This is a genomic window from Pseudoalteromonas sp. S8-8 (assembly GCF_000497875.1).
Taxonomy (GTDB): Bacteria; Pseudomonadota; Gammaproteobacteria; order Enterobacterales; family Alteromonadaceae; genus Pseudoalteromonas; species Pseudoalteromonas arctica.
The window spans coordinates 1-41,055 of sequence record NZ_AUTR01000018.1 but is presented as its reverse complement, the minus strand read 5'-3'; the positions used below and the strand labels follow the sequence as shown (position 1 = coordinate 41,055).

General features: G+C 39.3%; 35 protein-coding genes. 13 read left to right on the top strand and 22 right to left on the bottom strand.

Going from position 1 to position 41,055, the window contains the following annotated elements; translation table 11 throughout:
- Nucleotides 1-164: 164 nt before the first annotated feature.
- Nucleotides 165-428 carry a DUF4212 domain-containing protein gene (locus tag L659_RS0104575; protein WP_007377498.1) on the bottom strand — a complete coding sequence of 88 codons (264 nt, stop codon included), beginning with the start codon at nucleotides 426-428 and terminating at the stop codon, nucleotides 165-167.
- A 414-nt stretch (nucleotides 429-842) separates the two neighbouring features.
- Between L659_RS0104575 and L659_RS0104570 the strand changes: the two genes are divergently transcribed.
- On the top strand, nucleotides 843-4,283 hold the full coding sequence (locus L659_RS0104570; RefSeq protein ID WP_024589745.1) for a PAS domain-containing hybrid sensor histidine kinase/response regulator: 3,441 nt from the start codon (nucleotides 843-845) through the stop codon (nucleotides 4,281-4,283).
- Between the two features lie 102 nt (nucleotides 4,284-4,385).
- Here the strand turns inward: L659_RS0104570 and L659_RS0104565 are convergent, their stop codons facing one another.
- The 4 genes from L659_RS0104565 to L659_RS0104550 form a co-directional block, all read right to left on the bottom strand.
- Nucleotides 4,386-7,031, bottom strand: a complete 2,646-nt coding sequence (locus tag L659_RS0104565; protein WP_024589744.1) for a DUF2339 domain-containing protein — start codon at nucleotides 7,029-7,031, stop codon at nucleotides 4,386-4,388.
- 126 nt (nucleotides 7,032-7,157) lie between these two features.
- Nucleotides 7,158-8,519, bottom strand: coding sequence for a hypothetical protein (locus L659_RS0104560; protein ID WP_010554602.1), 1,362 nt, complete (start codon nucleotides 8,517-8,519; stop codon nucleotides 7,158-7,160).
- Between the two features lie 164 nt (nucleotides 8,520-8,683).
- On the bottom strand, nucleotides 8,684-9,589 hold the full coding sequence (locus L659_RS0104555) for a GGDEF domain-containing protein (protein WP_010554603.1): 906 nt from the start codon (nucleotides 9,587-9,589) through the stop codon (nucleotides 8,684-8,686).
- Between the two features lie 97 nt (nucleotides 9,590-9,686).
- Nucleotides 9,687-10,271 carry a YqaA family protein gene (locus L659_RS0104550; protein WP_010554604.1) on the bottom strand — a complete coding sequence of 195 codons (585 nt, stop codon included), beginning with the start codon at nucleotides 10,269-10,271 and terminating at the stop codon, nucleotides 9,687-9,689.
- 195 nt (nucleotides 10,272-10,466) lie between these two features.
- Between L659_RS0104550 and L659_RS0104545 the strand changes: the two genes are divergently transcribed.
- Nucleotides 10,467-11,702, top strand: a complete 1,236-nt coding sequence (locus L659_RS0104545; RefSeq protein WP_024589743.1) for a TMEM143 family protein — start codon at nucleotides 10,467-10,469, stop codon at nucleotides 11,700-11,702.
- 86 nt (nucleotides 11,703-11,788) lie between these two features.
- On the opposite strand, the gene L659_RS0104540 is transcribed toward L659_RS0104545, so the two are convergent.
- The 5 genes from L659_RS0104540 to L659_RS0104520 form a co-directional block, all read right to left on the bottom strand.
- Nucleotides 11,789-14,935: an efflux RND transporter permease subunit gene (locus L659_RS0104540; RefSeq protein WP_024589742.1), complete on the bottom strand. Its 3,147-nt coding sequence runs from the start codon at nucleotides 14,933-14,935 to the stop codon at nucleotides 11,789-11,791.
- 8 nt (nucleotides 14,936-14,943) lie between these two features.
- The gene (locus L659_RS0104535) at nucleotides 14,944-16,191 is read right to left on the bottom strand and encodes an efflux RND transporter periplasmic adaptor subunit (protein ID WP_024589741.1); all 1,248 of its coding nucleotides are present in this window, start codon (nucleotides 16,189-16,191) and stop codon (nucleotides 14,944-14,946) included.
- Complete coding sequence (locus tag L659_RS0104530; RefSeq protein ID WP_024589740.1) at nucleotides 16,188-17,441, bottom strand: TolC family protein; 1,254 nt, start codon at nucleotides 17,439-17,441, stop codon at nucleotides 16,188-16,190. Before L659_RS0104530 ends, L659_RS0104535 begins: the two co-directional genes overlap by 4 nt.
- Nucleotides 17,442-17,591: 150 nt before the next feature.
- Nucleotides 17,592-17,912, bottom strand: coding sequence for a hypothetical protein (locus L659_RS0104525; protein ID WP_007378232.1), 321 nt, complete (start codon nucleotides 17,910-17,912; stop codon nucleotides 17,592-17,594).
- Between the two features lie 80 nt (nucleotides 17,913-17,992).
- Nucleotides 17,993-18,811 carry an AraC family transcriptional regulator gene (locus L659_RS0104520; protein ID WP_024589739.1) on the bottom strand — a complete coding sequence of 273 codons (819 nt, stop codon included), beginning with the start codon at nucleotides 18,809-18,811 and terminating at the stop codon, nucleotides 17,993-17,995.
- A gap of 112 nt (nucleotides 18,812-18,923) precedes the next feature.
- Here L659_RS0104520 and L659_RS0104515 point away from each other — a divergent pair, with 112 nt between their 5' ends.
- The gene (locus L659_RS0104515; RefSeq protein ID WP_024589738.1) at nucleotides 18,924-22,010 is read left to right on the top strand and encodes a beta-galactosidase; all 3,087 of its coding nucleotides are present in this window, start codon (nucleotides 18,924-18,926) and stop codon (nucleotides 22,008-22,010) included.
- Between the two features lie 61 nt (nucleotides 22,011-22,071).
- Here the strand turns inward: L659_RS0104515 and L659_RS0104510 are convergent, their stop codons facing one another.
- A complete protein-coding gene (locus L659_RS0104510) occupies nucleotides 22,072-22,518 on the bottom strand; it encodes a DoxX family protein (protein WP_024589737.1) in 447 nt (148 codons plus the stop codon).
- 216 nt (nucleotides 22,519-22,734) lie between these two features.
- Nucleotides 22,735-23,880 carry an iron-containing alcohol dehydrogenase gene (locus tag L659_RS0104505; protein ID WP_024589736.1) on the bottom strand — a complete coding sequence of 382 codons (1,146 nt, stop codon included), beginning with the start codon at nucleotides 23,878-23,880 and terminating at the stop codon, nucleotides 22,735-22,737.
- A 184-nt stretch (nucleotides 23,881-24,064) separates the two neighbouring features.
- Between L659_RS0104505 and L659_RS0104500 the strand changes: the two genes are divergently transcribed.
- Complete coding sequence (locus L659_RS0104500; RefSeq protein WP_024589735.1) at nucleotides 24,065-24,949, top strand: AraC family transcriptional regulator; 885 nt, start codon at nucleotides 24,065-24,067, stop codon at nucleotides 24,947-24,949.
- A gap of 41 nt (nucleotides 24,950-24,990) precedes the next feature.
- Here L659_RS0104500 and L659_RS01000000122925 read toward each other — a convergent pair whose 3' ends face one another.
- Complete coding sequence (locus L659_RS01000000122925; RefSeq protein ID WP_231388428.1) at nucleotides 24,991-25,791, bottom strand: hypothetical protein; 801 nt, start codon at nucleotides 25,789-25,791, stop codon at nucleotides 24,991-24,993.
- A gap of 193 nt (nucleotides 25,792-25,984) precedes the next feature.
- Nucleotides 25,985-26,404: a VOC family protein gene (locus L659_RS0104490; protein ID WP_010554617.1), complete on the bottom strand. Its 420-nt coding sequence runs from the start codon at nucleotides 26,402-26,404 to the stop codon at nucleotides 25,985-25,987.
- A 273-nt stretch (nucleotides 26,405-26,677) separates the two neighbouring features.
- Here L659_RS0104490 and L659_RS0104485 point away from each other — a divergent pair, with 273 nt between their 5' ends.
- The 4 genes from L659_RS0104485 to L659_RS0104470 all read left to right on the top strand — a co-directional run bounded on the left by L659_RS0104485 (nucleotide 26,678) and on the right by L659_RS0104470 (nucleotide 29,939).
- Nucleotides 26,678-26,983, top strand: coding sequence for a hypothetical protein (locus L659_RS0104485; protein ID WP_007587218.1), 306 nt, complete (start codon nucleotides 26,678-26,680; stop codon nucleotides 26,981-26,983).
- On the top strand, nucleotides 26,980-27,369 hold the full coding sequence (locus L659_RS0104480; RefSeq protein WP_007587227.1) for a hypothetical protein: 390 nt from the start codon (nucleotides 26,980-26,982) through the stop codon (nucleotides 27,367-27,369). The genes L659_RS0104485 and L659_RS0104480 overlap by 4 nt, the downstream gene beginning before the upstream one ends.
- Before the next feature lie 169 nt (nucleotides 27,370-27,538).
- Nucleotides 27,539-28,021: a DUF3015 domain-containing protein gene (locus tag L659_RS0104475; RefSeq protein ID WP_024589733.1), complete on the top strand. Its 483-nt coding sequence runs from the start codon at nucleotides 27,539-27,541 to the stop codon at nucleotides 28,019-28,021.
- Nucleotides 28,022-28,100: 79 nt separating this feature from the next.
- The gene (locus L659_RS0104470; RefSeq protein WP_024589732.1) at nucleotides 28,101-29,939 is read left to right on the top strand and encodes an Lnb N-terminal periplasmic domain-containing protein; all 1,839 of its coding nucleotides are present in this window, start codon (nucleotides 28,101-28,103) and stop codon (nucleotides 29,937-29,939) included.
- 11 nt (nucleotides 29,940-29,950) lie between these two features.
- On the opposite strand, the gene L659_RS0104465 is transcribed toward L659_RS0104470, so the two are convergent.
- Together L659_RS0104465 and L659_RS0104460 are read right to left on the bottom strand one after the other, a co-directional pair.
- The gene (locus L659_RS0104465; RefSeq protein ID WP_024589731.1) at nucleotides 29,951-30,772 is read right to left on the bottom strand and encodes a sterol desaturase family protein; all 822 of its coding nucleotides are present in this window, start codon (nucleotides 30,770-30,772) and stop codon (nucleotides 29,951-29,953) included.
- Nucleotides 30,769-31,215, bottom strand: a complete 447-nt coding sequence (locus tag L659_RS0104460) for an SRPBCC family protein (RefSeq protein ID WP_024589730.1) — start codon at nucleotides 31,213-31,215, stop codon at nucleotides 30,769-30,771. The genes L659_RS0104465 and L659_RS0104460 overlap by 4 nt, the downstream gene beginning before the upstream one ends.
- A 97-nt stretch (nucleotides 31,216-31,312) precedes the next feature.
- On the opposite strand from L659_RS0104460, the gene L659_RS0104455 reads away from it, so the two are divergent.
- From L659_RS0104455 to L659_RS0104445, 3 genes are all read left to right on the top strand, one after another.
- Nucleotides 31,313-32,326 (top strand): AraC family transcriptional regulator, encoded by a 1,014-nt coding sequence (locus L659_RS0104455; protein WP_024589729.1) that lies wholly within the window; start codon nucleotides 31,313-31,315, stop codon nucleotides 32,324-32,326.
- Nucleotides 32,327-32,418: 92 nt separating this feature from the next.
- Complete coding sequence (locus L659_RS0104450) at nucleotides 32,419-33,192, top strand: substrate-binding periplasmic protein (RefSeq protein WP_024589728.1); 774 nt, start codon at nucleotides 32,419-32,421, stop codon at nucleotides 33,190-33,192.
- 358 nt (nucleotides 33,193-33,550) lie between these two features.
- Nucleotides 33,551-34,648 (top strand): polysaccharide lyase family 7 protein, encoded by a 1,098-nt coding sequence (locus tag L659_RS0104445; protein WP_024589727.1) that lies wholly within the window; start codon nucleotides 33,551-33,553, stop codon nucleotides 34,646-34,648.
- On the opposite strand, the gene L659_RS0104440 is transcribed toward L659_RS0104445, so the two are convergent.
- Nucleotides 34,649-35,050, bottom strand: a complete 402-nt coding sequence (locus tag L659_RS0104440) for a nucleotide triphosphate diphosphatase NUDT15 (RefSeq protein WP_024589726.1) — start codon at nucleotides 35,048-35,050, stop codon at nucleotides 34,649-34,651.
- Nucleotides 35,051-35,236: 186 nt separating this feature from the next.
- Between L659_RS0104440 and L659_RS0104435 the strand changes: the two genes are divergently transcribed.
- Entirely contained in the window at nucleotides 35,237-37,120 is a 1,884-nt protein-coding gene (locus L659_RS0104435; protein WP_024589725.1) for a propionyl-CoA synthetase, read from the top strand.
- Nucleotides 37,121-37,314: 194 nt separating this feature from the next.
- The gene (locus tag L659_RS0104430; RefSeq protein ID WP_024589724.1) at nucleotides 37,315-38,172 is read left to right on the top strand and encodes an MBL fold metallo-hydrolase; all 858 of its coding nucleotides are present in this window, start codon (nucleotides 37,315-37,317) and stop codon (nucleotides 38,170-38,172) included.
- A gap of 270 nt (nucleotides 38,173-38,442) precedes the next feature.
- Here the strand turns inward: L659_RS0104430 and L659_RS0104420 are convergent, their stop codons facing one another.
- From L659_RS0104420 to L659_RS0104400, 5 genes are all read right to left on the bottom strand, one after another.
- The gene (locus L659_RS0104420) at nucleotides 38,443-38,787 is read right to left on the bottom strand and encodes a PDZ domain-containing protein (RefSeq protein ID WP_024589723.1); all 345 of its coding nucleotides are present in this window, start codon (nucleotides 38,785-38,787) and stop codon (nucleotides 38,443-38,445) included.
- Between the two features lie 135 nt (nucleotides 38,788-38,922).
- Nucleotides 38,923-39,345 carry a hypothetical protein gene (locus L659_RS0104415; protein ID WP_024589722.1) on the bottom strand — a complete coding sequence of 141 codons (423 nt, stop codon included), beginning with the start codon at nucleotides 39,343-39,345 and terminating at the stop codon, nucleotides 38,923-38,925.
- A 112-nt stretch (nucleotides 39,346-39,457) separates the two neighbouring features.
- Entirely contained in the window at nucleotides 39,458-39,832 is a 375-nt protein-coding gene (locus L659_RS0104410) for a hypothetical protein (protein ID WP_133120267.1), read from the bottom strand.
- A gap of 503 nt (nucleotides 39,833-40,335) precedes the next feature.
- Nucleotides 40,336-40,464 (bottom strand): hypothetical protein, encoded by a 129-nt coding sequence (locus L659_RS1000000124030; RefSeq protein ID WP_269208790.1) that lies wholly within the window; start codon nucleotides 40,462-40,464, stop codon nucleotides 40,336-40,338.
- Between the two features lie 133 nt (nucleotides 40,465-40,597).
- A partial coding sequence (locus L659_RS0104400) for a LysR substrate-binding domain-containing protein (RefSeq protein WP_024589720.1) occupies nucleotides 40,598-41,055 on the bottom strand: 458 nt, incomplete at its 5' end.

Genomic DNA, 41,055 nt, shown 5'->3' with positions numbered 1-41,055 from the left:
CGGCAGCCGTTGCCATACCATTAGCAAGAGGAGGTACGCCGCCGCCTGCTACATAAAACTCTTTAGTTGAACCCGCACGGGCCCAAATTGCTATGCCGATATAAAGCGCAAAGCTTAAACCAACAATTATAAACGTGAGTGTTTGAACATCCATTGCTTAGCTCCTATTCGTCTACGCCGTATTTTTTATCTAACGTATTCATTTTGAAAACGTACACAAAAATCAAAGCAACAAAGGTATAAATCGCGCCTTGCTGGGCGAACCAGAAGCCAAGTTTAAACCCAAAAAAACGCACTTCATTAAGTACATCAACCAGTAATATGCCAAAGCCGAAAGACACGATAAACCACACTGCTAATAGTTTAAATAACAGCGAAATGTTTTCTGCCCAATAAGCTTTTGCTTGTTCTTCATCTTTAAAAGCCATTTTTGTTTTCCCCTTTAAGCACCGCAATATCGCGATGAGTGGTTTTTTATCTTCGCTTACCAATTTAGCAACGCTGGTTACATATTGAATTGAGACCATAGTCGTAACAGCTTGTTAACGTTTACGTAAACTGTATTTATCATTCAAGCGTGTTTTATATATTTTTATATTATTTCAATTGCTTAGGCTGTTTTTGTAAGCTGGCTTTATGATTAAATTGGTAAGTTGGTTATTAATGCGACATTAGTCTAATGCTTGAGATGATTTTATTTTTGTTATTAATATTCAATAAGATAGAAATAAAATGAAAGTTTTATTTTAAATTCAAGCCTCACACTTAACCTCAGTTCTGGTATTGTGTTAATCCCTCATAGGGTTGAGGGACTATTTAAAATAATAAGGTTTAATAACAACATGACTGCCGTACTCATTATTGTTGCTTTAAGTTATATAGGTGTGCTGTTTTGGCTCGCCAATTGGGGCGATAAAACAACCCCTTTGGCAAAGCGTATTAGCCATCACCCTTTTGTGTATTCACTCTCACTTGGGATTTACTGTACCTCTTGGACTTACTACGGCTCAGTGGGTACAGCCGCCACCAGCAGTTGGAGTTATTTGCCAATATTATTGGGCCCTGCGCTGCTGTTTTTATTCGGCCAAGGGTTTTTACGTAAGCTGGTACTGGTAAGCAAAAAACAAAACATAACCACTATTGCTGACTTTATTTCAGCTCGTTACGGCAAACGCCAAACTACCGCTATTATGGTTACTGTAATCGCCTTACTAGCGACTATTCCCTATATTGCACTGCAATTAAAAGCGCTTAGTACCAGCTTTTTACTTTTGCAAAACAGTAATAAAATATCAGGCGATATGCTCGCGCTTTCTGCCACATTAATTATGGCCTTATTTGCAATATTTTTTGGTACCCGCAAAGTGGACGTAACAGAGTATCGCTCTGGGTTAATGCTTGCTGTCGCGTTTGAATCGATGATTAAACTTATTGCACTTATTGCTGTAGCAGGCCTTGCTGTTTACACCTTATTTAATATGCCAGAGCCTACTTCAAATAAAGTAACCGAGTCGATTTGGGCCCATTGGAGCGACTTTAACTTTTTTAGTTTTAACTTTATTGGCCAGTCTTTAATGGCTGCGGCGGCTATTATATGTTTACCACGCCAGTTTCATGTAACCGTGGTCGACAATCAAAACAAACGCCACTTACTTACCGCTCGCTGGGCTTTCCCGCTGTATTTACTATTAACTGCCGCAATGATTTTACCTATTGCGACTGCGGCTATTCATCCTGAAATTGGCAGCGGCTATTCACCCGACAGCTTTGTACTTGCCCTACCGTTAATTAACGACAACGCCTTTTTAACCACCTTTGTATTTATAGGTGGTTTATCGGCCGCCACCGCAATGATAGTGGTAGCAACGCTTACATTAAGCACGATGATTTCAAACGATGTGGTATTACCCCTAATGCTACGTCGTAAATTTAAACGCAACTTAATTACCACCAGTTATAAGTCTCGCATTTTACTTGTAAGGCGCTTTGCTATTGCAGGCATATTAATTTTGGCCTATTTCTATCAGCAATGGTTTGGCCATAGCAGCGCACTGGCAAGTATGGGCTTAGTTGCTTTTTCACTTGTTACTCAATTATTACCCGCTATTGTGGGCGGCTTATACTGGCGAAAAGGCCATGCTTATGGGGTTTATGCAGGTTTAGTTGCGGGCTTTATTTGCTGGGTACTATTTTTAATGCTGCCAATACTCGATGCCGGTGCAACGCTTGATAGCGAGCTACAACAAACGCTTATAACACGCGGAACCTTGATAGCTTTGTTTGCCAATATTGGGTGTTATATTAGTTTTTCACTTGGGGCTGAGGAGCGCTTAATTGATAAGATTCAGGCAGCTGCTTTTGTTAACCCTAAAGATCAGGCTATTTTATCAAGGCGCTTAAATAAAGACGTAAAAGCCACTGTTTACGACTTTAAAATACTACTACAAACCTTTTTAGGTATTCAGCGCAGCCAACAAGTATTGGCGCATTACGCACTCGCCCATCACTTAAGCGATAACAACGCACACCCAGAGCCTGAATTTATAGCCTACTGCGAACGCGCGTTAACAGGCGTGCTGGGCGCATCTTCCGCACAAGCATTAATACATACGGTATCGTCGGGTAAGCGTATGGCGTTTGAAGAAGTTGTAAACTTTTTTGACGAAACCACACAAGCGTTGCAATTTAATCAAAATCTGTTATTTACCTCACTCGAAAATTTAAGCCATGGTATTTCAGTTGTTGATAAAGATTTAAAGCTAGTAGCTTGGAATAGACGCTACAGCGAAATGTTTGGCTATCCTGAAGGATTTTTAGAAGTAGGCCAACCCATAGAAGATATTATTAGATACAACGCTAACCGTGGTGAATGTGGCCCTGGCGAAATAGAACGCCAAGTAGAAAAACGTGTGCAGCATTTAAAATACGGCAGCTCGCATCACTTTATTCGCCACCGTCGTAATGGCCAAGTATACGAAATGATTGGTAATCCGCTGCCCGATGGTGGATTTGTTACCAGCTTTTCGGATATTACCAATCACATAAGTACGCAAAATGCGCTTGAAGAAGTAAACATGGATCTTGAAAACCGCATAGAAGCGCGAACTCAAGAAGTGCAAACCATTAATAGAGACTTACAAGCTCAAATAGATAGCCGTGTACAAACCGAGCAAGCACTTACTTTAGCCAAACGAGAAGCAGAGCAAGCCAACGACAGTAAAACGCGCTTTTTAGCACTGGCGAGCCACGACATTTTACAGCCGTTAAACGCAGCACGTTTATACCTTGCTGCCATTGACGAAAAGCAACTCGACAGCACTAACCAAAACAGCTTTGAAAAATTAGGCGACAGTCTCGATTCAACCGTGCACTTAATGTCGGCACTACTTGAAATAGCCAAGCTAGAACAAGGCGCTATGACCCCAACCCCTCGCCATTTTTATATTGAAGATATTTTAGCGCCATTGCAAAGTGAATACGCTATTTTATCAAGTGATAAAGGCCTTAAGCTTAGTGTGCGTTCACACCAGCAAATTGTGCACAGCGATATAACCTATTTACGCCGAATTATTCAAAACTTGGTCTCTAATGCAGTTAAATACACCGATAATGGCCGTGTATTAATTGCCTGTAGGAACCGAAAGCATAATTTACGAATAGAAGTATGGGATACAGGCCCTGGTATTAGCGAAGTAGAGCAAGCTAAAATATTTAATGACTTTTACCGTGTTGAGTCGGGCGATAACAAAGGCGTAGGCTTAGGCTTAGGTGTTGTAAAACGTATGGCTGACTTATTAAGTTTGCCGCTTGATGTGCATTCTGAGCCAAATAAAGGTAGCCGTTTTAGCATTGAGGTACCTTATGGTGACGAGCAGTTTGTACAACAAAAAAGTACGACAAACAGCCTAATAGAAAACCGTGCAGCAATTAATATTGTTGCCGTAGACGACGATCCTGAAAATCTAGCTGCAATGGCAAGCTTACTTAAAAAGTGGCAAGCTAATTACACGCTATTTGATAATGTAAATAATGTACTGGCGCACGCTAAGCAAAACGGTGCACCCGATGTTATTTTAATGGACTACCAATTAGGCAATGACTGCGATGGCATAACGCTAATTAAAACCCTGCGCGAAATTTGGCAAAGCCAAGTGCCCGCTATTTTAATTACCGCAGTGCGCGACACCGAGCTTAAACAAGAAACCAAAGCCGCTAATATTCATTATTTAAGTAAACCAATTAAACCGGGCAAACTAAAGGCACTGCTTAATCACAGTACATAATAAGCGAGCTAAAAGTGATCAAGTTAAAAGCTATCAAGTAATAGCGTAAAACAAAAAGCCCAGTATCTTCACTGGGCTTTGCTTTATTAAGTGTTTATAAAGTTAAACTGGATTTACTCGGCTTCTAAGCTTTTGGAATAACCAACTTAACCCCACCAACGAAAGTCCTAATCCAATAAACGAAAGCGCTTTAAGTAAGCCCTCCAAGTTAGCCATATCAATTAAAAACACTTTAACAATAACTGCAGCTAGTAAGCCTAAGCCTATTTTTTGTATTAATAACTGGTTTTTTAAATGACCAAAAATAACAGTACCCGCCCCCATTACTAACCAAATAACAGAGTAGCTATAAAGCTCTGCATTACTTGCGCCTTTTGATAAGTAAATATAAGGCCCTTGCCAGTATTGGCGAATAAAGCTGTTTATTGCCAATAATATAAACCCACCCGCAACGGCCAATATAAATGGCGTAGCTTTAGCGTTTATTGGTTTTACAAGCTTGGCCAGCCAAAGCGTTAATCCTGCAGGTACTAACCACAATAGTAATAACCAGTTAAATATTGGCAGCTCACCTATGTAAAGTGATTCAAATAATGGGTTGTCGTCAAGCAGTGTTTTAATAGCAAAAAGCCCTGCTAACCCTACAAGTGCAAAGCCCGCAACTTGGTATAACTTAGCTAAAGTACCGGCAAGTTTTGCTCTGTGTAAATACACACACCCTAATGCCAGCCAGTTACAGGTAAGGAGTATTTGTTCGTAAAAGTTAAGTGAATCAAATTGCGGATAATGCCCTACTAACTGATAACTTGTTTCGGTGGTAATAAAAAGTGCTAAACAATGAAGCGCTGCACCTTCGAGCCATATTTTCAGTTTTGATGAGTCAAAGCACTTAGCTGCGGCAAAAAATAACGCAATACATAACGGATAAACCACAATGCTCCAATGCAAACCAAATACCGTGAGTGCATCGTAACTTGGCGTCCAAGGTGAAAGCGTAAGGCGCAGTAATAACGCAGCAACCAAGGCTTTTATAGGCCAATGTGGCATAGGCACGCTATAGCGTTTAATAAGTACGCTTATAAGTAATACTTGTACAGCAAGAGCAATGGTTAGGCCGCTGTCACTTAGTAGCATGGTAATTGCTAACGTAATATTGGCATTAGCGCCTACCCAATAAGTAAAACGCTGAAATAGCGTTGTATTATGTTGCGCGAGCTTTATTAAAATAGCGGCGACTACAAACAATACAACGGCCCAAAGTGGATATGCAGTACTTAACGCGGAATTAGGAATAAGCGTATATAAAGTCGCTATCATTACAAATACACTAAATGCCCCCGTAATATGAAACGCTAAACGCTTAATCTGTTTTTTACCGTAATAAAGCCCAAAAGCGGTAAGTAACAATCCGAGAAATAAACCCAAACCATACTCATTTTTGAATATAAAGAGTGCGTCATCAAATAGGTTTGGCGAAAGATGCGTGCGCTGAGCGCCTATCACTAATAGCGTTGAAATAACTAACGCTACACCCTGCCAAATATCCCAACGGCTATTTTTAAGGACTAAAAACAACACCAATACAATACTCAACACGCCGATTGTTTGCCACTGCATATCAAAGTGACTTATTAGCATGGTAAATATTAAGGGCGCCATAAAGGCGAGTAATAATGCATGATCTGGAAGCACTCTAATTAAGCGTTTTAAACTGTGCGGGCGATGTTCAATAACATTCAGTTTTAGACCTAAGCGCGGTATAGCAATTAACCCAATAATACTAAGTAAAGCAAATGCCCCCATTAACCAAACGGTATTAATTTTAAGTAATGTAAAACCAACTAAATACCAACCAATGTGCCCTGCCCATAATAAATACCACAACCAAGCTCGCTGTACTTTATGTGCAACTAACGCGGCCGACAAACTTACAAAGCCAACATACATAAATAATGCAAACAAGTTACCACTGCCAGTGCTAACCCATATTGGTACACTATAAGCGCCAATAATACCTAATACCGCTAATAATGGGCCTAACCTAAGCGCCATAGCACTTGCGCTAATTGCAATAACTGCCAGTGTAAAAAATGCCACGGTAGGGCTAAGCATATCGTAGCTACTGTAGGCTAAAAGCGTTAAAGCAAAACAGGTAATAAACCCGCCGCTTGCAAGCGCTGCGGGTATGTAATTATTAAAGCCTTCAAATATAATACGTTTATGGTGTAAATAAGCCGCAGCTGCAATTAAGCCAAGCCCAAATAAGCCGCCTAAGCTCAGCCTCATTACAGGCGATAATAATCCCGCTTCTAGGCTGTATTTAGCTAAAAATATGCCACCAAACGCAAGCGCTATTGCGCCTATCCAGGTCATCCAGTTTTGCTCAAACCCTGCGCGTAATTTATTAAATAGTAATTCTATGGCTGATGCTTCAGCTGGTTTGGCTTTTTTAGGAGGCGCTGATGGCTGATTTATTACAGGTGGCGACACGCTTTGGGACGTTAAGTTTGGCTGTGTTTTATGAGCAATTGGCTCAGACCTTGAAAGCGCTGCCTGAGCAGTAGATGCTTCGCTTTGAGGTTCACTTTGCGATATCGGTTTATGTGTTTGTAAGTGTGTTACTTTGGCCCTTAAAACAGCCACTTCTTGTTTTAATCCATTTAACTGCACTAGCGCTATTAAACCGCAGATAGCACCGGCAACTACAACCAGTATTACTATGACGGCTAACCCAACTAAATCATCCATGGCACACTCTTATTAATTATTATGCCCTGAGTGTACCTAATTATTAATGAGTAGGTAAATTTTGTTCAATAAAAAAGCCTAAGTACTTAAAGTGCTTAGGCTTTATGCTACTTAATATGTTTAGATTTATTCAACACTATCGGTAATAGTGCGCTCTAGGGTCATTTTATAACCTGAGCTTGTTGTTTCATCATGCTCTAAAATCAATATGTAGTTACCCTCTTGTGTAAAGTCCATATCGCTTTGCTGAATAAGCACAATTTGCTGGCCATTATCTTCATAAACAACATAAACCGTGTAAATTTCGTTATCTACAACCTGTTCTTCTTGGTCATACTTATCTAGGCCATCGACTACGTTACTGGTGTCGTCTACCGTTTCGCCGTTAAGTGTAAAGTACACATCAACATCTGAAACCGACTGCCCTGCGTAGCTTTCAATTAGGTTTACAACCGATACCGTATGGCTGTAACTACTTGGTGTTAGGTTTTCTTCAACGCTCATCATACGTAAACCGTTATCAACGTCGTTATAAAAAATACCCACCGCACTTTGCTCACGCTCTAGCGTCATTAAAAAGTTATCAGCTAGTTTTGTACCTTCTTCGTCGTACATCGCTACGCTGTAACTATTGGGCGAAAGTTCAACATAATCGGTATAAGAGTCACTAGCGACTGTATTTGTTGTGTTTACAGTTGTACCGCGTGTAGCAGAAAAGCTCACTGGTGAGTAGTCATCGACCGTATTTATAAAGCGTAATTGCCCCAGTGCAGATTGATGTTTAAGCTCAGTAACGTAGTTATTATCGGTTACTACATCAAGCGTAATACCGCCTTCTTCTGTAGCATAACTTGGGCGGATCATTGCTACATAACTTGCTTCATCGTATAAATAAACAGATGACGACTCGTACACAACATCACTGCTGCCCGCTTCTGTTATGTAAATAGTGTAATAGCCTTCATCAATGCTTTGCAGATCTAACTCACTTAAATATTGAGCCGATGAAAAAAGTGTCGCGCTTTCAAATACGCCATCATCAGTTGCTAAATAAATATCGTAGTTAGTGTCCTCCCCTGCAATATTGTAAAACCCTAAGTTAAACTCACCCGTATCGCTTGTAATAGGTACGCTAAGCTCTGTAAATGTAGGCTCATCAAAGTTGCCGCTCATTACTACTAACTGTGTTTTGTCACCTTTAATAGAAATTTCTTGGTCGCTAATTGTTATATAGCTGTCGTTAGCATCTAGGTATTCAAAACTTACATCATAAGTGCCTGTGCTGTAGTTATGGCGAGTAGTTACATCGGCAAAATCAGCGCCTGAACGTTCTGTTTCTTCAACAAACAAACGTGTGTATGGGCTATTGTAAGAGCCGTTATACAATTGGATGTAACCTGTAGAGCTTGAGCTATCATCAGAGCCGCAGCCCGACAAAATAGTAATTAGACTTAAGGGTAATGCAGCTTTTAAAAGGGAGTTGGTCATTAAGGTTATTCCTTATTATTAATATCCCCATTATGACCCAAACATTCTATTTTAATTTCATGATTTACAAAGCATTACCCTCACTGACATTTCCTTACGAAAACGTTAAAAAGTGTAGTAAATGTGCAAACAATAAGGACGTGTTTTTATATAATTAAAAACGCTTACGGGGCAATTTCAAAACGATCTCGGCCACTCTTCTTAGCTAAATATAAAGCTTGATCAGCGCGCTTCATCACTTTATCTAAAGGCTCATTAGGCGTTTGCATTGCAACACCTATACTTACTGTTAAGTGGCGAGAATTTTGAACATTTATGGTGTGCGCAAGGTCAATTAATTGCTGCGAAAAATCACATGCTTGCGTCATATTATTTGTAGGCAAGTAGCCACCAAATTCTTCACCACCGAGGCGAGCAAATTTGTTTTGGTGCGTAAAAGCATTGTCGTATTTAGTTGCTAGTTCTTTAAGCACTACATCACCAACATCATGACCAAATTCATCATTAATTGCTTTAAAGTGGTCTATATCTACAATTAAAATAACGTAAGGTGAGTGCTGAGCATCTTTAGCGTGCTGATAAAAATAACGTCTGTTATGTACCTTGGTTAAATCATCAATAATTAGCTCACGCGCTAATCGATTATTAATACTTTGTATAAAGCGCATCGTTTTAAATAAACCATAGGAAGTTAAAAGCATGCCGCTGGTTCTGCATAAATCTTCAAAATAAATACTTACCCAGTAAGGCTGTATCACTATCTCATCGATTAAATCAGCTGTATTACCCATGGACCAGAGCATTAATCCGAGAGTCGAAAATGTATATGCAAGCTTTGAAAGTTTGGAGCACTGAACCATCCAAAATAAAAAAATAAGAACAATTAAATTAATAAAATCAGTTGTAAAACCGTAAACATTATTTTGAACTTGTAAGGGAGGAAAGTTAGTTAGGGAGTAGGCTGAAAAAATAACAATATAAGCTAATAAAAATAGGCTTACAGTTTTATTTTTCCAGCTCATTTTAAAAAAATTAGAAAGCCTGATAGTGAGTTTTACAGTTTCAATCATATTAACCCTAAGCTTTTCGATACTATATTAAAAAACTATAGCACATTACCAAAAAGGCTTATTAGAATAAGGTGGTTAATAACCTTTAATAATGAGCTTAAATCACCAAGCTTAATCCCCAAACTCCTAACACAAGTAACGTTATTAAAACCATTGCCTTAGTTTTGTGTTTACTAATGATTCGCTCAGCTTCATTACCTGCATAATAAACAATAATAGCCAAACCAAAGTAACGAATAGAACGCGCAATACCTGAGGCCAATAAAAATAGCCAAATAGAGTACTTAGTCGCGCCTGCAGCAAGCATCGCTATTTGAAACGGAATAGGCACTATGCCTAGTGTTATTACAAACCAAAAACCTTGATCTTGCATTTGCTGTTTAACGTTTTCAAATTGCTCAGGGCTCGAAAACGTATTAATAATCCAATCGCCAACCGCATCAAATAAATAATAACCCAACGCATAACCAAACAATGCGCCCACTATGCAGCCCAAGGTCGCCATTAATGCTATAAGCCATAGCTTTTCTCGACGAGCCTGCATTAGCGGTACTAATACAGCCTCGAGTGGAATAGGAACTATGGTTGACTCTAAAAATGACGCCACTGTAATACCGCTAAGCATATGCTTAGAGTCAATAAAATTACGCGTTTTTTCTTTTAGTTTTTTTTGAATGGCCATAGTAAATCCTTTTCACTTATCAGTAAGAACAAGAGTATTCAATAAGCCAATAATTACACATTTAGGTTAATACACGCTGAAAACAGCGTACTAAATTTATCAGGTCCTACTGCATTAACAAATTAGTAATATCCATAAGAATATTTTATTATGTGCCCATGCAGTTAGATTCCCTATCACAGTAGTTATTAATTTATGCAAAGTGCGCGTTTTATTCCCTTTAGAAAGCAAGATATTGTTGATATGTGTAACGAAGAGCTTAAAAGCAGTACACAAAAAACATCGTTTAAACAATTTTGCGATTTACTAGCAAGCCTTATTCATTACGATTACCACTCAACACTTGAGTCACTTAAAAACAACTACGCCCCTTTTGATCCCAACAGTGACACGCGATCGTTAGCGCCAGTATCGGCGGATCAAAAAGCGCAGTGCCAACATGAGTTTGCTAAAGATTTTGCTAAGATGCTTAATGCCGCTAATTTTGAAGTGATAACCAATGAAGACTTACAAGATGCATTAAATGAAGAGTCATTATTTAAGGTGCGCCTTGAAGTTGAATTTGACGACTTTGAAGAAGTGGTATTTTATCGCCGTGGCGAGTCGCAACTCACTGAAACTATTACCAGCTTTTGGGGCTTGCGTAAAAAGCCGCTGCACTTTACTAATTACGACCGTGTTGCCGTGTTTATTCGCTTTAAAGATAGCGCTTATTTTGAAGCTAAAAATAAAACGCCAATGGGATTTGAGCCAAGCTCAACCATAGTAAAGCTGTTTCAAAATGTGCCAAAGGCCGATCTCGAAATGCTATTTCCTAATAGCGAAGTACGCATGCGCCCTATTGATAAAGCAATTATTGGCTCATCGGCTTTAGTTGGCGGTGCAGTGGTACTTATAACTAAACTTGGCGCATCAATCGTATTATTGCTTGCTCTGTTTGCTTTTTGGGGTGGTTTTAGAAGTGAAGCTGTAGAAATGACCCAACAACATTTTATTACCTTTGCTATTGGCATGGGAGTATTTGGCAGCTTTATTTTTAAAGAATGGAGTAAGTTTAAAAACCGTAAAATTAAATTTATGAAAGCGCTTAGCGATAACCTCTACTTTAAAAACCTTGATAATAACGCGGGTGTTTTTCACACGCTTATTGACGCTGCCGAAGAAGAAGACATAAAAGAAGCCCTGCTTGCGTATACCTTTTTACTCAAATCAGAAAGCGGCTTAACCGCACAAACGCTTGATGAACAAATAGAGCATTGGTTTAAAAGTAAATACCAGTGCGATCTTGATTTTGAAATTAGCGACGCACTTGAAAAGCTGGTGCGTATGCGTTTGGTAACGTGCACTAGTGATGTGTATAGCGCAATAAATTTAGATCACGCAAAAACGATATTAGATGAGCGTTGGGATAATCTTTTTCAATATAATTAATGTAGTATTTTTGCTAAATAATACCCAAATAAAAAAGCAGCTGTAAGTACAGCTGCTTTTTTTATTACATTATTAATAGCTAGTATTTAAGCTAATTCAGCTTCTGCTTTTTTAGTAAATTTAGAATGTACTAACTTATAAAGCGCAGGCAATATTAACAGTGTCAGTAAAGTTGATGAAATAATCCCGCCAACCACTACTGTCGCGAGAGGTTTTTGCATTTCAGAACCCGTTCCCGAATTAAGCGCCATAGGTATAAAGCCTAAACTTGCCACCAGCGCAGTCATCAGTACTGGGCGCAGGCGCTGTAATGCACCGCTGTGAATTGCATCAAACAAGCTTAAACCATCGCTTCGTAATTGCTTAATAAACGACAGCATAACCACGCCGTTTAATACCGCGACACCGCTTAGGGCAATAAAGCCGACACCTGCTGATATTGAAAGCGGCATATCGCGCAGCAATAACGCAAGCACACCACCCGTTAATGCCAGTGGCACACCACTAAATATAATCAATGAATCACGAAGCGATCCAAAGGCGCTGTACAGTAAGCCAAATATAAGCAGTAAAGTGACCGGTACAACCAACGACAATCGCTTACTTGCCGATTGTAGCTGCTCAAACGTGCCGCCGTATTCAAGCCAATAGCCACTTGGTAAATTAAGTGATTCATTCATGCTCGCTTGCGCATCACTTACAAAGCTTGCTAAATCGCGCCCCTCTACATTGGCAGTTACCACGACGTTGCGCTTACCACTTTCGCGGTTTATTTGATTAGGCCCTTTTTCAATGCTAATTGTTGCCACTTCGCCAAGCGGTACAAACGCAAGTTCTGGGTTACTATCTTTAGGTAAAGCAACTGGCAAACGAGCAAGTGCTGATACATCGCTAGACCAACGTTTATCAAGGCGCACTAATAACGAAAAGCGTTTATCGCCCTCGTAAATTAGCCCGGTTTGCACGCCGCCAACAGCGGCGGCAAGTGTTTGTTGAATGTCGTTTACGCTTAAACCCAATAACGCCATATGGTCGCGCATTGGTGTTACCGAAAGTGTTGGCAATCCTTCCATTTGCTCCAAACGTACATCGGTAGCACCTGCAATATTACGCATTAGCCCTGTGGCTTTTTCGCCAAACTCTTTAAGTACGCTTAAGTCGTCACCATAAATACGCAGTGCCACATCGGCGCGCACGCCAGCAATTAACTCATTAAAGCGCATTTCTATTGGTTGTGTAAATTCGTAATTATTACCAGGGACATCGTTAACACGGGTACGAATTTGCTGAACCAATTCTGCTTTAGTAAGTGCTGGATTAGGCCACTCATCTTGCGGTTTGAGTATTAAAAAAGTATCGGCAACATTGGGCGGCATAGGATCGCTTGCTACATCGGCAGTACCAATTTTTGAAAATACGTTAGCAACCTCAGGCTGATCTAATATGGCTTGCTCAAGCTCTTTTTGCATTTGCACAGATTGCTCAATACCGGTGCCAGTAATGCGCAGCGCATGCATAGCAATATCACCCTCATCAAGTTTCGGTAAAAATTCTGCGCCCATGTTTTTAACTTTAAAACCAAGCACTAATACTAATGCAGTGGCAATACCCACCATCAGCCACGGTAATTTAAGCGATATACCAAGTAATGGCTTATACACTTTTTTAACGCCGCGCATGACTGCGTTTTCGGTTTCATCAACCTTACCGCGAACAAACACTGCAATAGCAGCCGGTACAAAGGTAACGCCAAATATAAGCGCGCCAATTAACGCCGCAACTACAGTAAATGCCATTGGCTGAAACATTTTGCCTTCAACGCCGCTTAGTGCAAATAAAGGTAAGTAAACCAGCATAATAATAACAATGCCAAATACAGCCGGTGTAAATACTTCTTTGGTGGCTGCGGTCACTACATTTAAACGCTCGTTTAAGGTAAGTAGCCTGCCATGTTTATGCTGAGCTACACCGAGTTGGCGCAGGCAGTTTTCAACTACAATTACAGCACCATCAACAATTAAACCAAAGTCGATTGCGCCTAGGCTCATTAGGTTACCCGATACGCGATTACCCACCATACCTGTAACGGCAAACAACATACTCAACGGAATAACCATTGCCGTAATAAGCGCGCCCGTTACATTACCCAGCAGTAATAGCAAAATCACTATCACTAAAACGGCACCCTCAAATAAGTTGGTTTGCACGGTTGCTATGGTTTTATCAACAAGAGTTGTACGGTCGTAAACCGCTTCAACAATAACGCCAGCGGGTAAGCTTTTTTGCACATCAACTAACTTATCAGCCATAGCTTTTGCCACTACGCGGCTGTTTTCGCCAATTAGCATCATGGCGGTGCCGAGCACGGTTTCTTCGCCGTTATAAGTGGCCGCGCCGGTTCTAAGCTCTTTGCCTAAAAACACGTTAGCCACATCTTTAATGCGTACAGGTGCATCGTCGCGCTTAGCTATAACGGTATTGGCTATGTCATCAATGGTTTTAAGCTGCCCAGGCGAGCGTACTAAATATTGCCCGTCAAAGCGTTCAATATAGCCTGCGCCTCGGTTACTGTTATTAACCTCAAGTGCACTAATTACATCGCTAATAGTAAGCTTATAGGCAATGAGTTTTTCGGGCACTGGCGCTACTTGGTATTGACGCTCAAAACCACCTTGGCTGTTTATTTCGGTTACGCCTTTTACTTTTAAAAGCTGCGGACGAATAACCCAATCTTGCAAAGTACGTAAGTCTTCGGCGTTGTAGGCAGTGCCATCTTCTTTTAACGCATTAGGCGCGGCGTGCACACTATAAGTAAATATTTCGCCTAAACCACTGGCAATAGGACCCAAGTTTGGCTCTACGTTATTAGGTAAGTCGGATCGAATACTTTGAATACGCTCACCAATTTGCTGACGCGCCCAATAAATATCGGTGCCTTCATTAAAAATAACCGTTACTTGCGAAAGCCCATAACGCGAAAGCGAGCGGGTGTAATCAAGCTTAGGTATGCCCGCCATGGCGGTTTCTACTAAGTAGGTAATGCGTTGCTCTACCTCTAATGGCGTAAAGCCCTGCGCTTTGGTATTAATTTGCACTTGTACGTTGGTTATATCGGGTACTGCGTCTACCGCTAAATTTTGAATGTTGTATACACCAAATCCAGCAAATAAAAATGTAAGCGCAAGCACCAGCATGCGGCGTTTAACCGCAAAAGAAACTATCCAATTAATCATGGTGCCTCCTAGTGAGCGTGGCTTGCGCCGCTTTTTAAAATATCAGCTTTAATTACATAACTGTTTTGCGTTACGTACTCACTATTTGGCGAAAGCCCCTCAAGTACCTCTACCCACTCGCTGTTTTTAGCACCAAGCTTTACAGGGCGTACTTCAAATACATTGCCGCTTTTAATAAACACACTAGGTTTGCCGTTAAATTCCTGCACAGCTGTAGCCTTTACTCGCACTGCAGCATCTACTTTTGCAGTACTAATGTCGCTATTAACATGCATACCAGGACGCCAATGACCATCAGGGTTTTTAAGCTCGATTCGCGCACGCGCAATATGCCCGCCGCTCATCATAGGGGCTATGTAAAACACCTCACCTTGCGCGTTTAAATGATGATGTAAGTCGTACACTTTTGCGCTTTGCCCTATGGCTAGCTTTTCAATGTTTTCAGGAAAAGCCGATAACTCAACCCATACTTTATCAAGGTTAACTACCTGCATCAGTGCACTGGTACTTGCAAGCTCGCCACGCTTTAAGTATTGCTCGGTTACAACACCGCTAATTGGACTTTTAATGGGGTAATTTTGCAGTGTTTCACGGTTGGTTACGCTGGCAAGTACCTCGCCTTTTTTAACGTTTTGACCAATGCTTACAAAAATATCGCTGATCAATCCCGTATACGGCGCCATTACTTCTACCGTGCCGTGCTGCGTTGGTGCAATAACGCCAAAAAGCGTATCGGTAATATCCACTTCACCACTTTGCGCTATCTCGGTTTTAATGCCTGCGCGCTCAATAGCTCGCTCTGTTAGCGTAGTTTGCCCTTCGTGTTGGTCGTATTCATAGCTAATGCTCTCACCTTTATAATTAGCAGTAACGGCAAGTGCAAACGAATGTGGTTCGTTAATTGATTGCGTGCTAACAAGATAGTCGCCCTCAGCTGTAAACTGTATATTTTGCGGCGCTTCAACTAAGCGCTTTAAACTCATTGTTATGTTTAAGTCGTTTATATTAATCGGCTGATTTTGTTTATAGCCGTATACACGTAGCTCAACATTACCTGCAAATTCTTGCAATTTAAGCTCAAGGGTTAATTTAGGGTCAGTTAATAAAAAGCCGCCGTGTGGACCTTGCTTTTGCTCGTGTTGTTCTGTTTTTTTATGACCTGACTCGCCATGCTCAGCAGAGGCAAATACATCTGTGCTTACAAAGCTGCTGGCAAACGAAAGTGATACTAGTAATGCGATTATATTTTTATTCATGATTGATGAGTCTCAATTAAAGATTGGCCTGTTAAACGCTCAAGAGTAAGTAGCACTTGGTACAGCTCTGCGTGAGTTGTAATAAGTGTGCGTTTAGAATCAAAAAGTGCTTGTTGAGCATCAAGCAATTGCAACACCGATATTTGTCCGCGTTGATAACTTTTTAAGCTTTGCTCAATCAATGTTTGTGCCTGAGGAATAATTTGATCAGATAACAGCTTTGCCTGATTAGCTCGACCTTGATAATAAGCGTACAAAGTACGTACTTGCTGGCGTAACTGGATGCGCAATTGCCCTTGCTGCTCATTTAAAAGCATGAGCTGACTATTTGCAGATGCAATATTTCCGCTATTTGAATTACTTAATTGCAGTGGCATAGAAAACGAAAACACTAATGAGCTGGAGTCACTTTGTTGGTTATAGCGCACGCCTCCCCCTACATTAATATCGCTTTGTCCGTTTGCTTTTTGCAGTGTTAAGTTAGCTGTTTGCTGTAAATATTGCTGCTGTAATAATGCAAATTCAGGGGCTTGGTTAACCGCATCTAAAAGTGCTTGCGCTGATTTAAGCGCAATAATTACATTAATATTGCCAGCAAAAGTATCGTAGGGTTGCTCCTCACTCCACAGCTCGTTAAGCGATAAACTTGCTCGCTCAAATTCACTATTAAGCATGGCTTTATCAAGCTCTACTTGGCTAAGTGCATAACGCATGCGCGTTACATCAGCTTGCGACGCAGCACCCGCATTGGCTCTTTGCTCAATCGCTTTAAGCGCTTGGATAACGACCTGTTTACGCTCGTTGTTTAAACTTAATAATGTTTGAAATTTAAGCCCTTGATAGTATCGCTCAGCAGTGGTTGCCAATAACGCTAAACGGGTATTTTGATACTGTATTGCTTGGGCTTTAATATTGGCGGTTGCGTAATTAATACGGTGTTGCCGCTTATCGCCCAGCTCTATTAGTTGGCTAAGCCCGAGCGTTATTTCAGCGCCTTGAATGCCACGCGCCTTGTTAGTACCCAGTAAGTTTTCGGCTTCAACATTCAATACAGGATTAGGCGAAAGTGCAGCTTGAGATTTAAGCGCACTCAATATTTTTTGATGATAAGGGTAGCGTTTTAATACCAGATTTTGTTGTTCGGTATTACTCAGTGCCTGCTTAAGGGTTAATGTTTTAACATTCGCCAAAGTACTAAAAGCAGGTAGCGCGCACATTAGCGCCACCAACATAATTGGTTTTTTATTCATATAGCGTGTCCGTTTTTTAACAAACAGAGTTAACTTAATCACTACGCCTATTTTAAAAATAAGCGCGATCAAGCAACCTAAATATGTAAATAACTAGCCTAATAGCGCACAAGCGCAGGCAGTTTTTTACAAAGTATTTAAAATTAAAAACTAACTAAGTGAATTGGGTGGCGGTACATCTGGCGGGTAATTTAACCCGTTATAGCAAGCAGGCGAAGTTGCTTTACTTTGCTCTGGGCTTATTGAGTGGCTAGAAGTGCTGTTGTAGCCACAATGGCAATGTTGGTGGGCATGAATCTCGGTAGTTGATGTTTTATCGCTTTGGTTATCATCGGCCGTGGAGTCGCCTTGCGATAACGAACTGGTTACGTGATCAACGTCTTCTTGCAAATGATACGCAGCGCCATCACAGCTAATAAAGCTATGTACAAGCACTAATAATATCACTATTAAAAAACGGTTTGAGCGCATTACCTACCTAAAACTCTAAAATGCAATTTAAGAAATCGCACAATACCTTAAATTTATTCAAATGTAGAGAGCCGCTAACGTTATTTTCTAAATTCGCTTGGCGACACACCTACCGACTTCTTAAAACGTTTGGAAAAATTAAAAATATTAGAGTACCCCACATAACTTGCCACATGCGAAATTGGCCAAGCCGTGTTTAACAATAAGTTTTTAGCCCGTTCAATGCGTAAATAAATAAGTTGTTGTATTGGGCTTTTACCAAATTGCGCTTGGCATAAACGATGCAAATGCGGCGATGAGTAATGCACATGTTCGCACATTACCTCTATTGTCCAATCAAACTGCAAGCGCTTGTCTACCTCTTCAAACAGACTAATTAAACGGTTATGCGCCGCACCCTGTGAGTTATTTTGCAGCGTAGCATTTAAGTAATGACTTAAAATAGGCGTTACGCTTTCGCGTAAATTAGCATTAGACTCGCTGTATAAAAGCTCCATAGCAAGGTGTAACGGTTCAAGTTTTTGCTCGGTTAGTACCAGTGCTTGCGCTAAGTTTAAATGCTGCCAACGTTTAGTATTTGCAAGGTTTAACCAAATAACATCCCAATGTTCAGCATCAATTTTCACTTCAAAGCTTTGCTTTGCTGGTAGCACAATAAGTGTATTGGCATTAAGTGTGTACTGCTCATTTTGTGTTGTTAATTTACCCTGCCCTGCAAGCGTATAAAAAAGTGTATGTTCTAGCGGTGCTGAGCGTGCTACGCAATAACGACCCGATAGGTTTGAGCAACCCGCAAGTGCTATTTCAAGGTTTGACATTTGCGCGAGCGTTTGTGAATCAATAAAGCGTTCTATACAACGCGGACCAATATCGAGTATGTCTTTAATGTTATAGCGCATAATTACAATGATAGTTTTGGATAAATAAAGGAGAGCTTTAAGCATAACCCCTGCGATTATTTTTAGCTATATTTAGCGCATTATAATTGCCCGCTTATGCAATAGGATAAACATGACCTCTTTACAGCACATAATTAATCGCCGAGATTGGGAAAACCCAATTTCAGTACAAGTTAATCAAGTAAAAGCGCACAGCCCACTCAATGGATTTAAAAGCGTTGACCATGCCCGTACTAACACGCAATCGCAAAAACAAAGTTTAAACGGTCAGTGGGACTTTAAATTATTTGATAAACCCGAAGCGGTTGATGAATCGTTGCTAAGTGAAACACTAAACAGCAACTGGCAAAGTATTACAGTGCCTTCTAACTGGCAATTACACGGCTTTGATAAACCTATTTACTGTAATGTTAAGTACCCATTTGCAGTTAACCCGCCTTTTGTACCAAGCGACAACCCTACAGGCTGTTACCGCACTGAATTTAATATAAGCGAAAGTCAGCTAACTCAGCGTAATCATATTATTTTTGAAGGCGTTAACTCGGCGTTTCACCTGTGGTGTAACGGACAGTGGGTGGGTTATTCACAAGATAGCCGTTTACCGAGCGAGTTTGATTTAAGCGAACTGTTAGTTGCAGGCACTAACCGTATTGCCGTTATGGTTATTCGTTGGAGCGATGGCAGTTATTTAGAAGATCAGGACATGTGGTGGCTAAGCGGTATTTTTCGCGATGTTAGCTTACTTACAAAACCACAAAACCAAATACGTGATGTGTTTATAACCCCCGATTTAGACGCTTGCTATCGCGATGCAGCACTACATATAAAAACGGCGATTAATGCGCCGAATAACTACCAAGTAGCAATGCAAATTTTTGATGATAAAACACCACTATGTGAGCCACAAATTCAAAGTACTAACAATAAACGTGTTGATGAAAAAGGTGGCTGGAGCGATGTAGTATTTCAAACAATTGATATACAAAGCCCTAAAAAATGGACCGCCGAAACCCCGTACTTATATCGCTGCGTTGTGAGTCTGCTTGATGAACAAGGCAATACCGTCGACGTTGAAGCTTATAACATTGGCTTTAGAAAAGTAGAAATGCTTAACGGGCAGCTTTGCTTAAACGGCAAACCGCTACTTATTCGCGGTGTTAACCGCCACGAACACCACCCAGAAAACGGCCATACAGTTACTACCGCCGATATGATTGAAGATATTAAGCTGATGAAGCAAAATAACTTTAATGCCGTACGTACTGCTCACTACCCTAACCACCCTCGTTTTTACGAACTGTGTGACGAGCTAGGTTTATACGTAGTTGATGAAGCAAATATAGAAACCCATGGCATGTTTCCTATGGGGCGTTTAGCTAGCGATCCGCAGTGGGCTGGTGCATTTATGTCGCGTTATACGCAAATGGTTGAGCGCGATAAAAACCACGCCTCAATTATTATTTGGTCACTAGGAAACGAATGCGGACACGGCGCAAATCATGATGCCATGTACGGCTGGTCAAAAAGCTTTGACCCCTCTCGCCCAGTGCAATACGAAGGCGGAGGCGCAAACACAACGGCTACCGACATTATTTGCCCAATGTACGCCCGTGTAGATACCGATATTAAAGACGATGCGGTACCTAAATACTCTATTAAAAAATGGTTGAGCCTACCAGGTGAAACTCGCCCGCTTATTTTATGTGAATACGCCCATGCAATGGGTAACAGCCTAGGTAGCTTTGACGATTACTGGCAAGCATTTAGAGAATATCCACGCCTGCAAGGCGGCTTTATTTGGGATTGGGTAGATCAAGGTTTATCTAAAACAGACGAAAACGGCAAGCATTATTGGGCTTACGGCGGCGACTTTGGTGATGAACTAAATGACCGTCAATTTTGTATAAACGGGCTATTGTTCCCAGACCGCACGCCGCACCCTAGCCTGTTTGAGGCTAAATACAGCCAGCAACATTTACAATTTACATTGCGTGAGCAAAATCAAAACCAATACACCATTGATATATTAAGCGATTACGTATTTAGACACACAGATAACGAAAAACTGGTTTGGCAATTAATGCAAAATGGCATCTGTGTTGAGCAAGGCGAGCATGTACTTAATATTGCCCCGCAAAGTACGCACACGTTAACGATTAAAACTAAAACAGCGTTTGAGCAAGGTGCACAATATTACCTTAATTTAGATGTAGCACTAATTAACGACTCACACTTTGCAAACGCTCAACATATTATGGATACCGAACAATTTAAGCTTATAAATAGTAATAATTTAAGCAGTAAGTCATTTGCATCATCATCTGAGCAAAACGCTATAAGTGTTAATGAAACCGACTCTCAACTAAGTATTGAAAACGATAAATTTAAACTTATTTTTAGCAAGCAATCAGGGCTTATAGAGCAGTGGTTACAAAACGATACTCAGGTTATTAGTAGCCCACTGGTTGATAACTTTTATCGTGCCCCACTTGATAACGACATTGGTGTAAGCGAAGTAGACAACCTAGACCCCAATGCATGGGAGGCTCGTTGGTTGCGTGCAGGTATAGGGCAATGGCAGCGCACATGCAGCTCGATTCACGCAGTGCAATCAAGTGTTGATGTACGTATTACTTGTGTATTTAATTACGAGTTTAATGGCGTGCTACAGGCTCAAACACAGTGGCTATATACACTAAATAATACCGGCAATATTAGCTTAAATATTGACGTGCACTTAAACGATACTCTGCCGCCAATGCCGCGTATAGGGCTAAGCACAACGCTTAACAAGCAAAGCGATACAAAAGTAAACTGGCTAGGTTTAGGGCCTTTTGAAAACTACCCAGATCGCAAAGCCGCAGCACGTTTAGGTTATTACAGCTTGAGCTTAAATGAGCTACATACACCGTATATATTTCCAACTGATAATGGCCTGCGTAGCGATTGCCAATTGCTGAGTATTAATAACTTAACTGTAACTGGCGCGTTTTTGTTTGCAGCCAGCGAGTATTCGCAAAGTACGCTAACGCAAGCAAAGCACACTAACGAACTAATTGCTGATGATTGCGTACATGTACACATTGATCATCAACATATGGGCGTAGGTGGCGATGATTCATGGAGCCCAAGTACTCATAAAGAGTATTTACTTGAGCAAAAGCAGTACAGTTATTCTTTAACTTTTTCAGCTAAATAATTTAGTAGTTAACCTACAAAAACAGCGGCCAAATTGGCCGCTATTCTTCAATTAATAAACTCTATTTTTTAGCTAGCTTTTTAACTAATACGTTATCAAGCGAAAAGCTTCCCGCTCCTTGAATTGCTAAAACTACAGTTACTACAAGTAACGTTAATGCGTATTCATAGCCATTGTTTGCCATAAATAAGCCATTACTAATATGTACGCTAAAAATAGCAATCATCATAGTAAAGCCGGCAACTACAGCTGCTGGGCGAGTTAACAATCCAATTGCTAATGCAATGCCACCAAAAAACTCAGCGCTACCTGCCATCATTGCTAACCAATAGCCAGGCTCTAAACCAATACTCGCCATCCATTGACCTGTACCTTCAAGCCCGTAACCGCCAAACCAAGCAAATAGTTTTTGTGCACCATGCGCCGCTAAAATAAGGCCAACTGGTACTCGTAAAATTAATGCTGCTACGCCTGCTTTTGAGCTAAGTAATGTGTTTAGTAATTTCATGAGTTTAGTCCTGTTTTAATTTATTTAATCGTTAGATTTTTCCTAACCGTTGAGCACAGTTTACTATCATCATTAAAAACATTAATACAGACTTTATTGGTTAATTAGCAACACAGTATTTATAATAAACCATAAAAAAACCGCCAACCTAAAGGTCGACGGTTTTTTATTAACGCTAAAACTTAGTATATTTAAGTAAGCGCTTAGCTTTGAAAATTAAGCAACTGCTTGCTCTAAAATTTCGCGGCTTTCTTTAAGCGTAATAGCTTGGTTTTCACCAAGTGCCAGCATGCCGTGTGCTTCAAGTTTGCCAATAATATTGTCAATAGCAGCGGCTTTATCATCGCCATGCTCAGTAAGCTGGGTCGCTACGTCAAGGCTGTGGTAAAACGCTTCGATTGCTAAAATTGTTTTCTCAGCTAAATCGTCAGATTGCTCAAGACCAAATACGTTTTTACCCATTTGCTCTAGTTTTGCTTTTTTAACTGCAAATTGGTTGCGTAGTAAAGAAGGCTGAACAATAGCAAGTGAACGAGCATGATCAACGCCGTAAGCGGCTGTAAGCTCGTGGCCAATCATGTGTGTTGCCCAATCTTGCGATACACCAGAACCAATCAAACCATTAAGTGCTTGGTTAGCTGCCCACATAAGGTTTGCACACCATGCGTCGTCTTGGTTTTCAAAGTTATCGCCCAGTGTTTTAAGCGTTCTTAAAAGTGCCTCTGCGTAACCTTCTTGAACCAATGCTGTTTCAGGGAATGTTAGGTACTGCTCACAGGTATGAACCCATGCATCTACTAATCCATTCACAAGTTGGCGCTGTGGTAATGTTTTCATTACATCAGGGTCCATAATCGCAAATTTAGGAAGTACTTCTGGTGATGCAAACGGTAGTTTTTGCTTTGTTGCTTCTTTGCTCACAACTGAGTTTTGGTTAGACTCTGAACCCGTTGCAGGCAATGTTAATATTGCACCAATTGGTAATGCGCTAGTAATAGTGTGCTTACCAGTAGGAATATCCCAACCTTCGCCATCATAAACTGCAGATGCTGCAATGTATTTAACGCCGTCGATTACTGAACCGCCGCCTACACCTAGTACAAAGTCGATGCCTTGTTCTTTACAAATTTTTACTGCTTGGTCTAGTACTTCTATAGTTGGGTTAGCGCCAACACCCGAAAACTCAACCCAGTCAAAGCCTTCAAGTGCTGCTGCAACTTGGTCGTACACGCCGTTCTTTTTAATTGAACCGCCGCCGTACACTACAAGTACTTTTTGATCCTTTGCGATCAAATCAGTTAGTGAGGCAATTTGTTCTTGGCCGAACTGGATAAGTGTTGGGTTTACGTAGCTAAATTTCATTATTTTGCTCCTAGGTGACGGTTAAATACTAAATAGAATGCTTAGTTACTAACTAGGCTAAACTTCAATGAGTGCATATTAGTGGCAAAACAAACATAAAAAAAGCCCAATAACTCGCAAAAGCTTGCCTAAAACTGTCAAGATTGATATTTTACGCAAAATTCGTACGATAGTAGAAGTTTTAATGTCCTCAATAGCCAACATGATGCAAAAATTCGCAGAGCACAATAATTTACTTAACTTTGAAGGCAACATGGAAACCATTATTCCAGGTGTGTATTTTCATCGTGCAAGTAAAAGCTCGCCGCGCCAGCCACTTATATATAACTCAGGTATTATTATTGTTGGACAAGGACATAAGATAATTCATTTTCCTGATCATCAAATAAAATATGGTGAAGGCGACTACCTTGTTTTAGGTGTACCTGTGCCACTTGAATGCGAAGCTTTTACCGATAACAACCTGCCTGTTATGGGGATTGTTATAGATATAAACCCGGTAATGTTACATAAATTAGTAAACCAAATTGGTACACATAAGCCATTCACTACTGGGCAAATGAGTGGCGTTCAATCGGCTAAAATAGATGGCGCAATGGAGCAAGTAACCCACCGTTTACTTAGCGTGCTTAATAACCCCATTGAGGCTGACGTTTTTGGCGAAGATATAGTAAAAGAATTAGTATATCGTGTACTTTGTGGCCCACAAGGACATACTTTAATAGGGCTTGCTATGCATGATGGGCATTATGCGCGTATCGCCCGCACGCTTTCAACTATGCACAGTAGTTATGCCAATCAAATTACAGTTGAGGGGTTGGCTGAAGATGTAAACATGAGCGTATCGTCGTTCCATCGTGCTTTTAGGCAAGTAACGTTTGAGTCACCTTTGCAGTATTTAAAAAAAGTACGCTTAGCTAAGGCTAAAGAGCTTATAACCAGTAGTGGAAGCAAAGCCAACGAAGCCGCATTAAAGGTTGGCTATACCAGCCCATCGCAATTTAGCCGCGAATTTAAACGCCACTTTAATAAAACCCCCAGTGAAATGTTAATTCAACTACATAACTAGGTAATGGTTTTAGAGATGTAAATTAACCGAGAGAGTCAATCTTAAGCACTGCTTTTTTTGGTGTTTAGCAAAGCTTGCTTAGTAAATTGGCGATTAATAAGTTGGCTAAAAATAATAGTAAATAACGTTGAGAAAATGGCAGCTGTTGCGTACACCTGCCAAATCATAAAGTTATGTTTTAACATAAACGCAATCACCGCAAAAAATACACACCCACCTAATGAACCAATAAGACCGCCATTAAGAATTTTAAACGTTGAGGCTTGTTTGTCACTAAAATGGGCAACACTGCCCATTACCGCCAAAATAACCGGAAAGGTAGATATTAACCCGCTCCACGCAGACCCTATATGCTGTGATATAAACGTAACAAGCACGATAAAGCTCGTCACTAATATCATTTTTACCAGAAGCTCCCAGCGAGCATTTAATGGTTTTGCATCAACCGATATATTTAGCTTTGTAGAGATAATAGTTAAACCGAGTAAAATACAAAGTGAAACCACACTCGCCACAATAATATTCACTGGTAAAAATAAAGTAATAACGCTAAATACACACCAAATACTCAACGCTGTAAAAAGCGATTTAAGCATTCCAAACCTTCGTGATACAACCAAGTAACTAAAACAAAATAAGCCTATACCGCTCATACCATAAAGAGAGGCCACCGCTGAGTTAGCTGCAAATAATTTACCTTGCTCTAATGCTATAAAATAAGAAATAGGCCCAGAGGTAATAGGCAAGCCAGGAATTATGCCGCTAACAAAACTACCAAAGCGTTTTTGGGCGAATGTTATTAGTAAAATAAGCAAAGGTGCAATTATGAGTTTAAGCAGCATAAATAACAATAAAGTATGAGAATTGAAATTAAGTCTACGTGTCTATACCTACATTGTAGAGTGAATAAAAATCATGTATGTAGCGTAATTTTTTTTACCTGTAAATATTAACTAATTTATCAAAACACTGATTAATAGTTATAAAAAAACCACTTGTTAAAGTGGTTTTTTAGCTTAACTTAAACAACAGCATTTATACTTTTTTAAATAAAACCTCTGGATTTACCATGGTTTTCATTTCAAGCACATTGCCATTTGGATCTTCAATAAAAAACGTTTCTTGCTCAAACTCATCACCAATAAAACGGCGATATGGTTTATCTAGGTATTCAATACCCGCATCTTCAATACGTGTTTTTAACCCGTTAAATTCATCTTCAGATAAGTGAATCCCAAAGTGAGGTACTGCTACAGCTCCCATATCAACATCATGGCGAACTGTTGGTAGGCGCTCAACACTTTGGTGCAAGGTAAGTTCATTACCCCAAAAATCTATATCTACCCAGCGACCTTCTTCACTGTTACCCGTTTTACAGCCTAGTACGTCACAATAAAACGCTTTAGCCACTTTTAAATCGCCAGCCGGAATAGCCAGATGTAAACAGTTAGACATAAATAACCCTTGGTTAACACTTTAATACATTAAATTATCGCCATTATACATAACTTGTGATTTATAGAACATTAACAGCGGCACTATTAAGCATATTTAATACCTAAATGCAGTTTAAAAAACACGCTTTTAAAGTTTGTAATTACTTATAACATTTATTTGTTAGAGAGTATTAGAAAGCGCAAAAGGATTAGTTTAAAATGCGCCGCTATGATTAAATTCTTACTTTTAAAATTCATCACTTTCTTTTTAGGCTTTGTAGCTTGCTTTGCTATGCACACTACTTTTGCATTACCTTTAGTGATTTCTGCTGCGCTAACGGGGCTTATTGGCTCGTTTATTCCTTTTCCTGCACATTATAAAAACCATCCGTATGCTGCAATTTATGCTGGTAGCTTTGCAGGCATGTGTTCAACTCATTTAATTACCAGTTACTGGGAAATTGCTATTATTTCGCTTATTGGCTCAAGTTTGTATGTGCTTACTATGAATATGTTTACAGGTTTTGGTGGCAAGCTTGGCAGCGTAGCTTTTGCAAGCGTGGCACTTTTTGTATTAGCCAAAGGAATTGTATTATGAGTATTGAATATCCATTACTTGTACTGCTTGGGGCTTTTTTAACATTTTATTTAGCTAAGCATAGTCGCTTTGACGGGGTTAGAGCGTCGTCTTCACTTTCTATTATTGCTTATTTAATTTTTAGCGCTTTAAATTTGAACCCCGATTTATACGCAATTGTATTTTTTGGCGGCACATTCATAGGTATGAGCGCCCCACATCGATTTGGTATTTATACTGTAGCAAGCTCATCTATTTTGTTTTCAATCTTATTTGAATTTCTTGTACCAAAACTTGACGGCTATGGCGGTGCATTGGGTATTAGTGCATTTTTATCTGTATGTATTTGCCATACTTGTATTTTATTAGGTGCCCCAAGAAGTAAAAAACCGCCACCAGTTCAATAAAAAGTGGAAACTAGGCTGATTTTTATCCTGACATTAACTTTAATATATTTAAAAATTAGAGTGTAAAATATTCATGTTTTAACCTGTTCCTTTTTTCTGCAAGTCTGTTAGAATCTTCCGCGAACTTTATTTACCCTAAATAAAGACAATCATATATGGATTTATGAAAATGAAAAAACTAATCGCAGTAGCAGCTCTATCTTTACTTCCTTTCTCAAACGCAATGGCTGACCAAGATATTGGTTGTGGTCTTGGTTCTATGTTATTTGCTGGTCAGCAAGGTAAAGGCGTTAAAATTTTAGGCGCTACAACAAATGGTACATCTGGTAACCAAACTTTTGGTATCACTTTTGGTACTCTTGGTTGTGATGGTACTGGTACAGTAACTTCTTCAGAAAAAATCGCTTTATTCATTGACGGTAACATGGAGCAACTTGCTCGTGATATGTCAAAAGGTGAAGGCGAAACTTTAGCTACTCTAGCTGAAGCTTGGGGTGTTGCAGATCAAGATAAAGCAGCGTTCAATAAGCTTGCTCAAGCACAGTTTTCTTCAGTATTTACTTCTGAAAACGTGACTTCACAAACAGTTTTAGAAAACCTAAACACTGTTCTTGCAAGTAACGCACAACTTGCTTCTTATACTCTTTCTTAATCAGCTAAATTAGCCGGTTTTATACGTATAAATAAAGCCGCTGGAGTATTTCTCTAGCGGCTTTTGTAATTTAGTGATTATGAAAAAAATATTATTTGGTTTACTGCTCGCTCTTTTTAGTACTTACTCAAACGCTCAAAGTATTGAAACAAATACATTAGCAACACACTCTTACTGGCTTAAATTAGGTCACTACCGCTTGGCCACATTAGGTGATTGGAAAAGTGAAGTAGACAGTGCTGAGTTTTTTTTATCTCCTACAGGTAAAACAAGCCCATATGACGAACTTAAAGCCACTATAGCCGCATTTAGTGGTAAAAATACTGACCCAAAAACAACACAATATCGTTGTCAGTTTCCTGCACGTTATAAATGGCTAAAAACAAAAATTGAAAATAACTGGCCCGAACTTAATTGCCCAGAGCTACAGGCGTGGCAAAAAATAATAAACCCTAAAGGGGTTACGTTAGTTTTTCCAACTGCATTTATGAATAGCCCATCATCAATGTTTGGCCACACTTTACTTCGTATTGATGCAAAAGATCAGACTCGCCATAAAGAGTTGCTCGCATTCGCAGTTAATTTTGCAGCAGAACCAGACGGCTCAGATAACGCAGCTATGTATGCACTAAAAGGCTTGATTGGCAGCTATCCAGGTAAGTTTTCACTTATGCCATACTATAAAAAAGTACGCGAATATAATGATTTAGAATCTCGTGATATTTGGGAATACAAACTTAATTTATCAGAGCCACAGGTAGAGCTTATTTTATTGCACTTATGGGAGCTACAATTAGCTACATTCGATTACTTTTTTATTGATGAAAACTGCTCTTACCAATTACTTGCATTATTACAACTTGCACAAGAGGACCTTGATTTAACATCGTCATTTAATATGCAAGCTATTCCATCAGATACCGTTGCAGTACTAAGAAATAACAACTTATTACAAACACCTAATTACCGCCCTGCTTTTGGTACTAAGCTTTACCATTACTCTACTCAAATGACTGACGAACAACTTGATGATGCAAGAGAGTTAATGCAAGGTGGCTCTCTCAATACTCGTAATTACTCACAGTCGCAATTAGTCGCTATTTTAGAAATGGCGTATGAATGGTTAAATTTTGAATTTTACGATAAAGCATTAAATCGTGAAGAAATTGCCCCGCGACTAACTAAGCTACTCCTAATGCGCAGCAAATATAAAGTAGCTTCGCCATTTACTAAGCCAAGCCGCCCTATTGCTTCCCCAGAGCAAGGTCATGGTTCTTCTAAAGTATCGCTAGGTAGGGTACAAAATAATAACCAAGCAAACCTTACAAATTTTGGTTATAGGCTTGCGTATCATGACTTATTAGATAGGCCTGAAGGTTTTATAGCGGGTGCACAAATTAGTTTTTTTGATTTGGAAGCCGCTATTACTGACGAAGGAAATGCAGATATTGAACATTTTTACTTATTAGATGCTATGTCGCTTGCACCCGATAACCGCGTATTTGATAGCTGGTCGTGGAACTTTAAAATGGGCTTTGACCGACAACCAAGTGACAATAAACGTTTAGGCCGCTTTTTTACAAAAGGAGGCTATGGTAAATCTTATGGCGATCCTAATAATCTACACGGCTATATTCTTGGTCAATTTGAGCTAAATACAGGCGATATAACCGACCGACTTAGTACTGGAATAGGCAGCGAAGCCGGTGTAATTTGGCAAGTAAGCAATAACCATAAACTCGCTTTAACTGGCAATATATTATGGCTAACTGATAACGCAGCAAGTAAGCACAGCGAAATAGCTATAACATGGAATTACGCTGTTTCTCGCAATGTATCGCTGCGCAGCAAAGTACAGCATGCTCAATGGCATAGCCATAATTCATCAATGAGTTTAGCTATGCAGTTTTACTTTTAACTTTCTCAATATTATTTATATTTAATGCTACTTGTAGGGTAGCCAAATAGCACTCTACATTTAGCTTTTATTCCCGATGCCTTATAAACACTTTTCAATAAGTGCTCCCACTGATGAAACGTAATAACGACTGGGTTATTGCTATTAAGCTGCCCTATAATGCCGTATTTACAAGGCTTTGATTTATCTTCTTCTACAAAGGTGCCAAATAACTTATCCCAAATAATAAGTACACCTGCAAAGTTTTTATCAAGGTAGCCTGTATTTATTGCGTGATGAACTCGGTGATGCGAAGGCGTATTAAATACTTTTTCAAACCAGCCTAACTTACCCACTATTTGAGTATGTACAAAAAATTGATACGCCAAATTTAATGCAACCACGCTAAATACTGTTAGCGGTTCAAATCCAATTAAAATCATAGGTAGCCAAAACACCCACATACCGGCTACGGGGTACATTAAGCTTTGCCTAAATGCGGTGGTGAAATTCATTTTAGTTGAGCTGTGGTGCACCACATGTGCAGCCCACAACCAATGAATATGATGCGATGCTTTATGAAACCAATAATACAAAAAATCTTGTAGTAAAAATGCAAATGCAATACTTAACACACTCACTTCAATATCAAACAATCTATAGTCATACAACCAATTAAATAAAGGCATTAACAGCAGTAACGCAATAGCATCTGCGCCTTGGTGTAATAGCGCTAACACTGTATTTGCTAGGCTATCTTTTATGTCGTAATAGCACTTAAACTTAATAAACTCACAGCAAACAAATATCAAAAATAACGGGCTAAGAGCGAGCAAAATAATTTCTGAGTTCATACTTTACCCGCCAAAAAATAATTATTTAAATTGTTTAACGCTTGGGTTATATCTTTTGTAATAACATATTTAAGTAATGCATTTGGCATCCACCATGGAGCTGAGCAGCTTATGCAATAGTTAAGTTCGGTAACTAAAGTATTGATGTCTTTATTTGCACTGAGGTATATGTCGCCTCGATGATTAGCTACTGGTTTATCGCCTACTATTTGGTAACTGATCTGATTTTGATCGGCACTGATTATTTGCTCTGAAAAAGTTATTTTACCTATTTTCACTTGCCTAACAGCTCCTTTTCCGCCTTCTATTTGCCCTTCGTCTTGTGCTTGTAGCAGCGTAAATTTGGCATTAAAAAATCGATGCAACTGTTGATGATCCAATAGTGTGCTTATTATTTGCTGTGGCTGTGCATTAAGCGCTTGTTTAATTGTTATAAGTATCATTTTTACAGCAAGAGGTTATTAGGCATTCAACTAGCATATAAAAATTTAACGTGGCAAACTTGCTAATACACGACTATTTTTTAGCTTTAGATGACAAATGCACACATTGGCTGATCATTACTTTTCAAGTATTCTTGATTACTTACAAGCGCAAGGCATTAATACTAAAACGGCTTTGCACGCTATTAGCTTTGACGAATTTAGTAATCAGCGTACCCATCAATTAGCGCCGCGTATTAGTTTAAATAGTTACAATGCTTTATTAGTTTATGGCAAGAAAACACTTAACGATCCTCTTTTTGGTTTTACCCTAGGTCAGCAAATTCGCACTGCTGACTACGGCGTTTTAGGTTACTTAATTGAATCAAGCGATAACTTAAGCAGTGCCATTAAAGCATTGTTAAGCTACGACAGCTTGGTGGCTGATATTGGTAAAGCCAAGTTTGAACTAAATACTGATACAGCAACTATTCGTTGGATTGCTCACCAAAGTTGTAATGAGCATGTTGTTTTACGAAACATGACCGCGTGGGTAAGTGTAATTCGCCAGTTAATAAATTTAATGCTTTCGCCAAGTAGTATTAGTTTCACTTATAATTGGTTGCCATCGCAAAGGCGCGCCCTTGAATCATGGTTTAAATGCCCTGTAAAAAGCAGTGCTGAATATAATCAAATTAGCTTTCCGAGCGATTATTTGACGCTGCCCTTTAAAACCGATAACGCCATTATTAATTCTACTTTTAAGCAATTGTCAGAGCAGCAACTCTCTAACTTTAAAAGCCAGCAGTGTATTGACGATAAAGTTAATCAGTTACTTACAGCTAAAACTACCTTGCAAAACTGCAACCTAATAGGCATAGCTGATGCGCTTAATTTAACACCCCGAACGCTACAACGACGCTTAAAACAACAAAACTTAACCTTTGCTCAGCTACTCGAAAAAGAACGTAAAAAACGTGCAGATACATTAATAGCCAGCATGCCACTTGCTGATTTATCTAATATTTTAGGATTTAAAGATCAAAGCTCTTTTAATCGAGCTTTTTTACGCTGGCATAAATGCTCGCCATTACAATTTATAAAATACAAAACAGCAAGCACAGCCAAATAAGTGCAAATTATTTACGTTATATAAACATAATATATATATGTTTTAGTTAATACTCTCTACACTAGGTGTATTATTGCTTTAAAAGATTTTTTATGTTTTTGCGTGTTTTATTAAGTGCTTTTGTATTTATTTTATATAGCCCCCTGTGTAACGCCGATTCGGTTACTTTTATAGCTGAAGACCTTCCTCCTTATCACTTTAAAAATCAGCAAGGTGAAGTAAGCGGCGCTTTAGTCGACATTGCCAAAGCAGTTGTGAAGCAAACAAACTTAACCGCTAATTTTGAAATAATGCCTATGGCCCGCGTTTTTAAGGAGCATAAAACAAATACCAACGCCATAATGTTGTCTTTGTTAAAAACCCCAGAGCGGATTAATAAATATACGTGGTTAGGCGAAGTGTATTTTGCAGATGCTTATTTAATTAGCTTAAAAAGCCATGTAGATGAAGTTGTTCACTTAAATTTTGCTAAAGAGTATAAAGTAGCAACCATTCGTGGCTACCTGAGCGAAGCCTACTTAAAGCAAAAAGGCTTTACCGAAAATAACAATTTAATACTGGTCAGTTACTATAATCAACTTTGGCAAATGCTTTATAAAAACCGGATCGACTTTGTAGTAACTAATACACTTACACTTAATAACGAGCTAAAAAGCCTAGGACTCGATCCTAGCCTAATAACAAAACGAATTCATTTAAGCGATCTTCCCTCCTCACTTAATTTTGCAGCAAGTAATCAACTTAATCCTAAAACAGCTAAAGCACTCTCTGACGCATTAAGTAATATTAAAGAAAATGGTGAATATCATGCCATTTTAAACAAGTGGCAACTTTTATTACCAAACACGACTAACTTGCAGCACTAACCATAGTTAAAGCCCGGCATTAGTTATTGGCAGTGGTTATTTAGTTATTTGCTAAACGCGGCAAAGCAAACTACAAAATTAAAAATCTCCTCCCCCCCAAAAAATAGACTACACCTTAGCGCCAAAATCTACGTTAAATATCACTAAGAGAATAGCCAAGCACATAAAAAATACATACCGGAAACACCTCCATAAAAGCCGTTAAAAAACACCTCAACCAAATTGGTATAACAATAAATCATTTTAAAAATATTTAATTTTACTAATTGGTAAGTTTTAATTGTTAAATTGGTATGCTAGATTGAGATTAAGCGATGCCTGTACCGCACAATTTTTACTTCATCACACAGAGACAATAATGATAAAAAATACATCCACATTTAAACTTACGGCTTTAGCCGTTATCACCCCTTTACTTTTTACCGCTTGTTCAAGTACCCAAAGCACTAATCAGCAAAGCGATGCACCGGTACCTGCAACAAAGTTTGATTTATCTCACTGGAAAATAAATGTACCAGTTGATTTAAACAACGACGGTAAAATTGATGAAATAGATGTAGAAGAAATTCAGACTTACGCACACCCTGATTTTTTCTACCTTGATGAAAAAGGCTACATGGTATTTACCTCCCCTAATAAAGCGCTTACAAGTGCTAACTCTACTAATACCCGTAGTGAACTTAGACAAATGATCCGTGGATCAAATACTAAAATTAAAACTAAACACTCTAAAAACAACTTTGCTTTAGCTGTTCACCCGCTATCTGACCGATTTGGTTCTGTTGGTGGAAAAATGGAAGCAACGTTAAAAGTAGATCACGTTGCGCTACGTGCGACTGATCCTGATAAAAAAGCAGCTTACTCGGTTGTTGTAGGACAAATTCACGCGGGTAAAGATCAGGCACTTATTGATACCAAGCTTGGTTATGGCTGGGGCAATGAACCAATTAAAATATATTACAAAAAATGGCCTGGGCACAAAACAGGCTCAGTTTTTTGGAACTACGAACGTAATTTACCTAAAACAAATCCTGACCGTAAAGACATTACTTACCCTGTTTGGGGTAATACATGGGAAAACCCTAACGAGCCAGGCAGCGCCGGTATTGCACTAGGTGAAGAATTTAGCTACACGGTAAATGTGTATAAAAATGTTATGCACCTTACATTTAGCACACAAGGCAAAGAAGACGTTAACTACTCTATTAACTTAGGTAATAACGTAGATGCTTATGGCAAAGTAGACGAAAAAGATCATCCAAATGGTTACGCTGCAGATTGGCATTACTTTAAAGCCGGCGCTTATAACCAATGTAGTACTAAAAGCGCGAAAGGTATTTGGTACCCAGGTTGTTTAGGTACTGGCGATTGGTCTACAGATAAACAAAATGGCGATTACGCTCAAGTAAGCTTTAGTAAACTTGCGTTAAGCCCAGCGACACCGCCAACAAAATAACTAGGCTAGTACAGCCTCAGATAAGTAATTTTTTAGTGATGTAAACAGTGGCGTTGGTAGATTATTAATATCGCACCAGCGCCACTTTAAACATTTATTAGGCTCTTTAAGCTCAGGCTCCCCGCCTTCAAAATCAGCTTTTACATACAACGTAATATAGTGTTTGTTCTCTGCTGTAAAAATATCATTGGTAAAATCAAGCTTAGTAATTTTACTTACCTTTAAACCTGTTTCTTCAAACACTTCTCGTATTGCACATTGCTCAACACTTTCACCAAACTCTAAATGCCCACCAGGTGTTGCCCATGTATTAGCACCGTGCGCACCAATGCGCTCACCTAGTAAAATTGTGTTTTGATGCTTTATAATAACCGCAACCCCTACTCTTACTACGTTACTCATATCGTATTTTCTCTTATTTTTACTGCCCGCCATGCTGAACCACACGCTTTGTATTGTCAATTTGGTATTTTTAAAACCAGTGTATTGATTAACTTTTAGCCGACCAAGGTCGAATAGCTTGCTTGCTAAAAAAAGCCTACATTTTGTAAGGTCTCTCACACACAAATTTAGCTTTAGGAGCCTTACATGTCAGGCGAATATAAACAGCAATATACTGCCTTTAAACAAAACCCAGCCCAATTTTGGCTCGAACAAAGTAAAAATATTCCATGGTATAAAACCCCCACAAAAGCATACACACAAGACGACGACGGGCTTTATCATTGGTTTAGTGACGGGCAATTAAACACCAGTTTTTTAGCGCTAGACCAACACGTTATTGCCGGATTTGGCGAGCAAACTGCACTTATTTACGACTCCCCAGTCACTAATACAAAGCAGACTTATAGCTACTCACAACTGCAACAAGAAGTTACTAAATTTGCAGGCGTAATACAATCGTTAGGTGTTACAAAAGGCGATCGCGTTGTTATTTATATGCCAATGATCCCACAAGCTGTTATTGGTATGTTGGCGTGTGCTCGTCTTGGTGCTATTCATTCGGTGGTATTTGGTGGGTTTGCTGCACACGAATTAGCTGTACGCATTGATGATGCCAAGCCCAAGCTTATACTTAGCGCCTCATGCGGTGTTGAAGTAAACAGCGTTATTGAATACAAACCACTCATTGATAACGCAATAGACTTAGCTACGCACAAAGTAGAGCACTGCATTATTTATCAGCGTCCACAAGTTACCGCCACTCTTAAGCCTAAACGAGACATAGATTGGACCCAGGCAATGCAAACGGCTGCAAGCGCAGATCCGGTGCCTGTAAATGGAGATGACCCGCTTTATATTTTATATACCTCAGGCACGACAGGCACACCCAAAGGCGTAGTGCGCGAAAATGGCGGTCACGCAGTGGCAATGCAATACAGCATGGAAACCGTTTATGGTATGAAGCCCGGCGACGTATTTTGGGCAGCGTCTGACATTGGCTGGGTAGTTGGGCACTCTTATATAGTTTACGCGCCGCTAATGTATCGCTGCGCGACAGTATTATATGAAGGTAAACCCGTTAAAACGCCCGATGCCAGTGCATTTTGGCGCGTGGTTGAAGAATATAAAGTAAATGCATTATTTAGTGCCCCCACCGCCTTTAGAGCAATCAAAAAAGAAGATCCAAATGCCGATGGTTTTAATCAATACGATACCTCAAGCTTAAAACGTTTATTTTTAGCTGGCGAGCGATTAGACCCTCCCACTTACGAGTGGCTTAAAGAAAAAACCAAACTGCCAGTGCTCGATCATTGGTGGCAAACAGAAACCGGCTGGGCTATTGCTTGTAACCCTGTAGGGCTTGAGTACTTAGCAACAAAACCTGGCAGCTCTACCGTGCCTACTCCAGGTTTTGACGTGCGAATATTAGATATGGATGGCAATGAATGCGCAGCTAACGAGCAAGGCGCCGTGGTAATTAAACTGCCACTTCCACCGGGTTGCCTGCCAACAATTTGGCAAGATACCTCGCGTTTTAAAGCAAGCTACCTAAATGAATACGAAGGTTATTATTTATCTGGTGATGGCGGTTATATTGATGAAGACGGCTACCTATTTATTATGGGCAGAACCGACGACGTTATAAATGTAGCAGGGCATAGGCTTTCTACCGGCGAAATGGAAGAGATAGTAGCCGCGCACCCTGCTGTTGCCGAATGCGCTGTTTTTGGTGTAAACGATCCCCTAAAAGGGCAACTCCCTATGGGAATGATCGTGCTTAAAAATGATTTTATAGGCTCAAGTACCGACGTAGAACAAGCGCTTGTTTTAAGTGTTCGTAATCAAATTGGCGCTATTGCGTGCCTTAAAAATATAGTCAGTGTAGATAGGCTGCCCAAAACACGCTCGGGTAAAATACTGCGTAAGTATTTGCGCCAACTGGTTGATGGCGAAGAGCTACAAATACCTTCAACCATAGATGATGCCAGTATCTTTGAAGAAATAAACCAACAACTAACACAAAGATAAACCCAACCAACCTATCTAAAGCCATTTTTATAATGGCTTTTTATTTCATCCTCATATTTGATCCTTTTACTTAGGTTTAGGCTTAGGTTTAAGTTTTAAGTTTTAATTTAACCAACAGCTGAAATTTTTTACAGCTTTGTACTTTCTTCTTTTAATAGCGTTATTAATTTAATCAATTTAAAAAGGAATGGTGTATGCCCCGCTTGCTACAAAAACTATTAACTACAGCCCTATTATTTATAGGCTTTGCCACACAAGCCTATGAAATAGAAGACTTAGGGGACGGCTTACACCGCTTTATAGACGACAGACACCGCTCAGTATTTTTAATCACTCCTGAGGGTGCAATTGTTACCGACCCGCTTAACAAAAAAGCCGCCACCTGGTTAAACGAGCAAATTAAAACTCGCTATAACGTACCGGTAAAATATGTAATTTATAGCCATAATCACAGCGATCATATTTACGGCGCCGAGGTATTTAAAAGCCCGCACACCATGTTTGTAGCGCATAAACTCGCTGCGCAAGATATTAAAAACACACAAATGAAAACGGTAATGCCCAGTCTTACTTTTGATAACGAGCTACTACTTACCCTTGGTGATTCTACAGTAAAGCTTAACTACCATGGTCCAAACGATGGTCGTGGTTCGGTTAGTATATTATTCGAAAAGCAAAAAACGTTGTTTGTAGTTGATTGGATTGTTATTGGCAGAATGCCGTGGCAAAAGCTGTGGAGTTACGATATTCAAGGCATGATTAATTCAACCCAAGTGGTACTCAAATATGACTTTGATACTTTTGTAGGCGGACATGCCGATATTGGCAGCAAGGCTGATGTAGCGCGCTATTTAACTTATATAGAGCTTTTATATAGCCAAGTAACAGCAGGCGTTTTAGCTGGTAATACGCTTGACGAAATTAAACAAAATGTAAAATTAGACCAATTTAGTGACTTTAAACAGTTTGATGCATGGTTACCACTTAACATAGAAGGCGTGTACAAGCGTTTAATGGAAGAGTCTGGCATGGGTTGGCGCAGCGATTTATAAGCTTTAGTCTAATAATCATTGGTATTGCCGTATTTAACGCAATACCAATGTATTCATTAATTAAATAAGGTTATTACTGATCAAACCTTTTTAATCTATCCCAATTACTTTAAGCAGTAACCTACATATAAACCGAGTAAGTAGTACTCCAAAAGCTCGCTAACGTTGTCAATATTTACTGCGTCTAGCTCATTTACACAAAACCACGCTTTGACAATAACCATGCTTTATAGGCTGGGTATATTTAGGTATTTTAAAAACTTCTTAGATTTACCAAGCATTCATAGGTATTTTTAAAGTTACTTGGCTACCATCTTCATTCTCTAAAAGTAATTGTAAAATCTCTCCAGATTCCTTGCGCATTAATTCTTTTGCTTCACTGGCAGGGCAGCCTGGAATTTTACAGCCTTCTATAGAAATGATTTTCTGTCCTGCAACAATCCCTGCTTTTTCAGCGGGTGAATTAGGCTCTACTTTTTCAATAACAAATGATGTTACCGTCGGGCTAAAAAAACCATCAGCCCCGACGTTCCCCAAAACTCCAAGTTTAACCTTCTCTGCAGCCAAGGCATTGAAAGAAGTAATTGAGATTAAAATAATTATGAATTTGAACATATGAATTAACACTCCATGTAAGTCTATTTAAGCTATAAGAAGCGATGAGTAATAGTTCGCTAAAATGTTTAGCTGAGTTGGATTAAGTCAACTATTGCGAATCTGGCTTGATGGTATCGTTAGCTATGAAGCAAGTCAAAATGGTATACCATCACCTTGATTTTCTTCATTAAGTATTCTTATTAGGCTTAAGGGGGCATCCATTGGATCTTTGCTGAAGTTAATAATATCTTGAATTCCAAGTGCAACTCCTGAATTAAACAATTTATCGCCTGCTGAACTGAAAGCAAAATCAATCACCTCTTGGGCATCATACGACCCAAAAAGATTAAAGTAGCTATCTAAAAGTATCCCTTTATGATCTTTTTCATTGAAAGGTGATTGAGAAATAATATGCAATTGAAATCCCATAATATAACCGGATATTAATTTGTCATGCTTAGATAACGAAATTAACTCTTCAGGACTAATTGGTAATATCATCATTTGACCAGAAAAAGTAGAACCAATTGCATCAATTAATTTCTCAATTTTCTTTCCCTTACCAAATCCAAACATAAAGCTTATCCTTTCTTGCATGCTAAAGACGTAGCACTAAGCAGTGCTAAAACTGCAGGTTATAATGTATAGAAAAAACCTAAAAAATTGCTTTAATTAACTTTAACTGAAGCTAAACGTCTTCGTGTTTTCTAAGTTGACTTTGTATATATTCAAGAACATTAAAGCTAGCCAACCATGTAGTAAACTCATTATTGTTAATATTTCCTTTCACATACTCATTAATTGCGATTGTTTCAGTTGATATTGTCTCTGTTGTTGACCAACTAATGTCAGTTAAAAGTGACAGTGCTTTAGGAAAAATTAAAAAATTAGATTGGATGAAATTTGCTACTTCTTCAGTATTATTAAACCACTCTAAATGAGAATGGCTTGAATTTAAAAGAGGGTGGATTTGCTTATCCGTTTGGTACTTCCCATAGTGCACACCGATCAACTCAAGCTCATCTCCAGAGCCTGTTTGATGCGTTCGTATTCTATTGAACATTGAATGTACATTAGACTCACCTATTTTGATTTTGTCTAAATTAACACTCCGTACTGCGTATATTATTTTACTCATTATTTGTTACATAAATCGAACATTATAAGAAACTCAACAAGTTAGCTGTACAAAATTAACGTACATCCCTACTCGCGCTACCCTCACTTTTCTTACCTACAGTTTTAGCAAATTACTTAACACATTACTATCACTAAGTTTTTTATGTTCTCAGCGTTAAATTAAATATTTTTGAATATAAAAAAAACGCGCTCAAGCAATTTTAAAGATGCCTTAGCGCGGTTTTTATATTTTAAATCTAAGTATTAAAAAAAGCGTATTAACTAAAATCGACCACCACTTCATAACGCCCAGGCATGTCGTTTACTTCGTATACCCAACCGTGTCGTTTTATTATTTTTTCGCTTAACTCCACCCCTAAACCGTAGCCAATATTGGCGGGCTTATTTGTGTTATTAGCAGTGTGTGGCGTATCCGTTTGTACGCTGCTATTTACTTATAGAGATCTCGTTGTGCAATATGCCATTACCTTGATAGCTTGGCTGACTACTACACGCAGCAAGCGTGCAACTAAGTGCAAATAAAAAACCGGTTGAGTGCTTTTTAAAATAAACCATTTAACTATGCCTAATTCGTACTATTACACATAGCTTATTAGGTCGAGGGTTAAGGAGGGGTTAAATGATTTAATCTAAATGTTGGGTTATTAATTTAACAGTAAAAAGTAATCACTTTAGATTTTTTACATCGTTATAAATTTTGCAGCTGCTCTATCAACCATTTATGGATTGGGCTGTTATTGGTACGCGGATGCCATGCGGCTATTACTTTAAAGGTAGGAGGCAGAGCTTCTATTTTTAGCTGTTTAACTTTGCTGTTTGGTAATAATCTTGATGGGTAAAACGCTAGCATATCGGTTGTATGTAAAATGTCGGGCACTGCTGAAAAACTCGGTACCGACATTACAATATTACGTTTTAGCCCTTGGCTTTCAAACCACTGATCGTGCGATCCGCGCAAATTAGCGCGCGATGGCGACACCACTAGCTGTGAATGCTTTGCAAATTGCGCCAAACTCAAAGGTTCAGTGTAAGTAGTGTTACCTATACCGGTAATACACAAATGCTGTTCTTCAAACAAAGTGATATAAGAAAGGTTGTCGGGTATAAATTCTGGAAAGCTTATCAGCAAATCAAGCTCGCCTGCCG

What these genes read in the sequence shown, in the direction of transcription:
- L659_RS0104575 (WP_007377498.1), bottom strand. Translation starts at nt 428, where the DNA reads ATGGCTTTTAAAGATGAAGAACAAGCAAAAGCTTATTGGGCAGAAAAC.
- L659_RS0104570 (WP_024589745.1), top strand. Translation starts at nt 843, where the DNA reads ATGACTGCCGTACTCATTATTGTTGCTTTAAGTTATATAGGTGTGCTG.
- L659_RS0104565 (WP_024589744.1), bottom strand. Translation starts at nt 7,031, where the DNA reads ATGGATGATTTAGTTGGGTTAGCCGTCATAGTAATACTGGTTGTAGTT.
- L659_RS0104560 (WP_010554602.1), bottom strand. Translation starts at nt 8,519, where the DNA reads ATGACCAACTCCCTTTTAAAAGCTGCATTACCCTTAAGTCTAATTACT.
- L659_RS0104555 (WP_010554603.1), bottom strand. Translation starts at nt 9,589, where the DNA reads ATGATTGAAACTGTAAAACTCACTATCAGGCTTTCTAATTTTTTTAAA.
- L659_RS0104550 (WP_010554604.1), bottom strand. Translation starts at nt 10,271, where the DNA reads ATGGCCATTCAAAAAAAACTAAAAGAAAAAACGCGTAATTTTATTGAC.
- L659_RS0104545 (WP_024589743.1), top strand. Translation starts at nt 10,467, where the DNA reads ATGCAAAGTGCGCGTTTTATTCCCTTTAGAAAGCAAGATATTGTTGAT.
- L659_RS0104540 (WP_024589742.1), bottom strand. Translation starts at nt 14,935, where the DNA reads ATGATTAATTGGATAGTTTCTTTTGCGGTTAAACGCCGCATGCTGGTG.
- L659_RS0104535 (WP_024589741.1), bottom strand. Translation starts at nt 16,191, where the DNA reads ATGAATAAAAATATAATCGCATTACTAGTATCACTTTCGTTTGCCAGC.
- L659_RS0104530 (WP_024589740.1), bottom strand. Translation starts at nt 17,441, where the DNA reads ATGAATAAAAAACCAATTATGTTGGTGGCGCTAATGTGCGCGCTACCT.
- L659_RS0104525 (WP_007378232.1), bottom strand. Translation starts at nt 17,912, where the DNA reads ATGCGCTCAAACCGTTTTTTAATAGTGATATTATTAGTGCTTGTACAT.
- L659_RS0104520 (WP_024589739.1), bottom strand. Translation starts at nt 18,811, where the DNA reads ATGCGCTATAACATTAAAGACATACTCGATATTGGTCCGCGTTGTATA.
- L659_RS0104515 (WP_024589738.1), top strand. Translation starts at nt 18,924, where the DNA reads ATGACCTCTTTACAGCACATAATTAATCGCCGAGATTGGGAAAACCCA.
- L659_RS0104510 (WP_024589737.1), bottom strand. Translation starts at nt 22,518, where the DNA reads ATGAAATTACTAAACACATTACTTAGCTCAAAAGCAGGCGTAGCAGCA.
- L659_RS0104505 (WP_024589736.1), bottom strand. Translation starts at nt 23,880, where the DNA reads ATGAAATTTAGCTACGTAAACCCAACACTTATCCAGTTCGGCCAAGAA.
- L659_RS0104500 (WP_024589735.1), top strand. Translation starts at nt 24,065, where the DNA reads ATGTCCTCAATAGCCAACATGATGCAAAAATTCGCAGAGCACAATAAT.
- L659_RS01000000122925 (WP_231388428.1), bottom strand. Translation starts at nt 25,791, where the DNA reads ATGCTGCTTAAACTCATAATTGCACCTTTGCTTATTTTACTAATAACA.
- L659_RS0104490 (WP_010554617.1), bottom strand. Translation starts at nt 26,404, where the DNA reads ATGTCTAACTGTTTACATCTGGCTATTCCGGCTGGCGATTTAAAAGTG.
- L659_RS0104485 (WP_007587218.1), top strand. Translation starts at nt 26,678, where the DNA reads ATGCACACTACTTTTGCATTACCTTTAGTGATTTCTGCTGCGCTAACG.
- L659_RS0104480 (WP_007587227.1), top strand. Translation starts at nt 26,980, where the DNA reads ATGAGTATTGAATATCCATTACTTGTACTGCTTGGGGCTTTTTTAACA.
- L659_RS0104475 (WP_024589733.1), top strand. Translation starts at nt 27,539, where the DNA reads ATGAAAAAACTAATCGCAGTAGCAGCTCTATCTTTACTTCCTTTCTCA.
- L659_RS0104470 (WP_024589732.1), top strand. Translation starts at nt 28,101, where the DNA reads ATGAAAAAAATATTATTTGGTTTACTGCTCGCTCTTTTTAGTACTTAC.
- L659_RS0104465 (WP_024589731.1), bottom strand. Translation starts at nt 30,772, where the DNA reads ATGAACTCAGAAATTATTTTGCTCGCTCTTAGCCCGTTATTTTTGATA.
- L659_RS0104460 (WP_024589730.1), bottom strand. Translation starts at nt 31,215, where the DNA reads ATGATACTTATAACAATTAAACAAGCGCTTAATGCACAGCCACAGCAA.
- L659_RS0104455 (WP_024589729.1), top strand. Translation starts at nt 31,313, where the DNA reads ATGCACACATTGGCTGATCATTACTTTTCAAGTATTCTTGATTACTTA.
- L659_RS0104450 (WP_024589728.1), top strand. Translation starts at nt 32,419, where the DNA reads ATGTTTTTGCGTGTTTTATTAAGTGCTTTTGTATTTATTTTATATAGC.
- L659_RS0104445 (WP_024589727.1), top strand. Translation starts at nt 33,551, where the DNA reads ATGATAAAAAATACATCCACATTTAAACTTACGGCTTTAGCCGTTATC.
- L659_RS0104440 (WP_024589726.1), bottom strand. Translation starts at nt 35,050, where the DNA reads ATGAGTAACGTAGTAAGAGTAGGGGTTGCGGTTATTATAAAGCATCAA.
- L659_RS0104435 (WP_024589725.1), top strand. Translation starts at nt 35,237, where the DNA reads ATGTCAGGCGAATATAAACAGCAATATACTGCCTTTAAACAAAACCCA.
- L659_RS0104430 (WP_024589724.1), top strand. Translation starts at nt 37,315, where the DNA reads ATGCCCCGCTTGCTACAAAAACTATTAACTACAGCCCTATTATTTATA.
- L659_RS0104420 (WP_024589723.1), bottom strand. Translation starts at nt 38,787, where the DNA reads ATGTTCAAATTCATAATTATTTTAATCTCAATTACTTCTTTCAATGCC.
- L659_RS0104415 (WP_024589722.1), bottom strand. Translation starts at nt 39,345, where the DNA reads ATGTTTGGATTTGGTAAGGGAAAGAAAATTGAGAAATTAATTGATGCA.
- L659_RS0104410 (WP_133120267.1), bottom strand. Translation starts at nt 39,832, where the DNA reads ATGTTCAATAGAATACGAACGCATCAAACAGGCTCTGGAGATGAGCTT.
- L659_RS1000000124030 (WP_269208790.1), bottom strand. Translation starts at nt 40,464, where the DNA reads ATGGTTTATTTTAAAAAGCACTCAACCGGTTTTTTATTTGCACTTAGT.